Raw genomic sequence first — 57,671 nt, forward strand, 5'->3', positions numbered from 1 at the left:
CAGCTGATCGGCGACGAGATCCTGGCCAAGGTGGGCGCGTACATGGTCGGCGCGTTGAGCATCGCGGTGCTGGCCGGGGCGACCACGTTCGTGTTCGCGCTCATCGTCGGGCTGCCGTACCCGTTCGCGTTGGCGGTGGTGGTCGCCGTGACCGACCTGATCCCGCAGATCGGCGCGACCCTGGGCGCGGTGATCGTGAGCCTGGTCGGCTTCGCCGCCGACCTGCCCACCGGCATCGCCTGCGCGGTGTTCTTCCTCGTCTACCAGCAGGTGGAGAACTACCTGATCTACCCGAAGGTGATGCGACGCTCGGTCGAGGTCAACGAGGTGGCGGCCCTGCTCGCCGCGCTGCTCGGAGTGGCGCTGCTGGGTGTGGTGGGCGCGCTGATCGCCATCCCCACGGTGGCCGCGCTGCAACTGATCCTGCGCGAGGTGGTGCTGCCCCGCCAGGAGAGAGGGTGACCGGTCAGTCGCCCGGCTGTGGGACGGGCGTGTCCGCGAACGAGGCCACCGTCCGATCGGCGTACGCGCTGACGTCGCCGGCCTCCATCGGGCCGTCCCAGGTCGTCGGCAGCGGCACCTCGACGGCTGGGTTGACCCGCCGGACGATCTCGTCGAGCACCGTCTCCGCGTCACCCACCCAGAGGTGCTTGGCACCCGGCACGCCGACCACCTCGGCCTGCGGCACCGCCGCGAACCGCTCCCGCGCCTCGGCCGGGCGCAGGTAGTCGTCGAACTCCGGCACCAGCGCCGTCAACGGTCGACCGGAGGCGGCCCAGGTGGCCAGATCCTCCGGGGCCGAGAAGCGCAGCGGCGGGGAGAGCAGGATCGCGCCGGCGATCGCCGGGTCACAGCCGTACTTCAACGCCAGGTCGGTGCCGAACGACCAGCCGACGAGCCAGATGTCGGGCAGCTCGGCGAACTCCGCGTACTCGATGGCGGCGGCCACGTCGTACCGCTCGCCCACCGCACCGTCGAAGGCGCCCCCGCTGGTCCCCCGCAGGCTGCTGGTGCCCCGGGTGTTGAACCGCAGCACCGCCAGGTCGGCCATCGCGGGCAGCCGCCAGGCCGCCTTGCGGAAGACGTGGCTGTCCATCATCCCGCCGTGGGTGGGCAGCGGGTGCAGGCAGACCAGGGTGGCCACCGGCGGCCGGTCGGCCGGCAGGGCCAACTCGCCGACCAGTCGCAGACCGTCGGCGGTGTGCAGCTCGATGTCCTCCCGGCGGCCGGGCAGGATCGACGACGCGCGGATCGCTGTGCTCACCGCCCAAGTCTGTCGCGAAAGCGCTCCCGCCGCCCACCCAGGCACGAACAGGGTGACCCAGGTCGCTCAGCGGGGCGCGCTCAGTAGCGTGGGGCGCCCCGGCCCCGCTGCACCGCCGGGCCGCGCCGGTCCCGCGCGCGCCAGCAACCGCTGTGCCAGTGCCGCCGGTCGGTCAGGTCACCCAGGCCGTCCGCCGGCCAGGCCACCAGGTGCGCCACCCCGGGTCGGATCTCCTGGTCACAACCGGGGCAACGGTACGTCTTGACCGAGGCGCCCGCTCCGATGCCGCGTACCTGCCAGGCGCCGTCGGTCCACTGCTGCACCGAGGCGACGCCCTGCCGGACCCGGTCGGCGTCCAGGTTGGCGTTCTCGTCCCGGCGAGGGCGGTTGCGACGGGGGCTCACAGTCACCAAGCGTACGGTCCGTTCCGCAGAACGGACCGCGGCGGTCAGCGGTGCGAGTGGTCGCGGAAGCCCCGGCGGGTCTTGCGGCCCAGGTAGCCGGCGGTGACCAGGTGTTCCAGCAGTGGCGCGGGCGCGAAGCCGGGCTCGCGCAGCTCCAGGTACAGCTCGCGCTGGATGGCCAGCGAGACGTCCAACCCGACCACGTCGAGCAGCTCGAACGGGCCCATCGGGTAGCCGCAGCCCAGCTTCATCGCGTGGTCGATGTCGTCGGCCGTCGAGTAGCTGGCCTCCAACATCTTCACCGCGTCGTTCAGGTACGGGAAGAGCAGCGCGTTGACGATGAACCCGGACCGGTCGCCGCAGACCACACCGGTCTTGCCGAGCGCGGCGCAGACCGCGCGGGCGGTGGCGGTGGCCTCCGGGGACGTGCGGATGGTGCGGACCACCTCGACCAGCGGCATGACCGGCGCCGGGTTGAAGAAGTGCAGCCCCACCACGTCGGCCGGCCGTTGGGTGGCCATCGCCACGTCGATCACCGGCAGCGAGGAGGTGGTGGTGGCCAGCACCACGCCCGGCTTGCAGATCTCGTCGAGGCTCGCGAAGAGGGCCTTCTTGACGCTCAGTTCCTCGACCACCGCCTCGACCACCAGGTCGACGTCGGCGAGGTGGTCGAGCGTGCCGGACCAGCTGATCCGGCCGAGGGCGGCGTCCCGGTCCGCCTCGGCGAGCTTGCCCCGCACCACACCCTTGTTGAGCGAGGTCTTCACCGCCTCGCAGACCGTCGCGGACTTCTCCGCGCCACGAGTCACCGAGACGATCTCGTAACCGGCCTTCGCGAAGACCTCGATGATGCCGGTGGCCATCGTCCCGGAACCCACCACGCCGACCTTCGCGATAGCGCGGGCACCGTCGGCGAGCGCGGCCTCCGCGGCCACCGGCGTCGCCTCGTCGGGTACGACCTTCGGCGAACCGGGCCGCTCGTAGGTGTAGAAACCCCGACCCGACTTACGGCCGAGCAGCCCCGCCGTCACCATCTGCTTGAGCAGTGGCACCGGGGCGTGCCGGCGGTCCCGCCCACCGCGCCGGTACATGGTGTCCAGGATCTCGTACGCGGTGTCCAGGCCGATCAGGTCCATCAACGCCAGCGGGCCCATCGGCAGGCCGCAGCCGAGCTTCATGGCGGCGTCGATGTCCTCCCGCGTCGCGTAGTGCGACTCGAACATGCCGACGGCGTGGTTGAGGTAGCCGAAGAGCAGCGCGTTGGCGATGAAGCCGGCCCGGTCGTTGATGGTGACGTCGACCTTGCCGAGCCGGGCGCAGAGCGCCTCGACGTCGGCGACCACCTCGGGGGAGGTGACGACCGTGCGGACCACCTCGACCAGCTTCATCACCGGCGCCGGGTTGAAGAAGTGGATGCCGATCACCTGGTTGGGCCGGCTGGTGGCGACCGAGATCTCGGTGACGCTCAGCGACGAGGTGTTGGTGGCGAGGATCGTCTCCGGCCGGCAGACCCGGTCCAGCTCCGCGAAGATCCGCTGCTTGAGGTCCAGGTGCTCGGGTACCGCCTCGATGACCAGGTCGACGGAGTGCAACGCGTCCAGCCCGACCGCGAAGTGCACCCGCTCGTGCAGGGCGTCGCGGTCCGCCGCGGCGAGCTTGCCCTTGGCGACCGCCCGGTCGGTGGAGCCGGTGAGGGTGGCCCGGCCGCGCTCCAGCGCCGGCTCGGAGATCTCGACGGCCACCACGTCGATGCCGTTGCGGGCGAAGACCTCGACGATGCCGGCACCCATGGTGCCCAGCCCCACCACGCCCACGGTGCTGAAATCGCGCCCCACGACCGGCCTCCCCAGAGACTCCGCACGACCGCTGAGCGGCCGCTAAGGTTATGCGCGCGAGTCTGCCACGTGACGCTGGGTTGTCGAGACGCCGTGGCATATTTCACCCACGACGCCACCTGCGGCCAGGGCCCGTGTCGACGCCCCGGCCCTAGGCGGCGGGCACCGTGGTCAGGGCCAGCAACTCCGCGACGAACTCCGCCGGACGCTCCAGGTGCGGGCTGTGCCCGCAGCCGGGCAACACCACCTCGTGGTACGCGCCGCCGGCCGCCGCGTACCGCTCCAGCACCGCGCGGGTCTGGCCGATCATCGGCTGCGGTGGGCACGCCTCCTCGCCCGGCCAGCCGGGGACCACACCCAGCGCACCCAGGTACGCCAGGTCGAACAGCGAGGTGTCCGAGACGATGACGTCGGCGTCCCCGCGTACCCAGGTGACCGGGGGCTTCTCGGCGACGGCCACCAGTTCGTCGGCGAGCCGGAACCAGGTCGGCGCGAGCGCGTTGAGCACGCCGCGCTCCCCCGGCGCGGTGCCGGGCCAGTTCTCCGAGGGCACCGCCGTGCCCGGGTAGTTGTCGTCCCCGGTGGCGGTGGAGAGAACGGTGTCCAGCAGGAGGTCCTCGTCCGTGCCGAGCGAGGCGGGATCGGCCACGTAGGTGGTTCGCAGCACGGCACGAGGGCTGGCCGGGGCGTCCTCGCTCCGATCGCCGGCCGCGAGCCGGGCGACGAAGTCCGGGTTCGCCGTGCCGGCACCGGTGCCGGCGAAGTCCGGGGTGGTCGGCGTGCCGGTCAGGTCACGAGTACCGCCGAATCCGTACGGGGAGACCGGGGCCGCGAGGAGCAACGCGCTCACCAGGTGCGGATGGTCGACCAGCAGGCGCATCGCCACTCCGCCACCGAGGGAGTGCCCGACCACCACCGGGCGGGGGTCGGCGCCGAAGAGCGTCGGGTCGTCCAGCAGGGCGGCCACGTCGTCGGCGAAGTCCCGCAGGCCTCGGGTGGCGTCCACCGGGGCTGTCTCGGTGTGGCCGTACCCGCGCAGGTCGGGCGCGACCACCCGCAGCGTCGGTGGCAGACGCCGGACCAGCGGCTCCCAGAACAGCGCGGACGAGCAGTTGCCGTGGATCAGCAGCACCGGCGTGCCGTCGGCCGGGCCGGCCACGCGTACCGCCTGGGTGATGCCGTTCGCCGTCACGGTCCGCTGCTCGGTCTCCATCCGCGGCATGCTGCCACGCCCGACCCCGACGGTCCAGGTGTCCGGTCGCCATCCGGGGCGCGGCCCGAGTGTGGGCCGCGGTTACCGTCGCGTGCCCGGCGGCGTGGCCAACGGCAGCGGCAGGGTCGGCCGGACGTCCCGCCGGGACGGGCCGAAGCTGAGGCCCACCGGATCGGTGAGCGCCACCCCGGGATCGAACAGGCGCAGCTCGGTACGGCCGAGCCGGATCACGTCGCCGTCGGAGAGCAACTCCACCTCGGTGATCCGGCGGTCGTTGAGCCAGGTGCCGTTGGTGGAGCCCAGATCCCGCAGGGACAGGCCCTCCGGGGCCAGCCACACCTCGGCGTGGCGACGACTCAGGTGCGGGTCGGCGATGACCACGTGACCGGTCGGGGCCCGGCCGATCACCTGCGGTTCGGCACGCACACGGAAGCTCGCCCCGCGCATCGGCCCACCCGCCACCGTCAACAGCGGCATCAGTTCCGGATGTTCCTCCATGGACAGTCAGCCCTCCACCCACACCGTCACTCCGCGCGTCAGCCTGCCATCAGACGGTAATCGTCAATACCGACCGGCCGGTCAGCCTCTCTTCACCTCCCGGCCACCTCCCGTTCGACGATTCGGGCGAAGGGTTTCTGCCACCACTGGCCTGACCTGCACTGATCAACGATCGGTCGGGGTGGCGCGACCCCGGTTACGGCACCTCGGATCGGCGAGCTACCGGCGAGTAATTTTCGGGTCTAGACTTCCGCCATGACGGCTGTGCATGTCCCGGGCATCCCGATCATCGAGGCGGGCCAGTTGGTGTCGACCAACCCGGCCACCGGTGTCGAGGCCGGTCGCCTCCCCGTTGCCAGCGACGCCGACGTGCGACAGGCCGTCGAAAGCGCCCGCGTCGCCGGCGGGTGGTGGGCCGGGCTCGGCTTCACCGGCCGCCGCGACCGGCTGCTGCGGTGGCGCGCGCTGCTCGCCAAACGGATCGAGCAGTTGGCCGACCTGATGCACGCCGAGGGCGGCAAGCCCGTCCCCGACGCGATCGTCGAGATCGTCACCGCGATCGAGCACATCGACTGGGCCGCCCGCAACGCCGGCCGCGTGCTTGGCCCACGCCGGGTGCGGTCCCGGCTCATCCTCGCCGAGTTCTCCGGACACCTCGAATACCAGCCGCACGGCGTGGTCGGGGTGATCGGGCCCTGGAACTATCCGGTCTTAACCCCGATCGGCTCCGCCGCGTACGCCCTCGCGGCCGGCAACGCCGTCGTGCTCAAGCCGAGCGAGTACACGCCCGCCGCCGGCCAGTGGCTGGTGGACAGCTTCGCCGAGGTGGTACCCGAACAACAGGTGTTCACCGCCGTACACGGCCTCGGCGACGTCGGTGCCGCCCTGTGCCGCTCCGGAGTCGACAAGGTGGCCTTCACCGGCTCCACCGCCACCGCCCGGAAGGTCATGGCCGCCTGCGCCGAGACGCTGACCCCGGTGCTGATCGAGGGCGGCGGCAAGGACGCCATGATCGTCGACAGCGATGCCGACCTGGACGCCGCCGCCGAGGCGTGCGTCTGGGGCGGCATGACCAACGCGGGGCAGACCTGCATCGGCATCGAGCGGGTGTACGCGGTCGACTCCGTCTTCGACAGCTTCGTGGACAAGGTGGTGGCCCGTGCCGGTCGACTGACCGTCGGGGCGGAAGGCACCGACATCGGCCCGATCACCATGCCCAAGCAGATCGAGGTGATCCGCCAGCACATCGACGCCGCGATAGCCTCCGGCGGGCGCGCCGTGATCGGTGGCCCGACCGCCGTGCAGCCGCCGTACGTCCACCCGACCGTGCTCGTGGACGTCCCGGAGGATTCGGCCGCCGTCCGGGAGGAGACCTTCGGCCCCACGCTGACCATCAACCGGGTCCGCGACGCCGACGAGGCCATCACCCGCGCCAACGCCCTGCCGTACGGCCTGGGTGGTTCGGTCTTCGGCCGACGGCGCGCGGTGGCCATCGCGCGGCGGCTGCGCTCCGGGATGGCCTCGATCAACTCCACCCTGACCTTCGCCGGCATGTCCACCCTGCCGTTCGGAGGGGTGGGTGACTCCGGCTTCGGGCGGATCCACGGCGAGGACGGGCTGCGCGAGTTCGGCCGCGCCAAGGCGATCACCCGGCGTCGCGCCCGGTCGCTGCTGCCGTCGATGACCTTCGAGCGGACGCCGACCGACACGGCCCGGCTCGTCAAGGCGATCAAGATGATGTACGGCAGGTGAGTGTCAGATAGCCGATCTTCACCAAAGATCGGCGTATCCACATGTTTATGAGCTGTGGCTACGGCGGTACATTGCGTTAAATGGGCCCTAATCGATTGCGCTACCGCCTCGTCGACAGTGACCAGTCGTGGAGCGCCCGTCGGCGTCGGCACCGCTCGGACTGGCTGGCCCGCACCTTCCCCGACCTCGGGGACATGCACGTGGTCGATCTCGGCGGACGACTCGGCACCTGGCACCGCGCCACCGTCCGGCCGGCCCGGGTGACAGTCGTCAACCTGGAAAAACCCCCGGCCGCCGTCCCGGAATGGGCCCACGTCGAACAGGCCGACGCCTGCGACCTGCCGGAGCGCCTCGCCAGGGGCAGCTACGACATGGTCTTCTCGAACTCGGTGCTGGAGCACGTGGGCGGGCACGAGCGCCGGTTGCGCTTCGCCGCCTCCGTCCGCTCGCTGGCCGACCGGCACTGGGTGCAGACGCCGTACCGCTACTTCCCCATCGAGCCACACTGGATCGCGCCGGGAATGCAGTTCCTACCGGTGCGGCTGCGCACCGCGCTCGCCCGACGCTGGCCGTTGGGGCACAAGCCGACCCGCAGCCACGACGCGGCGATCCACCAGGTGCTCTGGACCGAGTTGCTGGACCGCTCGCAGATGCGCCACTACTTCCCCGACTCGACGATGCTCGTCGAACGGGTCTTCGGCCTGCCCAAGTCACTGATCGCGGTGCGCACCGGAAGCTGAGCGGCCGATCAGAACAGCGTCAGCTCGTCCTTCTCGATGCCGCGCAGCTTGTCGTAGTCCACGACCACGCACCGGATGCCCCGGTCGGTGGCGAGCACCCGGGCCTGCGGCTTGATCTCCTGCGCGGCGAAGACCCCGGCAACCGGGCTGAGCAGCGGGTCACGGTTCATCAACTCGAGATAGCGGGTCAGCTGCTCCACCCCGTCGATGTCGCCACGCCGCTTGACCTCTACCGCGACCGCACCGGCGTTGGCGTCCCGGCACAGCAGGTCGACCGGGCCGATGGCCGTCATGTACTCGCGGCGAACCAGCGTGAACCCCTCGCCCAGGGCTCCCGGGTTGGCGGCCAACAACTCCTGCAGGTGCGCCTCCACCCCGTCCTTGCGCAGGCCCGGGTCCACACCCAGCTCGTACGAGGTGTCCTGGAAGATCTCCTCCAGGGTGATCCGCAACTCCTCGCCGGCCTTGTTGACGACCCGCCACACACCGGGGGCCTCCTCCAACCGGCACGGCGGGCTCATCCAGTTCAACGGCTTGTACGCCCGGTCGTCGGCGTGGATCGACACCGACCCGTCCGCCTTCACCATCAGCAACCGGGTGGCCGGCGGCAGATGAGCCGAGAGCCGTCCGACGTAGTCCACCGAGCACTTCGCAATGACCAACCGCACCCGACGAGGGTAGCCGAGCACCCGCCGGTCGCCAGCGAGCGGCACTGGCGCGTCGATGCGATGCTGAGACCGTGTTCGAAGTTCTCACCGGCACCGGTCTCGCCGCCTCGGCAGGGCTGAACGCCTACATACCCCTGCTCATCCTCGGTCTACTCGGCCGCTACACCGACCTGATCGACCTGCCCAGCGGCTGGACCTGGCTCGGCAACGGCTGGGTCATCGTCATCATGGCCGCGCTGCTCGCCGTCGAGATGGTGGCGGACAAGGTGCCCGTCGTCGACCACATCAACGACGTGGTGCAGACGGTGGTCCGACCCACAGCAGGTGGCCTGGCCTTCGGTGCCGGCTCCTCGTCCGAGACGGTGACGGTCAGCGACCCGGGAAGCTTCTTCTCGACCCACCAGTGGGTGCCGGTCGTCACCGGCGTGCTGCTGGCACTGGGCGTGCACCTGCTCAAGTCCGCGGCACGCCCCGTCATCAACGCGACCACCGCCGGCTTCGGCGCCCCGGTCGCGAGCACCGCCGAAGACGCCACAAGCGTGGTGGTCTCGCTGGTGGCGGTCATCCTGCCGGTGCTGGTGCTCGTCTTCCTGGTCGGTCTGGTCATCTTCGTCTTCTGGTTCTTCCGGCGACGCTCCGTTCGTCGCCGGGAACGCGACGCGGCCCGCGCCGCCGGCTTCCGGGTCTGACGCCGGGTCACGTCTCGTCAGGCCAGGTCGTTGGCGCGGCGGATGACCGTCACCAGGTCGTCGATGATGTCGGTGAGGGCGAAGTCCTTCGGGGTGAACACGCGGGCCACCCCGGCAGCCCGGAGGGTGTCCGCGTCGCCGGCCGGGATGATGCCGCCCACGACCACCGGCAGATCCGCCCGGCCGGCGCCGCGCAGTCCGTCGAGCACTGCGGGCACGGCGGCCAGGTGCGACCCGGAGAGCACGGACAGCCCGACCAGGTCGACGTCCTCCTCGACGGCGGCGGCGACGATCTGCGCGGCGGTCAGCCGGATGCCCTGGTAGACGACCTCGAAGCCGGCGTCACGGGCGCGTACCGCGATCTGCTCGGCGCCGTTCGAGTGCCCGTCCAGGCCGGGTTTGCCGACCAGCAGCCGCAGCCGGCCGCTACCCAACTCGCGTGCGGTGGCGGTGACCCGCTCGCGGACCGCCGCGAGCCCTGGATCTCCGCCGGTCCCGGTGGCGCCGGCCAGACCGGTGGGCGCGCGGTACTCGCCGAAGACCTGGCGCAACGCGCCAGCCCACTCGCCGGTGGTCACCCCGGCCCGCACGCAGTCCAGGGTGGCTGGCATCAGGTTCGTGGTGGTCGCGGCGTCCGCACGGAGCCGGGCCAGGGCCGCGTCCACAGCGCCCGTGTCCCGGTCGGCCCGCCATCGGCGTACGGCGTCCGCGGCGGCGGCCTCGACCGCCGGGTCGACCTGCTCGACCGCCTCCGCACCGGCGGCGGTCAACGGGGACGCCTCGGTCTCGGCGAACCGGTTGACCCCGACCACCACGTCGGCGCCGGACTCCATCCGGCGGCGGCGCTCGGCCAGCGAGGCGACCAGCGCGCTCTTGAGGTAGCCGGTCTCCACGGCGGCGACCACGCCGCCCAGTTCGAGCACCTTGTCCAGCTCGACACGGGCCCCGGTGACGATCTCGTCGACCAGTGCGGTCATCACGTGCGAGCCGGCGAAGAGGTCGGGATATTCGAGCAGGTCCGACTCGTACGCCAGGACCTGCTGCATCCGCAGCGACCACTGCTGGTCCCAGGGCCGGGGCAGCCCGAGCGCCTCGTTCCAGGCGGGCAGCTGCACCGCGCGGGCCCGCGCGTCGCGGGACATCGTCACGCCGAGCATCTCCAGCACGATGCGCTGGATGTTGTTCTCCGGCTGCGCCTCGGTCAGGCCGAGCGAGTTGACCTGCACCCCGTAGCGGAACCGACGTTGCCTGGCCTCGGTGACGCCGTACCGGTCCCGGGTGATCTCGTCCCAGAGCACGCCGAACGCGCGCATCTTGGCGATCTCCTCGACGAAACGCACTCCGGCGTTGACGAAGAACGAGACCCGCTGCACGACGTCGCCCATCCGCTCGGCGGGGACCTGACCGGAGTCGCGGACCGCGTCGAGCACGGCGACCGCGGTGGCCAGCGCGAAGCCGACCTCCTGCACGGGGGTGGCACCGGCCTCCTGGAGGTGGTACGAGCAGATGTTGACCGGGTTCCACCGCGGCATCTCCCGCAGCGTGTAGGCCACCACGTCGGCGGTCAGCCGCAGCGACGCCGCCGGCGGGAAGATGTACGTCCCCCGGGACAAATACTCCTTGATGATGTCGTTCTGCGTGGTGCCCGCGCAACGGGCCAACTCGGCACCCTGCTCCACCCCCACGCCGGCGTAGAGGGCGAGCAGCCACATCGCCGGGGCGTTGATGGTCATCGAGGTGTTCATCTCGGCGAGCGGGAGGCCGTCGAAGAGCGCCCGCATGTCGCCGAGGTGGGCCACCGGCACGCCGACCCGGCCGACCTCACCGGCGGCCAGCTCGTGGTCCGGGTCGTACCCGGTCTGGGTGGGCAGGTCGAAGGCGACCGAGAGGCCGGTCTGCCCCTTCGCCAGGTTGCGGCGGAAGAGGGCGTTGGTCGCGGTCGCCGACGAGTGGCCGGCGTAGGTGCGCATCACCCACGGGCGGTCCCGCTCCGGCAGCCGCCCCGGAAATGCCGTCTCGTCCATGGCCGGAGTTTAAGTTACCGTTCAGTAAAACGGGCTGTGGAAAACCACACAGGTCCATGTCGGGGACGTCCGGGTGGGAAGCACCCGCAGTGGCGGGCATCGCCACACCCCGGGCACGACGCGTGCCGGCTCAGGACGCACACTGGACGGCATGGATGACGAGCTGGCCATCTCCGTCCGCGGGCTGCGCAAGGCGTACGGCGACAACGTGGCGGTGGCAGGCGTGGACCTCGACGTCCACCGGGGCGAGGTGTTCGCGTTGCTCGGCCCGAACGGCGCCGGCAAGACCACCACGGTGGAGATCCTGGAGGGCTACCGGCGTCGCGACGCGGGCGAGGTGGCCGTGTTGGGCGTGGATCCCGCGAATCCCGACGGTGACTGGCGCTCCCGCGTCGGCATCGTTCTCCAGGGCACCGGCGAGTTCGACGAGCTGACCGTGGCCGAGGTGGTCCGGCACTTCTCCGGCTTCTACCCGGACGCGGACGACCCGGACAAGGTGATCGAGCGGGTCGGGCTGGCCGAGAAGGCCAAGGCCCGTACGCACACCCTCTCCGGCGGGCAGAGGCGCCGCCTGGACGTGGCGCTCGGCATCATCGGCCGCCCCGAGCTGCTCTTCCTCGACGAGCCGACCACCGGCTTCGACCCGGAGGCCCGGCGCGAGTTCTGGGAGCTGATCCGCGACCTCGCGGCGGCCGGCACCACAATCGTGCTGACCACCCACTACCTGGACGAGGCGGAGGCACTCGCCGACCGGGTCGGTGTGATCGCCGGCGGTCGGCTGGTCGAGGTGTCCGCCCCGAACCAGCTCGGCAACCGGCAGGAGGCCCTGGCGACGGTCTCCTGGCGTACCCCGGAAGGGGCGTTGGAAAGCGCGCAGAGCGCGACGCCGACGGCCCTGGTCGCCGACCTGGCCGCGCGCTACGGAGGCGAGGTCCCCGGGCTCACCGTGACCCGGCCGACCCTGGAGGACGTCTACCTCACCATGATCGGACACGGACGATGACGACCACGACGAAGCCGGCGACGCCGGTCGCCGCGACTCCCAGCCGACGGCCGGGGGCCGGCGCGCTCGCCCTGCGCCAGGGCCGGCTGGAGATCACCCAGTTCCTGCGCAGCCGGGAGTCCGTGGTCTTCACGATGGGCTTCCCCATCATCATGATCCTGATCTTCGCGTCGATCTTCGACGGGACGATCGGCGGCGGGGTCAAGTTCACCCAGTACTTCATCACCGGCATGATCGCGACCGGCCTGATGACGGTGAGCTTCCAGAACCTCGGCATCTGGATCCCGATCGAGCGGGACCGGGGCGTGCTCAAGCGCTACCGGGGCACGCCGATGCCGAAGTGGGTGTGGTTCGCCGGCAAGGTGATCATGGTGGTGGCGATCGGCATCGCCGAGACCGTGCTGCTGCTGGCCGTCGCGGTGGCGCTGTTCGACCTCGACCTGCCGGGGACCGCCGGCAAGTGGTTCACCTTCGGCTGGGTCGCCGTGCTCGGTGTGACCGCGTGCACGCTGTGCGGGATCGCGATCTCGTCGCTGGCCCGCACCGCCCGCAGCGGCTCCGCGGTGGTCACCCCGGTCGCCCTGGTGCTCCAGTTCATCTCCGGGGTGTTCTTCGTCTTCACCGACCTGCCCACCTGGATGCAGCAGGTGGCGGCGCTGTTCCCGTTGAAGTGGATGTGCCAGGGGCTGCGGTCGGTGTTCCTGCCGGAGAGCTTCGGGGCGCAGGAGCCGGGCGGCTCGTTCGAGCTGGGACGGGTCGCGCTGGTGCTGGTCCTCTGGTGCGTGATCGGCGTGGTGCTCTGCCTCACCACCTTCCGCTGGACCACCAAGCGCGACGGCTGACACGCGACGAGGGGGCGGGCGCTGTGCGCCCGCCCCCTCGTCGTGTCCCGCTCAGTACGTGTAGAAGCCCTTGCCGGTCTTGCGACCCAGGTCGCCGGCGGTGACCATCCGCTGGAGCAGCTCCGGCGGGAAGAACTTCTCGTCCGCCGTGTCGGTGTAGATGTTCTTCGAGGCGTGCAGCAGCACGTCCACGCCGGTCAGGTCGGTGGTGGCGAGCGGACCCATGGCGTGCCCGAAGCCCAGGCGGCAGGCCGTGTCCAGGTCCTCGGCGGACACCACACCGGACTCCACCAGCTTGACCGCCTCCACCACCAGGGCAGAGATCAACCGGGTGGTGACGAACCCGGCGATGTCCCGGTTGACCACCACCACGGTCTTGCCGATCTCCTCGGCGAAGGCCCGCGCGGTGTCCAGCGTGGCATCGCTGGTCTTGTAACCGCGGACCAGTTCGCAGAGCTGCATCATCGGCACCGGGGAGAAGAAGTGGGTGCCGACGACCGCCTCGGGCCGCTCGGTCACCGCGGCGATCTGGGTGACCGGAATGGCCGAGGTGTTGGTGGCGAGCACCGCGTCCGACTTGCAGATCTTGTCCAGGGCGCGGAACACCTCGTGCTTGATCTCCAACCGCTCGAAGACCGCCTCGACCACGATGTCCGCGTCGGCCGCCGCCTCCAGGTCGGTCGTCGCGGTGATCCGCGCGAGGGTCGCCTCGACCTCGGACGCCTCGATCTTGCCCTTCTCGGCGAACTTCTCCAGGGACTTCCGGATGCCGCCGATCCCCCGGTTGGTGGCCGCGTCGTCCAGGTCGCGCAGCGTCACCTGCCAGCCCGCCTGCGCCGCCACCTGGGCGATGCCGGAACCCATCAGCCCGGCCCCGACGACCGCGAGTCGACCCGCCATCTACTTCTCCCTCGCTGCGATTGAGTGCCTGCCTGCACCCTAGTCCGCGAGCCTGAACGATGGCTAAGCGGCGGCCTCTCGGCCACCCTCGGCGTCAGATCTCCAGCGACGGCTCCTCCGGTGTGGTGCCCCGCTCGACCGTTACCCCGAGCGCGCGCAGATCGGCCACGAAGTCCGGATAACCCCGGTCGACGTGGTGCACGTGGGAGACCTCGGTGACCCCGTCCGCGCAGAGCCCGGCGATGATCAGCCCGGCACCGGCGCGGATGTCGGTGGCCCGTACCGGGGCACCGGAGAGCCGGTCCCGCCCCCGCACCACCGCGTGGTGCCCGTCGGTCTTGATGTCCGCACCCAGGCGCATCATCTCGTTGGCGAACATGAACCGACCGTCGAAGATGTTCTCGGTGATCAGGGAGGCGCCGTCGCTGACCGCGGCCAGCCCGATCGCCATCGGCAGCAGGTCGGTGGCGAAGCCGGGGTACGGCAGCGTCACCACGTCCACCGCGCGGGGCCGCTCGTCCATCCGTACCCGGAAGCCGCCCTCCCGGGTCTCCACCAGCCCGCCGGCCGCGACCACCTTGTCCAGCGCGACCTCCAGGTACGCCGGGTCGAGCCCGGTCACCGTCACGTCCCCCCGGGTCATCGCCGCGCCGAACGCCCAGGTGCCGGCGACGATCCGGTCCCCCACCGTCGCGTGTCGCACCGGACGCAGACCGGGGACCCCGGTGATCCGCAACGTGGACGTGCCGGCGCCCACGATTCGCGCTCCCATCTGGCTGAGCATCGTGCAGATGTCGACGATCTCCGGCTCCCGGGCCGCGTTGTCGATCGTCGTGGTGCCCTGGGCCAGCACGGACGCCATCACCAGGTTCTCGGTCGCGCCGACGCTGGGGAAGTCCAACACGATGTCCGCGCCGCGCAGCCCGTGCGGAGCGGAGGCGATGACGAACCCGTGCTCACCGGAGATCTCCGCGCCCATCCGGGTCAACCCGGAGATGTGCATGTCCAGCCCCCGTGAACCGATGGCGTCCCCGCCGGGGTGCGCCACCCGCACGTATCCTCGGCGGGCCAGCAACGGGCCCAGCACACAGATCGACGCGCGCAACCGTCGGACCAGGTCGTAGTCGGCGTCGGCACCGGGCTGCTCGGGCACGTCGATGGTCACCGAACGGGATCGCGGCACGCCACCCCGGGCGACCATCGGGTCGACCGGGTCGTCGGCGTCGAACTGGACGTCACAGCCCAGCCGACGCAGCACCTCCCCCATGATCGCGATGTCGGTGATCCGTGGGACGTTCGTGATGACGCTACGGCCGGGCGCGAGCAGCGCGGCGGCCATCAGCTTCAGCGCCGAGTTCTTGGCACCGACCACGTGCACGGTGCCCGCCAGCCGGGCGTCACCGTGCACCCGGATGACGTCGACGTCGTTGACCGCCGGGTCGCCCGCGTCGCCGGGGCCTACCAACACCGGCCAACTGGGAGTGCTGTCCGGCCGCGCCGGGATCGTCAGGTCGGGAATCCGTAGGCTGTGCGTCATGGCCGTCCACCTCACGCGCATCTACACCAAGGCCGGCGACGCCGGCATGACCAGGCTGAGCAACAACGAGCAGGTACCGAAGACCGATCCGCGCATCGCCGCGTACGCGGATGTCGACGAGTGCAACGCGGCGATCGGCGTCGCGATCGCCACGGGTGGGCTCGACGAGGTGCTGCGTGGTGTGCTGGCGTCGGTGCAGAACGACCTGTTCGACGTCGGCGCCGACCTGTCCACCCCGGCCGAGCCGGAGCCGAAGTATCCACCGCTGCGGGTGACCGAGGAGTACGTCGAGCGCCTGGAGGGCTGGTGCGACGAGTACAACGCACGCCTGAGCAAGCTCGACTCCTTCATCCTTCCGGGCGGCACCGCTGGCGCGGCACTGCTGCACGTGGCACGGACCATCGCCCGGCGAGCCGAACGGGCGGCCTGGGCGCTGGTCAGCCACGATCCGGAACGAACCAGCACGCTCCCGGCAAAGTATCTCAACCGGCTCTCCGATCTGCTCTTTATCCTGTCAAGAACGGCAAATCCGGCGGGAGACGTGCTATGGGTGCCGGGCGGCAAGCGCTGACCGTAGGCGCTGGGCACCACGTCGAGGTGTGGGTTCCCACTCTGGCCGCCCCCACGCGTCGCCGGAGCTGACTCCTGGACATGCCATGCCAGCCAGCGCACACCGGCCGACGCCTTGATCGACTCCGGTTCCTTGATGTCGGGGTGTTCTACTGTGCCGGGGACACCCCGACATCAAGAAGGCCGAGTCGGCAGGTGACAAAAGGACCGCGCCGGACCGACGCACGGCGCGGCGGGCGGGTTTCCGGGGCAGCCCGCCCGGCGCAGGGATCAAGCCTGACCGCCCGGAGCCGGGCGGGCTGCCCCGGAAACCCCAAGCGCAGCAGCTTCAGGCGGCCGGCCAGTCCTGGGAGGCCATACGCGGCGAGACCGCCCCCGGAGGGGCGGCCTCGAGCCAGGAGAGAAACCCGGTAACCGTCGATCGCGCCATGGCGATCTCCACCGGTGCGTGGTGACTGGTACAGCGCAGGATCACCCAGTCGGCCGGCATGGAGAGCCGTTCCTGACCTTCGGGCAATCGTCGACGCTCCACCGCCAGCCCCTTGCGCGACAGCACCCTCTTGGGGCGGATCGCGAAGCTGAACATCCGGTACCACCGCAGCTCGTCACCGACGAAGCGGCCGAAACCGGGCGACCAGCCGCGGCCGTCCAGTACGGTGGTGACCCGGACGCTGAGCCGGATGATGCCACCGCTACGGGTGACCAGGGCTCGCCGGACGAAGAGGATCAGAAGCGCGACGAGGATGACGACAACGCCGATCCCGAAACCTTCGACGATCTCCATCCCCGGGGTGACTCAGCGGCTCGGCGCGGAAACCGGGGTGGCGCTCTCGGCCAGCACGGTGACGCCGTCGGCGCTCACCGAGAGGAAGCCACCGGCCACCTCGTAGGAGACCTGCTCACCGCCGGCGAGCTTGATGCGCACCTGGCCGGGCTCGGCGAGCTGGCCGAGCAGCGGAGCGTGACCCGGCAGGACACCGAGCTCGCCCTCGGTCGTACGGGCGACCACCATCTCGGCCTCACCCGACCAGACCTTCTCCTCGACGGCGACGAGCTCGACGTGAAGCTGCTGTGCCACGCTGTCTCCTTGCTGCGGCTACGGATTGCCGAAAGTCTAGCCTGACGCCGGGGCGCGTCTTACGCGGGTGGGGGACATCCGCGTCACGGCTACTTCGTCTTGTTCACGAATTCGGGGTGCTCCAGCAGGAACGGGTCGAGTTGCTCGTTGTGCAGGGCGGTGAAGAAGTCCGGCACCCCCTCCTGGAACTGCTCACCCAGGTACCTCTTGCCGTCGTACACCCCACCACCGGGCAGCTTGATCATCTCGATGGTGTTGGGGCGGATGTCCTTCAGGGCGAGCCCGAAGTCGACCACGCTGTTGCCCCGACCGTTGAAGATCAGCGACTGACCGGCGGCGCGGAGCACCTTGTCCAGCTTGACCGGGTTGGACACCACGTCGGCGCTGAACGCCTGGCCGACCATCGCCTTGACGAACTGCTGCTGGTGGCGCTGCCGGCCGTAGTCCGAATCCGGGACGCCGTTCTTCGGGTAACGCTGCCGCACGTAGTCCAGCGCCTGCCACCCACTCAGGTGCTGGTTGCCCTTCTTGTAGAGCGCCTGCGGGCCGACGTAGCCCTCACCGCGGGTGTTGCCCGGACGCGCCTTGCCGTCCGGCTGCTTGTGCTCGGACCGCACGTCCCGCTCGATGTACATGTTGACGCCACCCATGGCGTCGACGATCTTCTGGAAACCGCTGAAGTTGATGATCGCGCCAGCGTCGAAGCGCTTGATGCCTGTCACGTTCTGCACAGTTGTCGCCAGCAGCTCGAAGCCCCGGGCCGCGTCGGGGTTCGCCCCCGGGACCTTGCTGCCGTGAGACATGGCAGCGTTGATCTTCGTGGTCTCCCCGGGGAACTCGGCCTTCTTGAACGGCGGGATGCGCACGTAGAGGTCCCGTGGCAGCGAGAACAGGTAGGCGCGGTCCATCGAGGCCGGCACGTGCAGCACCATGATCGAGTCGGCCAGCGGCGCCGCCGTCGCCGTCCGCGGGTCGATGCCGACCAGCAGGATGTTGAGCGGACCCTTGATCTCGCTCTTCTTCGCCTGGGCACCCGCCGCCTGGTCACCGAACAGGTCCGCCTTGCCGACAGCACCCTCGTAGCGGGCCATGAGCACCTCGGAGCCGACCAGCACGGCCCCGCTGAGCACGGTCAGCACGGTGCCGAACACCGTGCAGATCCTGGCCCAACGCGGCACACCCCGCCAGACGGACGACTTGCGGCCACTCTTGCCGGCCTTACCCACGAGCATCTCCGTTCGTTACGCCCACGGGTTAAAGACGGGCGCACGTCGCCGAAAGGTTGCAAGGATCAACGCTCGTTCGGGTGAGCGCGGAACGACCGTATCTCGGGTGCCGTGGAACCGACGACCACCGCTAACGGACCGCGACGATGATAGGACGCGAACATGAACAAAAGACTGCCCCGGCGTTGCCGGGGCAGTCTTTTTGTTGCGGATCCGATGGGGCTGGTCAGCCCTTCATCAGCTCCTCAGCCTTCTTCTCCAGGTCGTCGAGACCGCCACACATGAAGAACGCCTGCTCGGGGAAGTGATCGTACTCACCCTCGCTGATCTTCCGGAACGCCTCGATGGTCTCCTTGATCGGGACCGTCGAGCCCGGCACGCCGGTGAACTGCTCCGCGGCGTACGTGTTCTGCGACAGGAAGCGCTCAATCCGCCGGGCCCGGGCCACGGTGATCTTGTCTTCCTCGGAGAGCTCCTCGATACCGAGGATGGCGATGATGTCCTGCAGGTCCTTGTAGCGCTGCAGGATCCGCTTCACCTCGGTGGCGACCTGGAAGTGCTCCGGGCCGACGAACTCCGGGGCGAGGATCCGGGACGAGGACGCCAGCGGGTCCACGGCCGGGTAGATGCCCTTGTCGGAGATCGACCGCTCCAGGTTGGTGGTCGCGTCCAGGTGAGCGAACGTGGTGGCCGGGGCGGGGTCGGTGTAGTCGTCCGCCGGCACGTAGATCGCCTGCATCGAGGTGATGGCCTGGCCCCGGACGGAGGTGATTCGCTCCTGGAGCTCGCCCATCTCGTCGGCCAGGGTCGGCTGGTAACCCACGGCGCTCGGCATCCGGCCGAGCAGGGTGGAGACCTCCGAACCGGCCTGGGTGAAGCGGAAGATGTTGTCGATGAAGAGCAGCACCTCCTGCTTCTTCACGTCCCGGAAGTACTCCGCCATGGTCAGCGCGGAGAGCGCCACCCGCAGACGGGTGCCCGGCGGCTCGTCCATCTGGCCGTAGACCAGCGCGGTCTTGTCGATGACGCCGGACTCGGTCATCTCGGCGATGAGGTCGTTGCCCTCACGGGTGCGCTCACCCACGCCGGCGAAGACCGAGGTACCACCGAAGTTACGGGCAACCCGGGTGATCATCTCCTGGATGAGCACCGTCTTGCCCACGCCCGCGCCGCCGAACAGGCCGATCTTGCCGCCCTTGACGTATGGGGCGAGCAGGTCGATGACCTTGATGCCGGTCTCCAGCATCTCGGTCTTCGGCTCCAGGTCCGCGAAGGCCGGGGCCTTGCGGTGGATACCCCAGTGGTCGTCCGGGGTGAGGGTCTCGCCCTCCTTGAGGTTGAGCACCTCGCCGATCGCGTTGAACACGTGGCCCTTGACCGCGTCGCCCACCGGCACGGTGATCGGCTCGCCGCGGTCACGCACCTCCGCGCCGCGGACCAGGCCGTCCGTCGGCTGCATCGAGATGGCACGGACCAGGTTGTCACCCAGGTGCTGGGCGACCTCCAGGGTCAGCGTCTTCTCGCCGCCGGACAGGCTCACGTCAACGTTGAGGGCGTTGAACAGGGCCGGCATGGCGTCGCGCGGGAACTCGGCGTCGACGACCGGGCCGATGACCCGGACCACGCGACCCGTGGCCGTCTTGGTCTCTACTGGTGCAGTCATCACACTTCACTTCCCGACGCGGCCAGCGCGTTCGCGCCGCCGACGATCTCGCTGATCTCCTGGGTGATCCCGGCCTGGCGGGCCGAATTCATCTCACGCGTGTACTTGTCGATCATGTCTTCGGCGTTGTCGGTGGCGCTCTTCATCGCCCGCCGCCGTGCCGCCGACTCGCTCGCCGCCGACTCGAGCAACGCCGCGTAGATCCGCGTGTTGATGTACCTCGGCAGGAGCGCGTCGAGCAGCGCCTCCGCCTCCGGCTCGAACTCGTACGCCGGCAGCAGCCCCTCGGAGCGCGGCCGGTCCTCGACCTGCATCGGCCCGAGGATCTTGGCAACTGGGGTCTGCGTCATCAGCGAGTGGAACTCGGTGTAGACGATGTGCAACTCGTCGACGCCGAGCACCCCGTCCGCGCCAGCACCGCCGTCGACGTCGTCCGCACCGGCCGTGAACGCCTTGATCAGCGTCTCACCAACCGCGCGGGCGTCCTCGAACGACGGCTGCTCGCTGAACCCGGTCCAGTTCGCCTCGATCGGCCGGTCGCGGAACCGGTAGAACCCGACGCCCTTACGCCCGATGACGTAGAGCACCGGCTCCTTGCCGTCCGCCTTGAGCCGCGCGATGAGCGACTCCGCCGTCTTGATCGCGTTGGAGCTGTAACCGCCGGCCAGGCCACGGTCGCTGGTGACCAACAGGACACCCGCCCGCCGCACTCGCTCACGCGGGGTGAGCAGCGGGTGGTCGATCCGCGCGTTGGACGCCAGCGCCGTGAGCACGCCGGTGATGGCCTGGGCGTACGGCAGGGACGCCTGCACCCGGGCCTGAGCCTTGGCGATCCGGCTCGTCGCCACGAGCTCCATCGCCTTGGTGATCTTCTTCATCGACTTCGCCGAGCGGATTCGTTGACGAAGAACGCGTACCTGGGCCGCCATGGGATCAGCTCTCGGCCGGGCGGTCGGCCGCGCCGTCGCGGAAGCGGGTCACCGTCTCGCGGTTCTCGTCGCCCTCGAGCGGGGCGGCCGGCGCGTCGTTGACAGTGCGCTCGTCCTCCTTGCCGAGGAAGACCTGCTTGAACTCGGCGATCGCCGAGTCGAGCGAGCCGGTGATGTCGTCGTTCCACTGGTTGTCGGCGATGCCGGCCAGCACACCCTCGTGCTTGTGCCGCAGGTACTGGAGGAACTCGGCCTCGAAGCGCCGGATGTCACCCACCGGGACGTCGTCCAGCTTGCCCTCGGTGCCGGCCCAGACGGAGACGACCTCCTCCTGCACCGGGAACGGCGAGTAGTTGGCCTGCTTGAGCAGCTCGACCAGCCGGACACCACGGTTGAGCTGGTTCTGCGAGGCCCGGTCCAGGTCGGAGGCGAAGGCGGCGAACGCCTCCAGCTCGCGGTACTGGGCCAGGTTGAGCCGCAGCGACCCGGAGACCTTCTTCATCGGCTTCACCTGGGCGGCGCCGCCGACCCGGGAGACCGAGGTGCCGACGTTGATCGCCGGACGGACGCCCTGGTTGAACAGGTCCGTCTCCAGGAAGATCTGGCCGTCGGTGATGGAGATGACGTTGGTCGGGATGAAGGCCGAGATGTCGTTGGCCTTCGTCTCGATGATCGGCAGACCGGTCATCGAGCCGCCACCCAGCTCGTCGGAGAGCTTCGCGCAACGCTCCAGCAGGCGGGAGTGCAGGTAGAAGACGTCACCCGGGTACGCCTCGCGGCCCGGCGGGCGGCGCAGCAACAGCGACACGGCCCGGTACGCCTCGGCCTGCTTGCTCAGGTCGTCGAAGACGATCAGGACGTGCTTGCCGCCGTACATCCAGTGCTGCCCGATGGACGAGCCGGTGTACGGGGCGATGTACTTGAAGCCGGCCGGGTCGGACGCCGGCGAGGCGACGATGGTGGTGTACTCCATCGCGCCCGCCTCCTCCAGCTGCCCCTTGATCGAGGCGATGGTGGAGGCCTTCTGGCCGATGGCGACGTAGATGCAGCGAACCTGCTTCTTCGGGTCGCCGGTGCGCCAGTTGTCCCGCTGGTTGAGGATGGCGTCCAGGGCGACAGTGGTCTTGCCGGTCTTCCGGTCACCGATGATCAGCTGCCGCTGGCCCCGACCGATCGGGGTCATCGCGTCGATGGCCTTGATGCCGGTCTGCAGCGGCTCGAACACCGACTGCCGGGCCATCACGTTCGGAGCCTGCAGCTCCAGCTCGCGGTAGCCCTCCTCGGCGATGTCGCCGAGACCGTCGATCGGCTGGCCGAGCGCGTTGACCACGCGGCCGAGGAAGGCGTCACCGACCGGAACCGAGAGCACCCGGTCGGTGCGCTTGACCCGCTGCCCCTCCTCCAGCTTGGCGGAGTCACCGAGGACGACGACGCCGATCTCCCGCACGTCGAGGTTCAACGCCACGCCGAGCGTGCCGTCCTCGAACTCCAGGAGTTCGTTGGTCTTGGTCGAGGGCAGGCCCTCGACGTGGGCGATGCCGTCACCGGTGTCGGCGACGGTGCCGACCTCCTCGCGGGAGACGTCGGACGTGTAGGAGGAGACGTAGCGCTCCAGGGCGCCGCGGATCTCCTCCGTCGAGATGGTCAGCTCGGCCATCCTCTGCTTCCTTAAAATTCAGGGGCCCGGGATACCTAGTACCAACCGGTCCGAATGGCGTCTGTCAATCCGGGCGCTGCGGCGGCGAAGCCGCCCCGACATCGAGGCGGCGGAGCCACCGCATTGCTGGGCGGCGAGGCCGCTCAGTTGCTGGGCGGCGGAGCCGCTCAGCGCTTCGCGAGCGCGTTGCGGGTCTCGTTGAGGCGGCGCAGGATGGTGCCGTCGTACAGGTCGGAGCCGACCCGGACGCTCACGCCACCGAGGACGGCGGGGTCGACCGTCTGCTTGACGGACACCTCTCGACCGTATATCGCGGTGAGGCTCGCACCCAGCCGACGCTCGTCCTCGTCACTCAACGGGGCCGCGACGGTCACGTACGCCACCTGCCGGTCACGCCGGTCGGCGGCCAGCTCGACCAGCCGGGTGAGCGCCCCGCTGAAGGAGCGTCCCCCGAACCCGCCGAGTGCTGCCTCGACGAGGCGGACGGTGACCGGGCGGGCCTTGTCGGCGAGCAGTTCGCGGGCCAGGGTGGCCCGCTGCTCGACCGGGGCGACCGGGTCGGCGAGCGCGTTGCTCAGCGCCGGCTGACCGGCCACGACCTGACCGAAGCGGAACAACTCGTCCTCGACCTCGCCCAGCTCGCCGGCTTTGTCGGCGCTGGCGAGCAGCGCCTCCACGCCGAGGCGCTCGGCGCCGTCGAGCAACTCCGACGGTGCCGACCAACGGCCGGAGACCAACGAGACGAGCAGGTCGAGCGCGTCCGCGCCGATCCGCCCACCCAGCATGTCGCCGAGCAGCGCGCCCCGGTCCGTACCGGAGCGGGCCGGCTCGGACAGCGCCCGGCGCAGCCGCGGCTCGCGCCGCAGCAGGGTCGCCACGGAGAGGATGGCGTCGGCGGTGGAGGCCACCGCCGACGGCTCCGCGCCGCGGACGTACGCGTCGAGGCGCTCGGCCGCGAGCTTGTACGACTCCCGGCTGGCGGCCTGCATCAGCGGGCCCCCGTGCTCTCGAGACCGCTCAGGAACCGGTCGACGGTGCCCTTGCGCCGCGCCTCGTCGGCCAGCGACTCGCCGACGATCTTGCTGGCCAGGTCCACCGCGATCGTGCCGACCTCCGCGCGCAGCTCGCGCACGATGGTGGCCCGCTCGGCGGCGAGCGCGTCCTTGCCGGCCTGGATGACCCGGTCGGACTCCTCCCGCGCCTTGGCGAGGATGTCCTGCCGGATGCCCTCGGCGTCGGCCCGAGCGTCGTCACGGATCTTGGCGGCGTCGGTCCGGGCCTCGGCGAGCTGGGCACGGTACTGCTCGAGCAGCTGGTTCGCCTCGGCCTGGGCGGCCTCGGCGCGCTTGATGCCGCCCTCGATCGCGTCGACCCGAGCCTGGAACGTCTGCTCCATGCGCGGGAAGACGAACTTCATCAGCACGAAGCAGAGCACGATGAAGGCGACTCCACCGACCACGATCTCCTGCCAGAGCGGGATGATCGGGTTGTGGGTGGACTCACCACCCTCAGCGGCGAGGAAGTACATGGTTACCTCCCGGTCTAAGGGCGGATTCAGTTACCGGCCCAGATGAAGCCGAAGGCGATGCCCAGCAGCGCCAGCGCCTCGATGACGGCGAAGCCGATCCAGACGTACGGCAGGGTCATCCGGGACGACTCCGGCTGACGGGCGGTCGACTGGATGTAGGCAGCGAAGACCAGGCCAACGCCGATGCCCGGGCCGATGGCGGCGAGACCGTAGCCGATGGCAGCGGTGCTACCGGTGACCTCGGCGAGAACGCTAGCGTCCATTGGTGTGGTTCCTCCTGGTTATCACGCGTGACTCTCACGCGGGACGACAACGGGTGGTACGGGTGGATCAGTGCTCGTCGGCGAGCGCGCCCTGTACGTAGCTGGCGGTGAGGACGGTGAAGACGTATGCCTGCAGGCAGATGACCAGGAACTCCAGGAAGGTGAGCGCGATGGTCATCACCCAGGAGAGCACCGAGATCGGGGCCAGCCAGGCGTTGCTGCTCAGAATCGCGAAGCCACCGAGCGTGAAGACCAGCAGGAGCATGTGACCGGCGAACATGTTCGCGAAGAGACGAACCGCGAGCGAGAACGGCCGGACGATGAAGGTCGAGAAGAGCTCGATCGGGATCAGCAGCGGCAGGATGTACCACGGTGCCGGCGGAACCAGCGAGTTCTTGAAGTACTTGACGAAGCCGTGCTTCTTGATGCCGACGTAGTTGAACAGCACGTAGCTGATGATCGCCAGGAACGCCGGGAAGGCGATGTGCGAGTTCGGTGAGATCTGGAAGAACGGCACGATCGCGAAGAAGTTCGTCAGCAGCACGAAGCAGAACAGCGTCGTGAAGTAGGGGGCGAAGCGCACACCCGCGTGGCCGATCATGTCGACGGCGATGTTGTTGCGCACGAAGCCGTAGATCGACTCGGCGTACCACTGCCTCTTCGTCGGCACCAGCTGCGGGTTCCGGTAGCTCGCCAGGAAGAAGATGATCAGAACGCCGACCGCGATCCAGACCATCGCCGTGATCTTGGTGAACCAGTAGGAGTTCTCCGCACCCCAGGGCACGATGGCGGGCAGGTAGAAATCGTCCACCGTGGGGGGGAATCCCGCCTGGCCCGCTGCCAGAACGTTCGCCTGTCCGAACACCGCGTCCCTTCCTAAGTAGGCGTGCCGAGTCGGCGGACGACCAGGATGATTCCCCCGGCCATACCGAGCACGACGCCGATCCCGGTGGCGACGCCGCCGGTGTCGAGCCACTGGTCAACCAGCCAGCCGATGAAACCCCACACGAGCATGCCTCCGAGGAGGTAGCTGAGCGCGGTCCAACCCTGACCGGCACCGGACGGATAATCGTCCGGATCACCGGCGGGACGGGGGGTTTGGTCACCAGCCATGACGGGGCGAACGATATCAGCCGGGAAGACGAGGCTGTGCCTCACCCCCCGCACAACCGTCGTTGTGTGGGCTTCTCGTGGGCGCCGTCGTCTGTGGGCACGCTACTCCCCTTCCGCCCGTCGGAAAATGACCGGAGGCCGACACATTGCCGCGCGTCCGAAAGGTGGGACGACCCGCCGGGTCAGCGGTGCGCCCGGCGAGCGTGCACCGTGGTCAGCCACCAGATGTGCACCGCCGTCCACACTGCCACCCCGGCGACGATGCCGAGGCAGAGCGGGATCAACCCCGCCCAGCCGGTGGACGCCACCACCACCAGCACCGCACCCAGAAGGCTGAACTTCAGCACGTACAGCCCCACGCCGAGCGGCAGCAGCAGCTGCGGGTTGACCTGGTCGGCCCGGGCCAGCACCACGGTGGTCAGCGTGTAGCTGAGCACCGTGACGCCCACCCCGGCCGCCGCGCCGATCGCCGCCGTCGCACCGCCGGTCACCGCGCCGGCGAGCGCCGCGACCACGGCGAGCGCCGCCGACACGGTCAGCAACACCGGCAGGTGCCGCAGCCGCCACCGCCGGTCGCTGTCCGGCTCGACCACCCCGGGCTCAGCCACGGGGGTACGCCGGAAACGCCGCGACCAGCTCGGCCACCTCGGCACCCAGCCGGGTCAACTGGTCGGAGCCGCCCGGCGCCCCGGGATCGGTGCGCACCGCTCGGGCGATCATCGTGGCCACCTGCCGCAGCTCCCCCTCGCGCATCCCCTGGGTGGTGACGCTCGGCGTGCCCACCCGGATGCCGGAGGCCACCATCGGTGGCTGCGGGTCGTACGGGATGGCGTTCTTGTTCAGGGTTATCGACGCGGCATCGCAGCGCCGCTCGGCCTCGGTGCCGGTCACCCCCAGCTCCCGCAGGTCGATCAGCGCGAGATGGGTGTCGGTGCCACCGGACACCGGGCGCATCCCCTCGTCGGCGAGCCCGGCGGCGAGCGCCTGGGCGTTGCGGACGACCTGGCTGGCGTACGTCTGGAACTCCGGCTGGGCGGCCTCGCGGAGCGCGACCGCCTTCGCCGCGACCGCGTGCATCAACGGGCCGCCCTGGGTGAACGGGAAGACCGCCTTGTCGATCCGCTGGGCCAGCGACTCACGGCACAGGATCATGCCGCCACGTGGGCCACGCAGCACCTTGTGGGTGGTGGCGCAGACGACGTCGGCATACGGCACCGGGGACGGGATCGCCCGGCCGGCGACCAGACCGATGAAGTGTGCGGCATCCACCATCAGGTACGCGCCGACCTCGTCGGCGATCTCCCGGAACCGGGCGAAGTCGATCAGCCGGGGGTACGCGGTGGCACCACAGATGATCAACTTGGGTCGGTGTGCCCGCGCCAGGTCCCGGACCTCGTCGTAGTCGATCAGCTCGGTGTCCGGCCGGACCGGGTAGCCGACCGGGTGGAACCACTTGCCGGAGAAGTTCACCCGACTGCCGTGGGTGAGGTGCCCGCCGTGCGGCAGGTCCATCGCCAGCACCGTGTCCCCCGGCTGCACCAGCGCGGCGTACGCGGCCAGGTTGGCGCTCGCCCCGGAGTGCGGCTGGAGGTTGGCGTGCTCGGCCCCGAAGAGCTCCTTGGCCCGGGCGATGCCGATCTCCTCGGCCCGGTCCACCTCGGCGCAGCCGCCGTAGTAGCGCCGGCCCGGGTAGCCCTCGGCGTACTTGTTGGTCAGGGTCGAGCCGAGCGCCGCCAGCACCGCCGGCGAGGTCAGGTTCTCGCTGGCGATGAGCTGCAGGCCGCCCCGCAACCGGTCCAGCTCGCCGAGGACCACCCCGGCGATCTCCGGGTCGGTGGCCCTGAGCTGCGCGAAATCCGGCCCCCAGAAGGTGCTCGTCTCGGTCTCCACAGCGAACGAGTCTAGGGGGCCGCACACTGGGACCCGTGAGATGCCTCGTCACCGGAGCGACCGGCTACATCGGCGGGCGGCTGACGCCGCTGTTGCTCGCCGACGGGCACACCGTGCGCTGCCTCGCCCGCAAGGCGGTGCGGCTGCGCGACGTGCCCTGGGCCTCGGCGGCCGAGATCGTCGAGGGAGACCTGAGCCGACCGGACACGCTCGCCGCCGCGTTCGCCGACGTGGATGTCGCGTACTTCCTGGTGCACTCGCTGGGCCGGTCCGACTTCGAGGCCGCGGACCGGACGGCCGCGACCAACTTCGCGGCGGCGGCCCGGGCGGCCGGCGTACGGCGAATCGTCTACCTGGGCGGCCCGGAGCCGGCGTCCGACGCCGAGGTCCCCTCACCGCACCTGCGGTCCCGGGCCGAGGTAGGCCGGATCCTGCTGGACAGCGGGGTCCCCACGGCGGTGCTCCGCGCCGCGGTGATCATCGGGTCCGGCTCGGCGTCGTTCGAGATGCTGCGCTACCTGACCGAGCGGCTGCCCGCCATGATCACCCCGCGCTGGGTGCGCAACCGGATCCAACCGATCGCGGTGCGCGACGTGCTGCGCTACCTGGCCGGCTGCGCGGCGCTGCCGCCAGAGGTCAACCGCGGCTTCGACATCGGCGGCCCGGACGTGCTCACCTTCCTCGACATGATGCAGCGCTACGCCCGGGTGGCCGGGCTACGGCGACGGATCATCGTGCCGGTCCGACCGCTCACCCCGTCGCTCTCCTCGCACTGGGTCGGCCTGATCACCCCGGTGCCGAACAAGATCGCCCGCCCGCTGGTGGAGAGCCTCATCCACGAGGCGGTCGCCCACGAACACGACATCGCCCGGTACGTGCCGGACCCGCCCGGCGGGTTGACCGGATTCGACGACGCGGTGGCCCTGGCGCTGGCCAAGGTACGCGACGCCCAGGTGGAGACCCGCTGGTCTACAGCGAGCGGCCCGGACGCACCCGCCGAGCCTCTGCCCAGCGACCCGGACTGGTCCGGCGGCACCGCCTACACGGACATGCGGGAGCGGGCGGTGGACGCCTCACCGGCGGCGCTCTGGCGGGTCGTCGAGGGCGTCGGCGGCGAACACGGCTGGTACTCGTTCCCCCTCGCCTGGTCCCTCCGCGGTTGGCTGGACCGGCTGGTCGGCGGGGTCGGGCTGCGTCGCGGCCGACGGGACCCGCACCGCCTCCAGGTCGGCGAGGCGTTGGACTTCTGGCGGGTCGAGGAGATCGTCCCGGGCGAGTTGCTGCGACTGCGCGCCGAGATGCGGCTGCCCGGCCGGGCCTGGCTGGAGATGCGGGTGCTGCCGACCGACGACGGCCGCAGCCGCTACCAGCAGCGCGCCGTCTTCCTGCCGCGCGGCCTCGCCGGACACGCCTACTGGGGGTCGGTGGCCCCGTTCCACGCGGTGGTCTTCGGCGGGATGGCCCGCAACATCGCCCGCAACGCCGAACAAACCCGCTGACCCGGCCGGCTCAGTTGCCGGTCCGTGCCCCGGTGACCTGGAAGGCGGTTCGCTCGCTGGGCGGGACGAAGTCGCGTACCGGCTGGTCGCGCAGACCGACGACGAGCACCTCGCCGACCGCGTCCACCATCCGGGCCTGCACCGCCTGACCGACCGCGTCCCGGGGGTCGTCCGGGTTCGCCGCCATGGAGGCGACCGCCAACTGCGGCGTGAACGCCACCACCGTCTCCGTCTCGTACCGTTCCGAACTTCCGGTCTTACCCGCCACCGGACGACCGACCTTCGCGCGCAGGGTGGGGGCGGTGGCGCCGTCGCAGCGCCCGTACATCGACTGGTCGCCGACCGGGCAGCGCGAGGCGTCGGTGGCCGCCCGCGCCACGTCGGCGTCGAGCACCTGTCGGCAGTCCGGCTTGGCGGCGTCGACCGGACGGCCGGCCGAGTCGGTGATCGAGACCACCGGCAGCGGGGCGCACCAGGTGCCCTCGGCCGCCACCGTGGCGTACGCGGTCGCCAGATCCAGCGGGGTGGTGGCGGCCACGCCCAGGGTGAACGGACCCCAGTCCTTCGCGCCGTACCGGGCCAGGTTGGCGTCGGAGTCGGCCCGCAGCACGATGCCGAGCCGCTCGGCCATCTCCACCACCCGGTCGGCGCCGACCTTCTCGGTGAGCCAGGCGAAGTACGTGTTCACCGAGCGGCCGAACGCGCTCCACATGGTGCGGGGGCCGTCCATCGACGACGGGCTCGCGTTCGCCGGGCACCAGCGACCGTCGCAACTCGCCTGCCCGGTGACCGGGAAGCGGGTGAGCAGTTGGGTGGGCGCCACGAACTCGGTCGACAGCGGCAGGCCGGACTCCAACGCGGCCAGCATGGTGAAGAGCTTGAACGTCGAGCCACCCTGGTACCCGTCGATCGCCCCACCGCCGGCGACCAACTGGTTGACGGTGTTCGGGCGGTTCTTCTGCCCGACCGGGTTGTCCTGCACGCTGTAGGCGCGGTTCACCGACATCGCCAGCACCCGCCCGGTGCCCGGCTGCACCACCGCGGTCGGCACCGCCTCCGCATCCGTCGGTCGATAGATCTTCAGCACCTGCTCGGTGGTGGCCCGCTGCACCCCCGGGTCCAGCGACGACACGATGGAGAACCCGCCCCGGCGCAGGGTGCGCTGCCGCTCGTCGGCGCTCGCCCCGAACGCCGACTGGCTGCTCCACCAGCGGGTGAACCAGTCGCAGAAGAAGCCCCAGTCGTTGTGCGCCTCGGGCACCCCGGTGCAGTCGTTCGGGGTCTCGCTGGGCTGTAGCTGCAACGGTTCGGCCCGAGCCGCCGCCGCCGCGTCCGCCGGCACCTGTCCCGTCTCCACCAGCCGTTCCAACACGTACGCCCGCCGCTCCAAGGCGCTGTCGGCGTCGCCGTTGATCGGGTCGTCGCTGTCCGGCGAGCGGACCAGGCCGGCCAGCAGCGCCGCCTGGGCCAGGGTCAGGTCGGCCGGAGACCGGGAGAAGTAGCGCTTGCTGGCCGCCGCGATGCCGTACGCGCCGGCGCCGAAGTACGCGATGTTGAGGTAGCGGGTGAGGATCTCCTCCTTGTCGAGTTCCCGTTCCAGCGCGAGCGCGTACCGCATCTCCTGGAGTTTGCGCACTGTGGTGACCTCGGTGGCGGCCACCCGCTGCGCCTCGGTCAGCCGCGGGTCACTGCTGAGCACGTTGCGGACGTACTGCATGGTGAGCGTGCTCGCGCCCTGCCGGGTCTGACCGTCGCGCTTGTTGACGGTGAACGCGCGCACCACGCCCCGCAGGTCGACGCCACTGTGCTGGTAGAACCGGACGTCCTCGGCGGCCACGATCGCCTGGCGCATCACCGGGGCCACCTCGTGCAGCGGCACGTCCACCCGGTCCTCCTGGTAGAAGGAGGTGATCAGCGTGGTGCCGTCGTTGGCGTAGAGGTTGGAGCGCTGGGCGGTCGGCGGCGTGCGGAGCGTGTTCGGCAGCTCCGAGTACGGCGTGGACAGGTTACTGAAGCCGATCCCGAAGACCAGCGCCGCCGGCAGGGCGGCTGCGGCCAGCACCACCCCGGCCAGCACTCCGGCGATCACCACGGTCAGCAGTTTGTCGAGATGGGCCCGGATCATCAGCTCTCCCCGCAGGAGCCGGTCACGCTAGGACCCGTTCAGAATGACCCGGAATGCCCGTTTAGCCCCTGGTTTTCCCCAAACCCGGAGGAAACTCGCACCGCACTCAGGGCAGCAGCGCGCCGGCCAGCGGGTGGACCGTCTCCTCGATCTCGTCGGCGACCCGGCTGAAGCACTGGTCGCCGCGACCCCACGGGTCGTCGAGATCATCGGTGGGCAACGCCGACGCCCCCAACCGGGCGTCGTGAGCCGCCGTTACCAACGCCACACCCCGGGCGTACACCGCCTCCGGGGTCGCCTCGCCCGACGGCAACGCGGTGGCGTCCACCGCGGCCAGCAGCCGGCCGAACTCACCCAGCACGAACGTGCGGGCCGCCGCGTCCGGCCGCAGCGCCACCACGTACTCCTGCTGGTCGGCCGTCGCGGTCAGCACCAGGTCGGCGGCGTCGATGTGGTCCGAGCGCAACTTGCGGGCCGCGAACCCTTCGACGTCACCACCACGGCCGGTCACCTGCCGCGCCGCCGGCGGGTTCATCTCCTCGCCCGCGTGCCAACCGCCCGTTCCCGCGCTGTGGCTGTGCACCAACTCCTCGGCCCGGGCCGGATCCTCCGCACGCCGCGTCAAACGCTCCCGCACCGCCAGAGCGAGCAACCGCTCCGCCATCGGCGAACGGCAGATATTGCCCATGCAGACGTGCAGAACCGTGAACGGGGGCACTCAGACCGCCCGACCGTCGACGAGATCCGGCACGACGTCCCGCAGCTTCTCCAACGGGATCGCCCCCGCCCGCAGCAACTGCGGCACCTCACCGGTCAGATCCACGATCGTGCTGGGGACCGGGTCCGGGCAGGGCCCGGCTTCCAGGTAGGCCCGCACCGAGTAGCTGAGCTGGTCACGCGCCTCCTCGGCGGTCACCGCGGCGGGCTGCCCGGTCTTGTTGGCCGATGACACCGCCATCGGACCGGTCTCCCGCAGCACCTCCAGCGCCACCGGGTGCAACGGCATCCGCACCGCCACCGTGCCCGTCTTGTCGCCCAGGTCCCACTGCAGGCTCGGCGAGTGCTCGATCACGATCGTCAGAGCACCCGGCCAGAACGCCTCCACGAGGTCACGAGCGGCCGTGGGCAGCGAGAAGACCAACCCGTCCAGGGTGTGCCGCGAGCCGATCAGCACCGGAGGCGGCATCTGCCGACCCCGGCCCTTGGCATCCAGCAGCGCCTTCACCGCGTACGGAGTGAACGCGTCCGCGCCGATCCCGTAGACGGTGTCCGTCGGGAGGACGACCAGCTCGCCGTTCTTGACCGCCTCGATCGCCGCAGCGATGCCGCGGTCCCGGTCGGCGGGCGACCGACAGTCGTAGAGCATCACGAGGAGTCAGTCTGCCACGCCGGCCCGACCGGGGCGCCCTGGCCGTCCGCCCGTCGGGACGCGGTGGCGAAGCGAGGGCGCCCGGCGAGGTCCCGGTGCTCAGCGACAGCGCTGAACCAACCGTCCTCGGCGAGCAGCCCGGGCACCGCCGAACCGTGCGTGTCGTCGTGCTCGACCCCGAACGCGCCACCGGGGCGCAGCAGCGCCGCCGCTCGCGTGACGACCGGCCGGATCACCGCCAGACCGTCGGTGCCCCCGAAGACCGCCTCCGCCGGATCGTGCCCGGCCACTTCCGGCGGGACCACCACGTCGTCCGGTACGTACGGCGGGTTGCAGAGCAGCACGTCCACCCGGCCCACCAGCTCCGCGAGCAGATCCGGCGCGGTCACGTCGGCCTCGACCACCTCGATCGGCCGGTCCCCCGCCCGGGCCCGCTCCGCCGCGTTGCGCCGCAACCAGGCCAACGCCGCCGGGGACCGTTCCACAGCGATCACCCGCGCCGCCGGCAACTCCTGAGCCACCGCCAGCGCGATGGCGCCCGAGCCACTGCACAGGTCGACCACCACCGGCTCGGGCCGCCCCCGAGCCTGCTCGACACCCCACCCGGCCAGCAGCTCGGTCTCCGGCCGGGGCACGAAGACACCCGGGCCGACCAACAGCTCAAGGTGCCGGAAACCGGCCCGACCGATCAGATGCTGCAACGGCTCCCGCCCGGCGCGACGACGCGTCAACTCGTCGAGCCGCGCCACCTGGTCGTCGCCGAGATCATCGGCGAGCGCCAGCCGACCCCGGGGCAGCCCGAGCACGTACGCGGCCAGCAACTCGGCCTCCACCCGGGCCGAGCCGACCCCGGCGGCGGCGAGCACCCGGGCCGCTCGGGCCACCGCGGCGGACGGCCGGACGGGACCTGTCCCTTCGGGGGGGTGTTGCGGCAAAGTACTCACGACATAATCATGAAGCGTCGCGGGCGACGTGACGAACGGGTGCGCCGAGGGCGCACGGCAGGAGGTTGGCGGGTGGGCTGGCTCGACCGGGTCGATGACCAGGTTGATGCGCTCACGCGCGCCCGGGCATTGCAGGAGGCCAGCCGTTCTGCCGAGGCGTACGTCCTGCTGGAGCGTGTGATCCGCACCACCAACGACCCGGCAGCGCGGGCGGACGCGATGGTGCAGCGCCTCTCCGCGCTGATCAATCTCGGTCGGACCGCGGAGTTCACCCGGGCCATCGAGGAGGCCTCCGCGGCGGTCCGCGACCTTGCCGAGCCATACCTGCACGGGCACCTCAACGCGCTGGCCGCTCTCGCCGCCCACCACCAGGGCGCACTGGACCGCTGCGTCATGCACCTCGTCAGAGCCGCCCGCGCCCTCGGCGCGGTGGAGGACCCGGACCGGGACACCGCGTGGGGCTGGCACGACCTGGCGATGGCCTACAGCTACCTCAGCTTCCACGGATACGCCCTGGGCGCCATCGAGCGGGCCCGACAGCTCGGGATGACCGCGGGGATCCCGGAGGAGACGTTCGCCGCGCCGGGCATCCGGTTACGCAACGCGGTGGCACTGGACCACAACGGCGACAGCGACGGTTGCCTGCGGGTGCTCCGGGACGTGGCCTCCGACCTGGCCCGCTTCCTCCGCACCGGGCGCGCCGGCCACCTCCGCCCGAGCAGCCTCGCCGCGTACGGCTACGCGGCGGCTCGACAGGCAGCCCTCGGCGACCATGTGGAGACCAGCGGGGACGCCGAGCCGGCCCGGTTGATCAGCCACGGTGGGGACAGCGCCCGCGCCCGCGACATGCGTCAGCTCGGCCAGGTGTGCCTCGCCGTGGCCGACGGGCGGCCGATCGAGGCCGTCACCCGGCTGGACACCGTCCAGGTGTCCAACGAGACGCTCGGGGCGGCCGAGCCGGCCCGGCTGCGCAGCATCGCGCTGACCCGCGCCGGTGACCACCCGGCGGCACACCGGGCCGACCGTCTGGCGTTCCGGCTCGCCGCCCAGCGCAACGACCGGCTGCGTGACGTCTACATCGACGGCATCGCGGCCCGTATCGACCACGAGGAGATGCGCCGCGAGGCGGCCCGTTTCGAGGGCGAGGCGTTGACCGACCCGCTGACCGGGCTGCCCAACCGGCGTCGGCTGGAGCGGTACATCACCGCCGTGGTCACCCGGGGCGAGCGGGTGGTCATCGGCGTCTGCGACCTGGACGGCTTCAAGGCGGTCAACACCCGGCACGGGCACCACTCGGGTGACCTGGTGCTCCAACGCATCGCCGGCGTCATCAACCGGGTGATGCGCCGCGGCGACTTCGTGGCCCGCTACGGCGGTGACGAGTTCGTGGTGGTGCTGCCGGACACCAACATGGCCGAGGCCGCCGAGGTGGCCCGCCGGATCGAGGCTGCGGTCCGACTGGAGGACTGGGAGTCGCTGGTGCCGGGGACGCCGGTCGGGGTGAGCATCGGCTTCGCGGAGGTCTCCGGCGGCAGCGGGTTGCGCGACGCGCTGAGCCTCGCCTTCGAGCTGGCCGACCGGGAGATGCTCCGGGCCAAGTCCCGCCCCCGCGCGAGCTGATCACCCGTCTCACCGCGTCGATCAAGGAGTTGTGGTGCCTCACGAAAGCCCTGCAGCGTGACAATTCGCCCACCACGGCTCCATGATCGACTTGGGCACGCCGCCTCAGCTCACCGGCGGGTCAGCTCGGTGTCGCCGGCGAGCCGGGCGGCGCGGTCGGCCTCGGTGAGGGCGTCCAGCACCCCGTCCAGTTCGCCGGCGAGCGCCAGATCGAGGTTGTACGCCGTGTAGCCGATCCGGTGGTCGGTGATCCGGTTCTGCGGGAAGTTGTAGGTGCGGATCCGCTCCGAGCGGTCCACCGTACGCACCTGCGCCTTCCGGGCGTCCGAGGCGGCGGCGTCGGCCTGCTCCTGCGCGTTGGCGAGAAGTCGGGCCCGCAGGATCCGCATCGCCTGCTCCCGGTTCTGCAACTGGGACTTCTCGTTCTGGCAGGAGACGACGATGCCGGTCGGCAGGTGGGTGATCCGCACCGCCGAGTCGGTGGTGTTCACCGACTGGCCGCCCGGGCCGGACGAGCGGAACACGTCGATGCGCAGGTCGTTCTGGTCGATCGTGACGTCGACGTCCTCGGCCTCGGGCAGCACCAGCACCCCGGCGGCACTGGTGTGGATCCGCCCCTGCGACTCGGTCACCGGGACGCGTTGCACCCGGTGCACGCCGCCTTCCCACTTGAGTCGCGACCAGACGCCGTTGCCGCCGTCCGGCACACCCTTGGTCTTGATCGCCAGCGAGACGTCCTTGACCCCGCCGAGGTCGGAATCCTGTGCGTCGATCACCTCGGTGACCCAGCCGTGCCGCTCGGCGTAGCGGGTGTACATCCGGAGCAGGTCACCGGCGAACAGCGCCGACTCCTCACCGCCCTCGCCGGCCTTGATCTCGACGATCACGTCCTTGGCGTCGTGCGGGTCACGCGGAATGAGCAGCTCGGCGAGGCGTTCCTCCAGCACCGGCAGGGACGCGGCGATGGACTCCGCCTCACCCGCGAAGGAGGCGTCCTCAGCGGCCAGCTCGCGAGCCGCGACGAGGTCGGCGCGGGCCTGTTCCAACTCGCCTGCCGCCTTGTGCAGCGGCACCAGCTCGGCGTACCGGCGGCCGACCCTGCGGGCCGTGGCCTGGTCGGCGTGGATGGCCGGATCGGCCAGCCGCTTCTCCAGCTCCGCGTACTCGTCGAGGAGGCCGGCCAGACGCTCGCTGCTCATGCTGCGGTGCTCCTTCGACGGTGCGCGGCGGGCCGGACTGGCCGGCGGCCGGGCGGAAACTGGGTGAAACACGGACGGCGCCCGTGTCCGGCGGAAAGCCGGACACGGGCGCCGAACGAGGAGCTACTTGGCCTTCTTGGCCTGAACCTTGGCGTACTTCTGCTGGAACTTCGCGACCCGGCCGGCGGTGTCGAGAACGCGCTGCTTACCGGTGTAGAACGGGTGGCAGGCGCTGCAGGTCTCGACGTGGATCGCCCCGCCCTTGGCGGTGCTGCGGGTCGTGAACGTGTTGCCACAGGAGCAGCTGACCTCGGTGGTCGCGTACTCCGGGTGGGTGTTTGCCTTCATCTCGCCTCGGTCCTCTCGTTGGTGGTCGCCGGGTCGCCGTCATCGCTCGTCGCGCCGTACGCGACGGGCTCGGGCGTGAACCGGAACCGGTGGCCGATTGACCAGTGTGCCATGGGCCTGAGCCGACCCGGTAGTCGGGCCGCACACCTCGTCCGGCATCGTCAACACGTGCCTCCCCATCCGCATTCCCGCCGCCCGACGGGGCATTCGCCCACCCGGCGGACCACCACCGGGTACCCCGAACGGGGTACGCCCGCTGAGCGGAAGGCGTGCCGATGACCCGCCTGATCGCCACCCGGGGACTGCCCGCCTCGGGTAAGACGACGTTCGCCCGCACGCTCCAGCCGTCCGTGCTCCGGGTCAACCGTGACGACCTGCGGCGGATGCTGCACGGGGAGCGGCTCTTCACCCAGTGGGCCGAGGCCCAGGTGACCGTCGTACAGCGGGCCCAGGTCGAGGCGCTGCTGCGGGCCCGGGCGGACGTCTGCGTGGACGACACCAACCTGCGCGCGCGGACACTGCGGGGCTGGGCCGATCTGGCCGCCCGCTGCGGCGCGGATTTCGAGGTGCACGACTTCACCGACGTGCCGCTGGCCGAGTGCCTACGCCGGGACGCCGCCCGGCCGGCAGTCGACCAGGTCGGCGCGGAGGCGATCCGCCGGCTGCACGAGCGCTACCTGGAGGGGCGGGCGCTGCCGTTGCCGGTGCCGCAGGCCCGCACCGGACGCCCCGCCGTCGCACACCCGCCGTCGACCGAACCACCGGAGATCGTCCTGGTGGACATCGACGGCACCGTCGCGCTGGCCGTGTCCCGCAGCCCGTACGACATGACCCGGGTCGGCGAGGACCAGCCGAACACGGCGGTGATCGCGGCGGTCCGGGCGATGCACGCCGCCGGGTACGGGGTGGTCTTCTGCTCGGGGAGGGACGACTCCGCCCGCTCGGCCACCGAGGCGTGGCTGGCCAGACACGTCCGGGTCCCGTACCTCGGCCTGCACATGCGGGCCGTTGGCGACACTCGCAAGGACTCGATCGTCAAGCGGGAGATCTACGACCGGGAGATCCGCGACCGTTACCGGGTGGCCGGCGTCTTCGACGACCGCGTCCAGGTGGTCCAGATGTGGCGGGCCCTCGGCCTCACCGTCTTCCAGGTTGCCGACGGCGACTTCTGAGACGGCCTCAGCACGGGCTCGTGCCGGACAACCAGGTCGCCCTCGCACCCGCCGCTGCTCCACCGCGGCCCCGCCGCCCCCGACCGAACCACCCTCCCACCCGAGCCGCGAGGCTTGGTGGGGCCAGGCCCGGGCCTGATCGACGAGTCCCATGACGAAGGGGCACGGCCGTGACGGCCGTGCCCCTTCGTCGTCGGTCAACCGGAGAGGTCTACTCCCCCGGCGTCGACTTCGCGATCTGCATCAGGAACTCGATATTGGTGCGGGACTGCTTGAGCCGGTCCAGCAGCAGGTCCATGGCCGCCTGCGAGTCCAGCGAGTGCAGCACCTTCCGGAGCTTGTGGATGATGGCCAGCTCTTCGGGCGCGAGCAGGACCTCTTCCTTACGCGTACCGGACGGGTTGATGTCGATGGCCGGGAAGGTGCGCTTGTCGGCGATCTTCCGGTCCAGCTTCAGCTCCGCGTTACCGGTGCCCTTGAACTCCTCGAAGATGACCGTGTCCGCCATGGAACCGGTCTCCACCAGCGCCGTGGCGATGATGGTCAACGACCCGCCGTTCTCGATGTTGCGGGCCGCGCCGAGGAAGCGCTTCGGCGGGTAGAGCGCGGTGGAGTCGATACCACCCGACATGATCCGGCCACTGGCCGGAGCAGCCAGGTTGTACGACCGACCGAGCCGGGTCACCGAGTCGAGCAGCACGACCACGTCGTGTCCAAGCTCGACCAGGCGCTTGGCCCGCTCGATGGCCAGCTCGGCCACCGTGGTGTGGTCCTGCGGCGGACGGTCGAACGTGGCCGCGATGACCTCGCCCTTGATCGACCGCTGCATGTCGGTGACCTCTTCGGGCCGCTCGTCCACCAGCACCACCATCAGGTGGCACTCCGGGTTGTTGCGGGTGATCGCGTTGGCGATCGCCTGCAGCACCATCGTCTTACCCGCCTTGGGCGGCGACTGGATGAGTGCCCGCTGGCCCTTGCCGATCGGCATGACCAGGTCGATGACCCGGGTGGTCAGGATGTGCGGCTCGGTCTCCAGGCGCAGGCGCTCCTGCGGGTAGAGCGGAGTGAGCTTGTAGAACTCCGGTCGACGCCGGGCCTCCTCCGGCTCCATCCCGTTGATCGTGTCCAGGCGCATCAGCGGGTTGTACTTGTCCCGCCGCTGGTCGCCGCTGTTTCCACCCTCGCGGGCCGCCCGCACCGCACCGGTGATCGCGTCACCGCGGCGCAGACCGTACTTCTTGATCTGGGACATCGAGACGTACACGTCGTTCGGGCCGGCCAGGTAGCCGGTCGTCCGCACGAAGGCGTAGTTGTCGAGCACGTCGATGATGCCGGCCACCGGGACGAGCACGTCGTCCTCGCTGACCTGCGGCTCGCGCCCACCGGTGTCGCCACCGGTCTCGGTGCGCTCGCCGCGCCCACGGCGACGGTCCCGGAAACGGCTGCGCCGGCCGCGCCGACCACCGCCCTCGCCGTCGTCGTCGTCGCTGTCCCGCTCGGCACGCTGACCCCGGTCGTTGCGGTCGTTGCGGTCGTTGCGGTCGTTGCGGTCGGGTCGGTCGTTGCGCTCGGCCCGCTCACCCCGGTCGGTGCGCTCGGACCGGTCGTTGCGCTCGGACCGGTCGTTGCGCTCGCCCCGATCGCCACGCTCGGACCGGTCGTTGCGCTCGCCCCGATCGCCACGCTCGGACCGCTCACCGCGGTCGGCACGCTCGCCCCGCTCGGCACGCTCGCCCCGCTCGGCACGCTCCGGACGCTCGGCCCGCTCGCGGCGGTTCTCGCCACGGTCGGCCCGCTCGCCGGCTTCCGCCTCATCGGTGCGCGTCTCGGCCGCACGCGTCTCACTCGCACGCGCCTCGGCGGGGCGCGCCTCGGTGGCACGGGCCTCCGCCGTTGCGGTCCGGCTCCGCCGGGTGCGACCACGGCCCTCGGTCTCGGTGGCCGGCTCGGCCGACGCCTGCTCGGCACCGCGCCCTTCGGCTGCCGGCCGGTCGGCGGTCTCCCGCACGTCGGCGCGCACACCCTCACGGGTGGGAGCGGCCGCGGCCGCGACCTCGGCCCGTGGTCGAGGGGTCCCGGCGGCGTTGCCGCCCTGCCGCTCGGAGATCGCGGCGATCAGCTCGCCCTTGCGCATGCGAGCCGTGCCGGAGATGCCGAGCGACGCAGCCAGGCTCTGCAGCTCTGGCAGCAGCATCGCCGACAGACCGGTGCCGCTACGCCGACGACGGGCGGGAGCGGCGGCGGTGGCATCGCCAGCGACGTTGGAAACATCCGACGTCACGTCGGTGGTGTCGCTCAATGGATTCCTTCCCTCGATAAGGCCGGGACTGCCCGGAGTCGGAACTCAGGTGGCCGGGCGGCCTCGGTGCACCCGCCTCGCAAGGACGCGTCGCGGGAGTCTGTGACACAGCAGCCGGTGGTTTCCCGACTCACCAACGTCGGTGAGCAGGTCTCGCCGTCTGCGGCGACCTGTGGAAACTGCGGCGCGGCGTGGGCCTTGGCAGGGGTTGACGGGCTGACCGCCGAGAGCTTCGGGGGTGCGCCGCCCCGCAGGAGATCGCGTGCTTCGCGGCTGTGCTAGGTCTAGAGCGTAATCAACTCTTCCGACCTGCGGCAACAGGGTCCCGCTCGGCGTGTCCCAGTCTACCCCGGGCAACCCGCGCGCCGCTGACGTCTATCGGTAACTGCCAGATCTGCCAGTCTGTTCCCACCGGAAAGCTCGCTGGAGGCTCGCTGAGCGCCAGCACAGTCGGACCGGCCCCACTGACCACAGCTGCCACACCGGCCGCTCGCAACGCGCTGACCAGGGAAGACGTAGCCGGCATCCCGGCCGCGCGGTAATCCTGGTGGAGCCGGTCGACGGTGGCCGGCACCAGCAGCGTCGGGTCGGCGGTGAGAGCGTGCACCAGCAACGCGGCCCGTCCGGCGGTCAACGCGGCGTCGCCGTGCGGAACGGAAACCGGCAGGGCGGCCCGTGCGCTGGCGGTAAATCCGCGCTCCGCCGGCACGAAGACGACCGGCCGAACCCCGTCGGCGACCGGCAGGGACACCGCCCGGGCACCTGTCGACTCGGACCAAGCCACGGTGAAGCCCCCGAGGAGGCAGGGCGCGACGTTGTCGGGATGGCCCTCGATCTCGGCGGCCAGCCGGAGCACACCGGCCTCGTCCAGCCGGCTCTCCCCGCCGGTGACCAGGGCGCGGGCCAGTAACACCCCGGCGACGATCGCGGCGGACGAGGAGCCGAGCCCTCGTGCCTGGGGGATCCGGTTGACACACTCCACGCTCAACCCCTCGGGCTGGGCGCCGAGGACGTCGAAGGCGGCACGCATGGCCCGCACCACCAGGTGCCGGTCGTCGTCGGGCAGCTCGCCGGCACCCTGCCCGGTCACCGTCACCCGGACCCCACCCGGCGCGACCTCGGCGGCGAGGTCGTCGTGGAGCCCGAGGGCGAGACCCAACGCGTCGAAGCCGGGGCCCAGGTTGGCGCTGGTCGCGGGGACCCGGACCCGAACCGGCCCGGCGGTGAAGTTCGTCGGCACGCGCTCATGCTAGGGCCCGGCACCGACGATCCGGTCCCGCGTCCGCAGCCTGGGACCGCCCGGTTCAGCCGGCGGCGCCCGCGACCGGGTCGGCGGCCGGGTCGGTGAGCGAGAGTCGACGGGTGGCGATCCGCCAGCCGACGGCGTAGACGAGGGTGATCAGCCCGCAGCCGGCGAGCACGACCCGTTCGTCGACCACGTCGACCACCAGGGCCACCACCAGTTGGCTCACCGAGATCGCCAGCGTCGCGAGCATCATGTCGGTGGCGAAGACGCGCCCACGCAGGTGGTCCGGGACCTCACCCTGGAGGGCGAAGTTGGATATCACCCAGTTGCTGCCGCCCGCGAAGTGCGCCACAAAGACCAGCAGCAGCACCAGCGGGAACCACCGGACGACCGATGTGCCCAGGTAGGACAGCCCGTAGAACGCCATGGACAGCGCGAGCCCGGGCAGGAGCCAGGCTCGGTTGGTCAGCACCCGACGCATCAGGATCGGGCCCACCAACGCCCCGGCTCCGCGTACGGCGAAGAGCAGACCGGCGCCGAGCGGGCCGACGCCGTACACGCCGGCCAGCAACGGAAACACGGTCAGCACGCCGTTGCCCAGGCCGACCGCCGACTTCACCGTGACCAGCGCGAGCACCCGAGGCCGGTGCCCGATGTAGCCGAGCGCCTCGCGGACTGCCGCCCAGGTCCGCTGGACCGGACGGTTCGCGTCCCGGGGTGCCTGGAGAGGCCGGCGGATCCGGGTGGCTAGGCCCGCGGCCAGCACCAGGCCCACCGCCGCCACCCAGAAGCAGGCGTACGGGCCGGCGACGGTGCTGAGCACGCCGCCGAGCGAGGCACCGACCACGGTCATGGTGCCCCAGGCGGAGCCGGCCACGGCGTTGCCGGCGGCCAACTCGTGCGGCTCCAGCACGTTGGGCAGCGCGGCCTGGGCGGCCGGCGAGTAGAACGCCTTGGCTACCGCGACAACGCCGATCGCGACCAGCGCCAACCAGGCGGTTCCCGCGCCCCGGACTCCGAGCAGCAGCAGTACGCCGGCGAGCGCGGCCACGTTCGCGGCGATCATGATCTTGCGTCGGTCGAAGCGGTCGGCGATCGTGCCGGTGTACGGCAGCAACAGCGCCACGATGCCGGTGTCCACCGCCAACACCAGTGCGCCCCAGACTCCGCTGCCGGTCAGGTGCGGCAGCAGAACCAGCAGCGGCACCATGACGAACCAGTCGGCACCGAAGACCACCAACTCGGCGAGGAAGAGATTGCGGAAGCTCCGATTGCCGGTCAGAACAGAGAGGGTGGACGCCACGGAGCGGCACCCTACCCGGCCGGGGTCGGGGCTACACCTGCTCCCAGCAGCGCGGAGACGGTGACGAAGGTGTAGCCGCGGGCCCGCAGTCCGTTGATCATGTCGGTCGGGCCGTGCAGCGCGACCAGACGCCGGAGCGCGCCGACATCGTGACCGAGCACAATCGTTCCCGGTCGGACATCGGCCACGATGCGTCGGGCGTGGCCGGTGGGATCGTGAGGGAACTCACGTTCCACCTTCTGCAGCGTCGAGAGCACCAGTCGATAGTCCAGCCGGGCAGCCACGTGCAGCACCGCCCCGGCCAGATGGCCGTACGGCGGGCGGAACAGGCGGGGTGGCACACCGGTCACCTCGGCGATGGCGTCGTGACTGCGGCGCAGATCGTCGTACGCCTCAGCGGCGTCCAGTTCGGCCAGGTCCCGGTGTTGCCAGCTGTGATTGCCCACCTCGTGCCCGGCGAGCCGATCACGGATGAGGTCGGCGTGTCGCCGGATCCGCTCGCCGACCAGGAAGAAGGTGGCCGGCACCTGGTGCTGGGCCAGGGTGTCGAGCACCGTCGGCGTCCACTGTGGCGCAGGGCCGTCGGATCGGAGTGTCGTGGCCGGAGGAACCCGAAACGCCCCCGACAGACCCTGTCGGGGGCGTTTCGAGATGCGGCCGGACCTACTCCGTGGGCTCCGACGGAGGCAGCGGCGAGGTACGACTACGAGGCAGCCGCAGCACCTCGAACTGGTCCGTGCCCTCCACCAACGCGGCCGACGGGGCGGGACGCGGAGCCGGCTTCGTACCCTCGGTCGTGGCCGGGGTCGACGCGCCACTCGGCACCGCGACCTGGTTCGGGGCAGCAGCCTCGTCGGTCTCCGCCGAGTCCACCGCCGACTTGCCGGGCCGCCGCCGGTCACGCCGGCTCCGCAGCGACTCCTTGGTGTGCTCCACCATGGTGTACAGCGTCGGTACCAGGATCAGCGTGAGCAACGTCGAGCTGAGCAGACCACCGATCACCACGACCGCCAGCGGCTGCGAGATGAAGCCGCCCTCACCGGTCAACCCGAGCGCCATCGGCAACAGCGCGAAGATGGTCGCCACGGCGGTCATCAGGATGGGACGCAGTCGGCGTCGGCCGCCCTCGACCACCGCCTCCCGGACACCCATGCCCTGCGCACGGTACTGGTTGATCAGGTCGAGCAGCACGATCGCGTTGGTCACCACGATGCCGACCAGCATCAGCACACCGATCAACGCCGGTACGCCGAGTGGCGTCCCGGTGATCAGCAGCAGGCCGATCGCGCCGGTCGACGCGAACGGAATGGAGATCAGCAGGATCAGCGACTGGGTGAGGCTGCGGAACGTCGCCACCATGATCAGGAAGACGATGGCGATGGCGGCCAGCACCGCCAGGCCCAGGTCACCGAACGCGTCGGCCTGGTCCGCGCTGACGCCACCGATGGTGAAGCTGGCACCCGGCACGTCGATGCCGTCCAGGCGCTTCTGCAACTCCTTGCTGGTCGCGCCCAGGTTCGATCCGGTGGCCGCGCCGGTGACCGACACGCTGCGCTCACCGTCGATCCGGGTGACCTGCTGCGGCCCCTCGCCCTGCGTCACGTCCGCGATGTCGTCCAGCTTGACCGGACCCACCGGCAGTGCCCGCAGTTCCTCCACCGTCATCGGCGGCTTCGTTCCCAGCCGCAGCACCACGTTCTGCTGCTGGCCGTCGAGCGCGACCTGCCCCAACGGCGCGCCCCGGAACGCCTGCGACACCAACTGCCCGACAGCGGCCTCGGTGAGCCCGGCCCGTCCGGCGGCGACCCGGTCGACAGTCACGTCGACCCTCGGCACCCGCTCGGCCAGGCTGGTCGAGACGTCCTCGACGTCCGGGACACCGGCCATCGCCGCCCGGGCCTCCTCGGCGGCCCGGGTGAGCACGTCCGGGTCGCTGGCCTGGACGATGACCTCGAGCTGGCTGGTCGACGCCTCCTGCCCACCGCCGAAGCTGATCTCACCCACGCCGGTGCCGAGCTTGTCGAACTCCTTGCGCAGCACCTCGCGCATCTGCTTGGCGTCGGTCTCACCGTCGAGCGCCAGCGACCAGTTCGCGACGTTGTTGCCGCCGCCACCCGCCCACGGGTTGTCCCCGGCGCCGGCGGTGACCTGGTACGTCTCGACGCCCTTGGTGCGGGACAGCACCGACTCGACCTGCTTGGCCGCCGCGTCGGTGGCCGCCAGCCCACTGCCGGCCGGCAGCTCCTGGCTCATGTTCAGGGTGTCCTGGCCGGAGTCGTCCAGGAAGTTGGTCTCCAGCTTCTGCGCCAGGCCGAAGGTGCCGAAGAGCACCAGCAGACCGACCCCGACGGTGATCCAGCGGGTCGACCGCTTGCGGGTGGCGAAGCCGATCACCGGTAGGTACGCCCGCTGCAACGGGCTGCGCAGCTCCTTCTCCTCCGCGACACGTCGCACCGCCTCGTCGTCCGCGGTGCCGCCGCGCGGCTTGAGGAACCAGTACGCGAGCACCGGGATCACGGTCAGCGACACCAGCAGTGACGCGAGCAGGGCCACCGTCACGGTGATCGCGAACGGCGCGAAGAGCTGACCCACGAACCCGCCGACCAGCGCGATCGGCGCGAACACCGCCACCGTGGTGAGGGTGGACGCGGTCACCGCTCCGGCTACCTCTCGGACGCCGGTGATGATGGCGTGCCGCTTCTCCTCGCCGTACTCGAGATGTCGTTTGATGTTCTCCAACACCACGATGGAGTCGTCCACCACCCGGCCCACCGCGATGGTCAGCGCGCCGAGGGTGAGCAGGTTGAGCGAGTAGTCACCGATCCAGAGGGCGATCAGTGCCACGAGTACGGAGAGCGGGATGGAGACCGCGGTGACCACCGTCGAGCGCACCGACAGCAGGAAGACCAGGATCACGATGACCGCCATCACCAGGCCGAGCAGGCCCTCGGTGGTCAACGACTCGATCGACTTCTCGACGAACGGCGCTTGGTCGAAGACGACCGTCAAGTCCGCGCCGGAGGCGTCCTTCAGGTCGGCGAGCCGGTCGCGGATCTCGTGTGAGATCTGCACGGCGTTGCCGTCCGGCGCGGCGGTGACGGCGACGCCGAGGCTGTCCTTGCCGTTGGTACGGGTGATCGCGGTGGCCGGGGCGAGCTGCTGCTCGACCGTCGCCACGTCGCCGAGGCGGACGGGTGCCGCGCCCGGGGCGACCACGATGCCCCGCAGGTCCTCGATGGTGCCGATCGGCGAGCCGACCTGGACCGGGAGGGCCAACGCCCCGCTGGTCACCGCGCCGGCGGGAACCGCCACACCGTTCGTCTTCAGCGCCGCGCCGATCGCCGTCGGCTGGAGCTGCGCCGCCGCCAGCTTCGCCGGGTCCGGGGTGACCACCACGACGTCGTCACGGGTGCCGGTCACCTCGACGGTGCGTACCCCCTCGATGCCCTCCAGTTCGGGCACCACCGTCGCGCGTAGCTTCTCGGCGAGCGCCCGCTCGTCGGCCGTGCCGGCCGCGGCCAGCACCACCGCCGGAAGGTCGTCAGTGCTACCCGCGATGACCTGCGGGTCGACGCTCTCCGGCAGCTGGGCGTCGATCCGGCTCAGCGCGGTCTGCATCTTGTTGACCACGTCGTCCAGGTCGGTGCCGAACTCGTACGTCACCTGGACGGTGGCCGACCCCTCACGGGACGTGGAGGTGACCTTGTCGAGCCCGGGGATGCCCTGGAGGGCGTTCTCGATCGGCTCGGTCACCTGGGACTCGACGATCTCGGGACCGGCACCGGGGTAGGCGGCCACGATGAACGCGGCCGGGAACTCGAGCGACGGCAGCAGTTGCTGCTTCAGCGACGGCACGGCGAACGCTCCGAACACCGTGGTCACCACCGCGATGAGGGCGATCAGCCCTCGGTTGGCGAGGCTGAATCTGGCGAGCAGCGACATCGGCCTGGTTCACTCCTGAACGAGAATGCGGGCGGGGATACGTGAAAGTGTGCCGGACACGATCACCAGAACCCCCGCCGCCCCCAGCCCGTCCCGAGGACCGGCCGGCCGCGCCGGTCACCGACCCGGCAGCGGCGCGCTCAGGCCAGATCGAGAGCGCGGGCCGCCGCCATCGGGTCGTTCGCGATGGTCAACGGGGCCGGCGCGGTGGAGATCGCCCACTCCGGGTCCTTCAACCCGTGGCCGGTCACCGTGCAGACCACCGTCGAACCGGGCGGCACCGCGCCCGCCGCGGCCTGTTGGAGCAGGCCGGCCACGCTGGCCGCGCTGCCCAACTCGACGAAGACCCCGACCTCCCGGGCGAGCAGCCGGTACGCGGAGAGGATCTCCCGGTCGGTCACCGCGGCGATCAGCCCACCGGAGGCGTCCCGGGCGTCCAACGCCTTGGTCCAGCTCGCCGGGTTGCCGATCCGGATCGCCGTGGCGATGGTCGACGGCTCCGGCACCACCTGGCCGGTCACGATGGGGGCCGCCCCGGCGGCCTGGAAGCCGTACATCTTCGGCGTCCGGGTGGTGGTGCCAGCCTCCCGATCTTCGGCGTAGCCCATCCAGTAGGCGGAGATGTTGCCGGCGTTGCCGACCGGCAGGCAGTGGATGTCAGGGGCGTCACCGAGCGCCTCGACGATCTCGAACGCGGCGGTCTTCTGGCCGTGCAGCCGGTCGATGTTGACCGAGTTGACCAGTGCGACCGGGTGGTCCTGGGCCAGCTTCGCGGCGAGCGACAGGCAGTCGTCGAAGTTGCCACTCACCTGGAGGAGTTTCGCGCCGTGCACCAGCGCCTGGGCCAGCTTGCCCAACGCGATCTTGCCCTGCGGCACGAGCACCGCGCAGGTCAACCCGGCTCGCGCCGCGTATGCCGCGGCGGATGCGCTGGTGTTGCCGGTGGAGGCGCAGATGATCGCCTTGTTGCCGGCCTCGACCGCCTTGGACACCGCGAGGGTCATGCCCCGGTCCTTGAACGAGCCGGTCGGGTTGGCACCCTCCACCTTGAGGTGCACGTCGCACCCGAGCCGGGCGGACAGCACCGGCGCGGGCAACAGCGGGGTGTTCCCCTCGTGCAGCGTGACGACCGGCGTGGCCGCGGTGACCGGCAGCCGATCCCGGTACGCCTCGATCAGACCCCGCCACATGTCGTCTCTCCTCGCCTCTACCACCGCGCCGACCCGGCATCAGGGCCACCTTGGACCAGCCTTCCGCAGCGGTCGATGGCACACCCCGGCTTACCCAACTGGCGGGACGCGCGAGCCGTCCCGTCGATGGTCCAACGACTCAGGCGCCGCCCTCGACCCGCAGCACACTGGTCACCGACCGGACAATGTCCAGACCGCGCAGCTCGCCCACGGTCGCGGCGAGCGCGGCGTCCGGTGCCACATGGGTGACGATGACCAGCTCCGCGTCGCCGTCGCGGCCGGGAGCCCCACCCGCGGAGCCCTGCCGGACGGTCGCGATCGAGACGTCGTGCCGGGCGAACACGCCCGCCACCGAGGCCAGCACACCCGGGCGGTCGGCCACGTCGAGGCTGACGTGGTAGCGGGTCAACGCCTCGCCCATCGGTCGTACCGACAGGTCCGCGTACGCGCTCTCGCTGGCCGCGCGCACCCCGGCGAGCCGGTTGCGGGACACCGCGACCACGTCACCGAGCACCGCGCTCGCGGTCGGCGCGCCCCCGGCGCCCCGGCCGTAGAACATCAGCTGCCCGGCGGCGTCCGCCTCCACGAAGACCGCGTTGAACGCGTCACCCACGCTGGCCAGCGGGTGGCTGCGCGGGATCATCGCCGGGTGCACCCGGACGCTGACGGTCTCCCGGCCGGCGGGGTCGACGCCCCGGGCCGCGATGCAGAGCAGCTTGATCGTGCAGCCCATCGCCTGGGCGCTGGCCATGTCCGCGGCGGTCACCTCGGTGATGCCCTCCCGGTGCACGTCGGCCGCGCCGACCCGGGTGTGAAACGCCAGCGAGGCGAGGATCGCCGCCTTCGCCGCCGCGTCGAAGCCCTCGACGTCGGCGGTCGGGTCGGCCTCCGCGTACCCCAGTGCGGTTGCCTCTTCCAGGGCCTCGGCGAAGCCGGCGCCGGTCGCGTCCATCGCGGAGAGGATGAAGTTGGTGGTGCCGTTGACGATGCCGGTGACCCGGTTGATCCGATCCCCGTGCAGCGACTCGCGCAGCGGGCGCAGCAGCGGGATGGCCCCGGCCACGGACGCCTCGTAGTAGAGGTCGCCGCCGCCCTCGGCCGCCGCCTCGTGCAGGGCCACGCCGTCCTCGGCGAGCAGCGCCTTGTTGGCGGTGACCACGCTCTTGCCGGCGCGCAGCGCCTCGACCAGCCAGCCGCGGGCCGGCTCGATGCCGCCGACCACCTCGACCACCACGTCCACGTCGTCGCGCTTGATCAGGCCGAGCGCGTCGGTGGTCAACAGGTCCTCGTCGACCGGCAGGTCACCGCGGTCGCGGCCGAGCCGACGCACGGCGATGCCGGCGATCTCCAGCGGAGCGCCGATCCGCGCGGCCAGGTCGGCCGACTGCTCGTGCAGCAGGCGGACCACCTCCTGGCCGACAGTGCCGCAGCCGAGCAGCGCCAAGCGCACAGGTGACGTCATCCAACATCCAATGCGAGCAGGTCCTCTTCGGTTTCCCGCCGGACGATCAGGCGTGCCTGGCCGTCGCGTACCGCGACCACCGGTGGACGCGGTACGTGGTTGTAGTTGCTGGCCATGCTCCGGCAGTACGCACCGGTGCCGGGCACCGCGACAAGATCTCCGGGCTGCACGTCGGCGGGCAGGAATTCATCCTTCACCACGATGTCCCCGGACTCACAGTGCTTTCCCACCACGCGGGCAAGCATCGGCTGCGCGCCGGAGGCACGCGAGGCCAGCGTCGCCGAGTAGGACGCGTCGTACAGGGCGGTGCGGATGTTGTCGCTCATGCCGCCGTCGACGCTGACGTACGTCCGGATGCCGTCGAGGTCCTTGACAGTGCCGACCTCGTAGAGGGTGAACACGGCCGGCCCGACGATGGCCCGGCCCGGCTCGATCGACAGGTGCGGCACGGCCAGGTTCTCCGCCGCGCACTCCGAGTCGACGATCTTGCGAAGCCGCTTGGCCAGATCCTGCGGTGTGGCCGGGTCGTCCTGGGAGGTGTACGCGATGCCGAAGCCGCCGCCGAGGTCCAGCTCGGGCAGCTCCACCCCGCGCGCGTCGCGGATCTGCGCCTGCAGGGCGAGCACCCGGCGGGCCGAGACCTCGAAGCCGCTGGCGTCGAAGATCTGCGAACCGATGTGCGAGTGCAGGCCGCGCAGCTCCAGCACGCCTTCGTCGAGGATCTTGAAGGCGGCGTTCGCGGCGGCACCGCCCGCGAGGGAGAAGCCGAACTTCTGGTCCTCGTGGGCGGTGGCGATGAACTCGTGGGTGTGCGCCTCGACGCCCACCGTCACCCGGACCAGCACCCGGGGCCGCACCCCCCGCTCGCGGGCCAGCGCGGTGAGCCGGTCGATCTCGGTGAACGAGTCGACGATGATCCGGCCCACCCCGGCGTCCAGCGCCCGACCCAACTCGGCGACCGACTTGTTGTTGCCGTGGAAGCCGATCCGCTCCGGCGGCATCCCGGCCGACAGCGCGGTGGCCAGCTCACCACCGGTGCAGATGTCCAGGTGCAGCCCCTCCTCGGCGATCATCCGGACCACCGCGCGGCAGAGGAACGCCTTGCCCGCGTAGAAGACGTCCTCGGTCGGGAAGGCCGCCCGGAAGTCGCGGCAGCGCGAACGCAGGTCGTCCTCGTCGAGGACGTACACCGGGGTGCCGAACTCGGCCGCGATGTCGCGGACGCTCAGGCCCGCGACGGCGACCGCGCCGTCGGCGCCGCGCGTCACGCTGCGTGGCCACAGCGCCGGCATCAGGGCGTTCACGTCCTCCGGGGTACGCAGCCACGCCGGCCCCTGGTTGCTGATGTCCGCGTGCAGCGCACCAGCCTCGTGAGCCCGCATGTCACATCCTCTCGGGAGCGGAGACGCCGAGCAGGTGCAGGCCGTTGGCGATCACCGTGCGGGTGGCGTTGTTGAGCCACAGCCGGGCGCGGTGCAGGTCGGTGACGTCCTCGTCACCCAGCGGCAGCACCCGACAGTTGTCGTAGAAGCGGTGGTAGGAGGCGGCCACGCTCTCCTCCAGGTAGCGGGCCACCCGGTGCGGCTCCCGCAGCTCGGCGGCCGTGGCCACCACCGCGGGGAACTCGGCGAGCGCCTTGAGCAGCTCGTTCTCCTTCTCGTGGTCGAGCAGCTCGGGACGGAACGCGTCGGCGTCACCCGGGACCAGCCCCACCTCGGCGGCGTTGCGGGCCACGCCCGCCGTCCGGGCGGCGACGTACTGCACGTAGTAGACCGGGTTGTCGCGGGTCGCTCGGGTCCACAGCTCGATGTCGATGTCGATCGGGGAGTCGCTGGAGTAGCGGGCCAGCGCGTACCGGGAGGCGTCCACGCCGATCGCCTCGACCAGGTCCTCCAGCGTGATCACCGTGCCGGCCCGCTTGCTCATCCGCATCGGGGCGCCGTCGCGCAGCAGGTTGACCAGCTGCCCGATGAGGATCTCCAGGTTGCGTTCCGGGTCGTCGCCGAAGCAGGCGGCCATCGCCTTCATCCGGCCGATGTAGCCGTGGTGGTCGGCACCCAGCATGATCACGACCCGCTCGAAGCCGCGCTCCCGCTTGTCCAGGTAGTAGGCGCAGTCCGCGGCGAAGTACGTCCACTCGCCGTTGGACTTACGCAGCACCCGGTCCTTGTCGTCACCGAAGTCGGTGGTGCGCAGCCAGGTCGCGCCGTCGGACTCGTAGAGGTGCCCCTGTGCGCGCAGCCGGTTCAACGCCAGGTCGAGTTCACCCCGGTCGTGCAGGTCCTTCTCGTTGAAGTAGGTGTCGAACTCCACCCCGAAGTCCCGCAGCGAGGAACGGATCTCGTCGAACATCAGCGCGACGCCCTCGACCCGGAACACCTCCTGCGCGGCGTCGTCGTCGAGCGAGCGCACCTCCGGCCGGCGGGCCTGCACCTCGGTGGCGATCTCGGCGATGTACGCGCCGCCGTAGCCGTCCTCCGGCGCCGGCTCGCCCTTGGCGGCGGCCAGCAGCGACCGGGCGAAGCGGTCGATCTGCGACCCGGCGTCGTTGAAGTAGTACTCCGTGCCGACGTCGGCGCCGGTGGCCCGCAGCAGCCGGCTCAGCGCGTCACCGACGGCCGCCCAGCGAACCCCGCCGATGTGCACCGGGCCGGTCGGGTTGGCCGAGACGAACTCCAGATTGATCTTCTCGCCGGCGAGTCGGTCGCTGCGGCCGTACTCCGCGCCGGCCTCGACGATCACCCGGGCGAGCTGACCGGCGGCGGCCGCGTCGAGCCGGATGTTCAGGAAGCCCGGCCCGGCGATTTCCACCGATTTGACACCCTCCGCCCGGCCCAGTTCGTCGGCCAGCGCGGTCGCCAACTCCCGCGGCGGAACACCGACCTTCTTGCTCAACTGCAGCGCGAGCGTCGAGGCGTAGTCGCCGTGCTCGGGGTTGCGCGGTCGCTCCACCACCGTGCTCGCCGGCAACGCGGCGCGGTCCAGCCCACGCTGCTCGAAGACGGCGTGGGCGGCGGTAAGGACGACCGAGGCTAGTTCTGCAGGAGTCACCCAACCATGTTATCGGGGGTAGACTCGGGCACTCGGCGGCTCCCCTGCGCGTCATCCGGCCCGCCACTCCCCTGACCGACCGACTTGACGAGGCACGATGAGCATCAGCACCCCGGGTGGCCCTGAGCGCCGCCCGACCGTGGTCAGCACCGGCAAGAAGCCGGCCGCGGGCCGGCCGGCGTCCGGCGCCAAGGCCGGTTCCGGCAAGCCGGCGGGTAAGCCGTCAGGCACGCCCCGGGCAGGGGGCAAGGGCCCGCGCAAGCCGATCACCCCGGTCAAGGTGAGCCAGGGTCGGGCCTGGGGTCCGATCGCGCTCTTCGTCGCGGTGGGTGTGCTCGCGGCCGGCATCATCGGGTACGGCGCCTGGGCGTCGTTCCAGGGCTCCAAGCCGTGGGACAAGCGGGCCAACGCCATCGACGGCATCGTCAACATCCGCAAGTCCGACCCGGACAGCCTGAAGTACGAGTCGCACAAGTCCGGGCCGCTGACCTGGAACTACTCGCCGCCGGTGGGCGGGGTGCACAACGCCGCCTGGCAGAACTGCATGGGCGACGTCTACGACGCTCCGATCGCCAGCGAGCACGCGGTGCACAGCCTGGAGCACGGCGCGGTGTGGATCACCTACCGCCCGGACCTGCCGCAGGACCAGGTCGAGAAGCTCGCGAGCAAGGTGCGCGGCGTCGAGAAGACGCTGATGAGCCCGTACGAGGGCCTGGACAAGCCGATCTCGCTCCAGGCCTGGGGCTACCAGCTCAAGCTCGACAACGCCGACGACAAGCGGATCGACGAGTTCATCAAGGACCTGCGGGTGAACGCCTCCGTCGAGGGCCCCACGGCGCTCTGCAACACCGGCATCACCGCCACCGGCACCACGCCGCGTGAGCTCCAGCAGCAGCCCACCCAGTAAGGACCGCGATGACCGCCCCCACCACCACCACCGACAGCGAGTACGACGACAACCCGACCGCCCCGGACGAGGGCGGTCGGGCCCCGGCGGCGCGCTACGGCGTGCCGGCGCTCGCCATCATGGTGGTGGTGGGGCTGCTCCTCGGGTACGCGGGCGGCCTGCTCACTCCCCGACTCACCCGGCCCGGTGACTCGTCGGTCGAGGCGGGCTTCGCCCGGGACATGACGACCCACCACGCGCAGGCGGTGGAGATGAGCCTGGTCGCGTACCGGTCGGCCACCCTCCCCGAGGTGCGCCAGATCGCTGTCGACATCGCCACCGGGCAACAGGGCGAGATCGGTGCCATGCAGACCTGGCTACGCGAGTGGGACCTGAGCCCGACCGGCTCGCAGCCGCCGATGTCGTGGATGTCCGACGGCGCCACCGTCAAGGACGGCCTGATGCCGGGGATGGCCACCCCGGAGCAGATGGCCGCCCTGCGCGACGCCCGGGGCATCGAGGTCGACCGGCAGTTCCTGAGCCTGATGTACGCCCACCACCTGGGCGGCATCCACATGATCGACGCGGTGCTCGGCGAGACCGACAACGCCGAGGTGCTGCGGGTGGCCAAGACCATGAAGGCCACCCAGCAGACCGAGCTGAACAACCTCCGGCAGCTCCAGGCGCAGGCGGCCAAGGGCTGACTGCGACCGCCCGGTGGCCCCGGGTCGCGTCCTACCGGGGCCGATAGCGTCGACTTCGCGAGAGCCACACCAGCGTGGATCGAGGCGCGGGCCGGCAAGCAGACTGCCCCAAGCATCCCAACATGTCCCTTATGGGGCTTCTGGGCGGCACAGGCGATTACGTCACTTAGAGAGTTTTCTCCATACATATCGTGACCAGTTGCGATTCGGGCTCGTTGCCCAAGACGTGGGGGTTGCACTCAGAGACGCACGGCGTTCGGTCACCAGTTGGTGCCGACGCCACACCATCGGTGGTGACGGGGCGGTGGCAGCCGTCCGTCGCGGACAGCGGCAGGGCGAGCCGGGAATGCTCAGCCGCGAACAGGAACTCGAACTGATCGACACACTGCGGGGCGTCCACCCGGACGAGTTCGGCCTGGACGAGGAGCTGTGGACGAGGCAGAGCCTCACCGCGCTCATCCAGCGGCGCTTCGACCTCCCGCTGGACGCTGGCGCCGTCGGGGCGTACCTGCGGGCCTGGGGGTTGGGTCCGCGCGAGCCGCGCGAGCGCGCCTGCGGGCTCTGCGTCAGCGCGGTGGAGCGGTGGGTTCGCAGCGAGTACCCGGCGATCACCCGAGCCGCCCAGGAGCACCTCGCCGAGGTCTACTGGATCGGCCGGGTCCGCCTGCGCGGCACCATGCCGGCAGCAGACGTGATCTCGGCGGTCTCGTCCCGCGGTCGGGTGCGCTTCATGATCACCACGCCGACCGTGGACCCGCCGCTCCCCCGCGACTTCGTGCTGCGGCTCAGCGGCGAGGAGGAGCGCACCGTGCACCTGATCGTGGACGGCTCCTGGCCCCGCAACGAGTGGCCGCGCCGGCTCCCGCGTCGGATCGTCCTGCACCCGCTGCCCAGCTGCGGGCGGGCGATAGCGGCCGCCTGAGCACCGGGTGAGCCGGTTGTCGACACGATCGGCTCACCCGATACCGACTCGGCGTACACGGAGGAGGTTTGCTTGTCTTCTCCAGTCACTGAGCTCCCGCAGCTCAGGGGACAGAGCACCGCCCTCCGGAGGCGGGGGCGCAGGTTCGGATCCTGCCAGGGGCACCTAAAGACCGTCCCGGGCGTAGGAACACGTTGGCTCCCATGCCGGTTTGCGTTTATGCCGGCCGGCTCCCAGAGGTCCCGCGCCTCCGCGACGAGAGCGATCGGTTCAGGCGGCGTCGTCGAAGTCGACGGACCGACCCAGCTCCGCCCAGCGGGCGTCCTCCTCGGCGAGCCGCGAGGTGGACTGCGCGATCATGTCGACTGCGCCGCGTCCGAGGACGAGGTGCAACGGCGGCTGCTCCATCTCCACGACGTCGAGGAACACCCGAGCGATCCGCGCCGGATCGATCGGTTCCCGCCCCTGCATGTCCGAGAGGTACTTCACGAGCGGACCCATCGTCGGCTCGTACTTCGCCGAGTACGGATGCACCACCATGGACGCCCCGGACCAGTCCGTCCGCATGAGGCCCGGCTCGGCGATGGTGACCTTGATCCCGAGGGGGGATACCTCCTTCTCCAGCACCCCGGAAAAGCCCTCCACCGCGAATTTCGCACTCTGGTACGCCGACACTCCGGGTGAGGTGTCGCGTCCCCCGATCGAGGTGACCTGGATGAAGTGTCCGGCGCCCTGGCGCAGCAGCACGGGCAACGCCGCCTTTGTCACGTGCACGGTCCCGTAGAACACCGCCTCGACCTGCGCCCGGAAGTCGTCCAGCTCCACCTCCTCGATCGTCGCCATGTTCGCGTACCCGGCGTTGTTGACGACCACGTCGAGCCGCCCGAAGCGCGCGACGGCGGCGTCGACAGCGGCCTGCGCCTGCTGCGGGTCCGTGACGTCCAGGGGCTGCACGAGGAGGTGGTCCGGATACTCCGCGCGCAGGTCGTCGAGGGCCCGCACGTCGCGCGCGGTGGCCACGACGTCGTGCCCGGCAGCCAGCACCTCCCGGGCCACGGCCCGACCGAGGCCGCGGGAGCTGCCCGTCACCAGCCATACCTTCGTCATTGCCGAACTCCTCTGCCATCGGGAGGACACACCGAGTGCCCTCTCCGACGAAGTTAACACAACACCGTTGCGCTAACAAGGCAACGGCGTTGCGTAAACACCCTCAGAGAACGCTGTTGCGCTAACCTGCAGGGGTGGCGACACCGGAGGGGGACTTTCAGCGCGCGCGCCGCCCCGAGCACAAGGAGCAGCGGCGGGAGGCGATCCTCGCCGCCGCCCGCCTGCTGGGTGCCCGCGATGGCGTACGGTCGGTCAGCTTGACCGATATCGCCACTGAAGTCGGCATCCACAAGTCCGCGATCCTCCGCTACTTCGAGACGCGTGAAGAGATCTACCTGCACCTCACCGCCGCGGGCTGGAGCAGCTGGTCAGATGCGGTACGCGCGGAACTCGACGGCGCGCACGAGGTAGCCCCCGAACGACTCGCCGCGATCCTGGCGACGACCCTCGCCGAGCGCCCACTCTTCTGCGAGCTACTCTCCCACGTGTCGCTCAACCTCGAACGGCACGTCTCCGCGGAGGCGGTGCACGCCTTCAAGCTCACCGGGCTCGCCGCCGTCGACGACATCAGCGCGCAGGCTGCCGGCGCGCTGCCCCCACTCGGCCAGCACGGTGCCCGCGACCTGGTGACGACGGTCACGGCACTCGCCGCCGCACTGTGGCAAGCCGCTCACCCGCCCGAGACCCTCGCCGCGCTATACCTGCGGGACCCCCGGCTCGGGCACGCGGTCGTCGACTTCGCCCCCCGGCTGGAGCGGCTGACCTACGCCGCCATCCTGGGGCTGATCGCCGCCGCCGATCGGCGGTGAGCAGGGGTCAGGCGCCGCCAGGTGCATGGTCGCCTGCACCGCGCCGGCTTGGGCCGAGGGCAACACCTGACCGGCCGGCTCGCAGCCTTCCCCGAAGTTGAGCGGATTTTGGCACGGTGGCTCTGCGCCAGAGCGGCGGCGGGTACCCGACGACACGATCGGGGCACCGATACCGATTCGGCGTTCCTAGAGGAGGTTTGCTAGTCTTCTCCAGTCGCTGAGCCCCCGTAGCTCAGGGGATAGAGCACCGCCCTCCGGAGGCGGGGGCGCAGGTTCGAATCCTGCCGGGGGCACCTCACAGAACTGCACACGCGCAGCGCGAACGGCCGATCGCAGAGGCCAGGTTTCGCCCCTCGAGTAGACGTTCAAGGATGCCCCTGGCCGAGCGGCTGGGGGCATCCTCGCGTTGGCTCGACGTACGGGCGCGGGACGCGCCGGGATCGCCGCTACCCGGTGTCTGGCGGTATGACCGCAGCCCGGCCAGGCTCGGTCGAGGTGACCATCCTCCCTGACGAACGGCCCGGTGTCGGCGGCTTCACCGATCAGAATTCTTCCGCCACGTCGTCGGTTCTGGTGGCCCTCTCGAACCGGTGGAAGGATTGGTGGCCATGACCGACGCTAGACCGCTGGGCACTGACGATGCCTCGTTCATCGCGGTGGTTCGCTCAGGCGATACGGCCCGGTTTGCGCTCATCACGGAGCGCCACCGGCGTGAGCTGCAGGTGCACTGCTACCGGATGCTTGCGAACTACGAGGACGCCCAGGACATGACGCAGGAGACGTTCCTGCGGGCGTGGAACAAGCGGGAGTCGTTCAAAGGCCACGCTGCGCTGCGGACCTGGCTGTACCGGATCGCGACGAACGTCTGCCTTGACTTCCTGAAGAAGCGCACGGACCGCACACCCGTACCGTCCGGGCTGTCGGACCCCGGCTCCGAGGTGCTCTACCTGCAGCCGTACCCCGACCGGATGCTCCCCGAGGACCCGCAGGAATCGGTGGTGGCGCGGGAGACGATCGAGCTGGCGTTCATCGTCGCCGTCCAGCACCTGCCGCCGCGGCAGCGTGCGGTGTTCATCCTGCGCGACGTCGTCGGCTGGCCGGCGTCGAAGGCCGCCGACGCCCTCGATCTGACCATCGCATCGGTGACCAGCGCGCTACAGCGGGCGCGCGTGACGATGCGCGAGCAGC

The 57,671-nt window shown here is 70.7% G+C and carries 53 protein-coding genes and 2 tRNA genes (2 of these 55 only partly in view); 17 read left to right on the forward strand and 38 right to left on the reverse strand.

From position 1 onward, the window contains the following. A protein-coding gene (locus O7614_RS27935) for an AI-2E family transporter (protein WP_278142405.1) crosses the window boundary here: on the forward strand, positions 1-462 show its end. Its footprint begins 618 nt before the window's first position; only the last 462 of its 1,080 coding nucleotides appear in the window; the start codon falls outside the window, past its left edge; its stop codon occupies positions 460-462. Positions 463-466: 4 nt separating this feature from the next. Here the strand turns inward: O7614_RS27935 and O7614_RS27940 are convergent, their stop codons facing one another. The 5 genes from O7614_RS27940 to O7614_RS27960 form a co-directional block, all read right to left on the reverse strand. Next, entirely contained in the window at positions 467-1,264 is a 798-nt protein-coding gene (locus O7614_RS27940; RefSeq protein WP_278141387.1) for an alpha/beta hydrolase, read from the reverse strand. 80 nt (positions 1,265-1,344) lie between these two features. Continuing rightward, positions 1,345-1,674, reverse strand: a complete 330-nt coding sequence (locus O7614_RS27945; RefSeq protein ID WP_278141388.1) for a hypothetical protein — start codon at positions 1,672-1,674, stop codon at positions 1,345-1,347. Positions 1,675-1,712: 38 nt separating this feature from the next. Beyond that, positions 1,713-3,503 carry a 3-hydroxybutyryl-CoA dehydrogenase gene (locus tag O7614_RS27950; protein WP_278141389.1) on the reverse strand — a complete coding sequence of 597 codons (1,791 nt, stop codon included), beginning with the start codon at positions 3,501-3,503 and terminating at the stop codon, positions 1,713-1,715. 151 nt (positions 3,504-3,654) lie between these two features. Next, on the reverse strand, positions 3,655-4,716 hold the full coding sequence (locus O7614_RS27955; protein ID WP_278141390.1) for an alpha/beta hydrolase: 1,062 nt from the start codon (positions 4,714-4,716) through the stop codon (positions 3,655-3,657). 81 nt (positions 4,717-4,797) lie between these two features. Then, complete coding sequence (locus O7614_RS27960) at positions 4,798-5,214, reverse strand: FHA domain-containing protein (protein WP_278141391.1); 417 nt, start codon at positions 5,212-5,214, stop codon at positions 4,798-4,800. 255 nt (positions 5,215-5,469) lie between these two features. Between O7614_RS27960 and O7614_RS27965 the strand changes: the two genes are divergently transcribed. Both O7614_RS27965 and O7614_RS27970 read left to right on the forward strand, forming a co-directional pair. After that, the gene (locus tag O7614_RS27965) at positions 5,470-6,966 is read left to right on the forward strand and encodes an aldehyde dehydrogenase family protein (RefSeq protein ID WP_278141392.1); all 1,497 of its coding nucleotides are present in this window, start codon (positions 5,470-5,472) and stop codon (positions 6,964-6,966) included. 80 nt (positions 6,967-7,046) lie between these two features. Continuing rightward, the gene (locus O7614_RS27970; RefSeq protein ID WP_278141393.1) at positions 7,047-7,706 is read left to right on the forward strand and encodes a class I SAM-dependent methyltransferase; all 660 of its coding nucleotides are present in this window, start codon (positions 7,047-7,049) and stop codon (positions 7,704-7,706) included. An 8-nt stretch (positions 7,707-7,714) separates the two neighbouring features. Here the strand turns inward: O7614_RS27970 and nucS are convergent, their stop codons facing one another. Further along, complete coding sequence (gene nucS / locus O7614_RS27975; RefSeq protein ID WP_278141394.1) at positions 7,715-8,374, reverse strand: endonuclease NucS; 660 nt, start codon at positions 8,372-8,374, stop codon at positions 7,715-7,717. Between the two features lie 71 nt (positions 8,375-8,445). Between nucS and O7614_RS27980 the strand changes: the two genes are divergently transcribed. Then, entirely contained in the window at positions 8,446-9,063 is a 618-nt protein-coding gene (locus O7614_RS27980; RefSeq protein ID WP_278141395.1) for a DUF4126 domain-containing protein, read from the forward strand. 17 nt (positions 9,064-9,080) lie between these two features. Here the strand turns inward: O7614_RS27980 and O7614_RS27985 are convergent, their stop codons facing one another. Further along, positions 9,081-11,087: a protein meaA gene (locus O7614_RS27985; RefSeq protein ID WP_278141396.1), complete on the reverse strand. Its 2,007-nt coding sequence runs from the start codon at positions 11,085-11,087 to the stop codon at positions 9,081-9,083. A gap of 151 nt (positions 11,088-11,238) precedes the next feature. Between O7614_RS27985 and O7614_RS27990 the strand changes: the two genes are divergently transcribed. Both O7614_RS27990 and O7614_RS27995 read left to right on the forward strand, forming a co-directional pair. Further along, positions 11,239-12,090, forward strand: coding sequence for an ABC transporter ATP-binding protein (locus O7614_RS27990; RefSeq protein ID WP_278141397.1), 852 nt, complete (start codon positions 11,239-11,241; stop codon positions 12,088-12,090). Next, positions 12,087-12,932 carry an ABC transporter permease gene (locus O7614_RS27995; RefSeq protein WP_278141398.1) on the forward strand — a complete coding sequence of 282 codons (846 nt, stop codon included), beginning with the start codon at positions 12,087-12,089 and terminating at the stop codon, positions 12,930-12,932. Before O7614_RS27990 ends, O7614_RS27995 begins: the two co-directional genes overlap by 4 nt. Before the next feature lie 51 nt (positions 12,933-12,983). Here O7614_RS27995 and O7614_RS28000 read toward each other — a convergent pair whose 3' ends face one another. Together O7614_RS28000 and murA are read right to left on the reverse strand one after the other, a co-directional pair. Further along, positions 12,984-13,832, reverse strand: coding sequence for a 3-hydroxyacyl-CoA dehydrogenase family protein (locus O7614_RS28000; protein ID WP_278141399.1), 849 nt, complete (start codon positions 13,830-13,832; stop codon positions 12,984-12,986). A 94-nt stretch (positions 13,833-13,926) separates the two neighbouring features. Next, complete coding sequence (gene murA / locus O7614_RS28005) at positions 13,927-15,369, reverse strand: UDP-N-acetylglucosamine 1-carboxyvinyltransferase (RefSeq protein WP_278141400.1); 1,443 nt, start codon at positions 15,367-15,369, stop codon at positions 13,927-13,929. Here murA and O7614_RS28010 point away from each other — a divergent pair. Continuing rightward, on the forward strand, positions 15,368-15,940 hold the full coding sequence (locus tag O7614_RS28010) for a cob(I)yrinic acid a,c-diamide adenosyltransferase (protein WP_278141401.1): 573 nt from the start codon (positions 15,368-15,370) through the stop codon (positions 15,938-15,940). The genes murA and O7614_RS28010 overlap by 2 nt on opposite strands. A 327-nt stretch (positions 15,941-16,267) precedes the next feature. Here O7614_RS28010 and O7614_RS28015 read toward each other — a convergent pair whose 3' ends face one another. From O7614_RS28015 to glyA, 13 genes are all read right to left on the reverse strand, one after another. Next, a complete protein-coding gene (locus O7614_RS28015) occupies positions 16,268-16,723 on the reverse strand; it encodes a DUF2550 domain-containing protein (RefSeq protein WP_088987888.1) in 456 nt (151 codons plus the stop codon). A 12-nt stretch (positions 16,724-16,735) separates the two neighbouring features. After that, positions 16,736-17,017 carry a F0F1 ATP synthase subunit epsilon gene (locus O7614_RS28020; protein WP_278141402.1) on the reverse strand — a complete coding sequence of 94 codons (282 nt, stop codon included), beginning with the start codon at positions 17,015-17,017 and terminating at the stop codon, positions 16,736-16,738. A gap of 89 nt (positions 17,018-17,106) precedes the next feature. Next, entirely contained in the window at positions 17,107-18,249 is a 1,143-nt protein-coding gene (locus tag O7614_RS28025) for an LCP family protein (protein WP_278141403.1), read from the reverse strand. Between the two features lie 220 nt (positions 18,250-18,469). Then, positions 18,470-19,906 (reverse strand): F0F1 ATP synthase subunit beta, encoded by a 1,437-nt coding sequence (atpD, locus tag O7614_RS28030; RefSeq protein WP_278141404.1) that lies wholly within the window; start codon positions 19,904-19,906, stop codon positions 18,470-18,472. Further along, positions 19,906-20,835, reverse strand: a complete 930-nt coding sequence (locus O7614_RS28035; protein WP_278141405.1) for a F0F1 ATP synthase subunit gamma — start codon at positions 20,833-20,835, stop codon at positions 19,906-19,908. Before O7614_RS28035 ends, atpD begins: the two co-directional genes overlap by 1 nt. Positions 20,836-20,839: 4 nt before the next feature. Next, on the reverse strand, positions 20,840-22,492 hold the full coding sequence (gene atpA, locus O7614_RS28040; protein ID WP_278141406.1) for a F0F1 ATP synthase subunit alpha: 1,653 nt from the start codon (positions 22,490-22,492) through the stop codon (positions 20,840-20,842). Between the two features lie 167 nt (positions 22,493-22,659). Continuing rightward, the gene (locus O7614_RS28045; RefSeq protein ID WP_278141407.1) at positions 22,660-23,481 is read right to left on the reverse strand and encodes a F0F1 ATP synthase subunit delta; all 822 of its coding nucleotides are present in this window, start codon (positions 23,479-23,481) and stop codon (positions 22,660-22,662) included. Then, positions 23,481-24,020, reverse strand: a complete 540-nt coding sequence (locus tag O7614_RS28050) for a F0F1 ATP synthase subunit B (RefSeq protein WP_278141408.1) — start codon at positions 24,018-24,020, stop codon at positions 23,481-23,483. The genes O7614_RS28045 and O7614_RS28050 overlap by 1 nt, the downstream gene beginning before the upstream one ends. Positions 24,021-24,046: 26 nt before the next feature. Then, a complete protein-coding gene (locus O7614_RS28055; protein WP_278141409.1) occupies positions 24,047-24,283 on the reverse strand; it encodes a F0F1 ATP synthase subunit C in 237 nt (78 codons plus the stop codon). A 67-nt stretch (positions 24,284-24,350) separates the two neighbouring features. Next, positions 24,351-25,148, reverse strand: a complete 798-nt coding sequence (atpB, locus tag O7614_RS28060) for a F0F1 ATP synthase subunit A (RefSeq protein WP_278141410.1) — start codon at positions 25,146-25,148, stop codon at positions 24,351-24,353. 11 nt (positions 25,149-25,159) lie between these two features. Then, entirely contained in the window at positions 25,160-25,396 is a 237-nt protein-coding gene (locus O7614_RS28065) for an AtpZ/AtpI family protein (RefSeq protein ID WP_278141411.1), read from the reverse strand. 182 nt (positions 25,397-25,578) lie between these two features. Continuing rightward, a complete protein-coding gene (locus tag O7614_RS28070) occupies positions 25,579-26,004 on the reverse strand; it encodes an ATP synthase subunit I (protein ID WP_278141412.1) in 426 nt (141 codons plus the stop codon). After that, positions 25,997-27,286: a serine hydroxymethyltransferase gene (gene glyA, locus O7614_RS28075; RefSeq protein WP_278141413.1), complete on the reverse strand. Its 1,290-nt coding sequence runs from the start codon at positions 27,284-27,286 to the stop codon at positions 25,997-25,999. Before glyA ends, O7614_RS28070 begins: the two co-directional genes overlap by 8 nt. A gap of 35 nt (positions 27,287-27,321) precedes the next feature. Between glyA and O7614_RS28080 the strand changes: the two genes are divergently transcribed. Further along, a complete protein-coding gene (locus O7614_RS28080; RefSeq protein ID WP_278141414.1) occupies positions 27,322-28,785 on the forward strand; it encodes an SDR family oxidoreductase in 1,464 nt (487 codons plus the stop codon). 10 nt (positions 28,786-28,795) lie between these two features. Here O7614_RS28080 and O7614_RS28085 read toward each other — a convergent pair whose 3' ends face one another. The 4 genes from O7614_RS28085 to prmC all read right to left on the reverse strand — a co-directional run bounded on the left by O7614_RS28085 (position 28,796) and on the right by prmC (position 33,223). Further along, entirely contained in the window at positions 28,796-30,910 is a 2,115-nt protein-coding gene (locus O7614_RS28085; protein WP_278141415.1) for a transglycosylase domain-containing protein, read from the reverse strand. A gap of 106 nt (positions 30,911-31,016) precedes the next feature. Further along, positions 31,017-31,628 (reverse strand): phosphotyrosine protein phosphatase, encoded by a 612-nt coding sequence (locus O7614_RS28090; protein ID WP_278141416.1) that lies wholly within the window; start codon positions 31,626-31,628, stop codon positions 31,017-31,019. Further along, entirely contained in the window at positions 31,629-32,276 is a 648-nt protein-coding gene (locus O7614_RS28095; RefSeq protein ID WP_278142406.1) for an L-threonylcarbamoyladenylate synthase, read from the reverse strand. Next, the gene (gene prmC, locus O7614_RS28100) at positions 32,276-33,223 is read right to left on the reverse strand and encodes a peptide chain release factor N(5)-glutamine methyltransferase (protein WP_278141417.1); all 948 of its coding nucleotides are present in this window, start codon (positions 33,221-33,223) and stop codon (positions 32,276-32,278) included. Before prmC ends, O7614_RS28095 begins: the two co-directional genes overlap by 1 nt. Positions 33,224-33,295: 72 nt before the next feature. Between prmC and O7614_RS28105 the strand changes: the two genes are divergently transcribed. Then, positions 33,296-34,843 (forward strand): GGDEF domain-containing protein, encoded by a 1,548-nt coding sequence (locus O7614_RS28105; protein WP_278141418.1) that lies wholly within the window; start codon positions 33,296-33,298, stop codon positions 34,841-34,843. Between the two features lie 110 nt (positions 34,844-34,953). On the opposite strand, the gene prfA is transcribed toward O7614_RS28105, so the two are convergent. Both prfA and rpmE read right to left on the reverse strand, forming a co-directional pair. Then, entirely contained in the window at positions 34,954-36,042 is a 1,089-nt protein-coding gene (prfA, locus tag O7614_RS28110; RefSeq protein WP_278141419.1) for a peptide chain release factor 1, read from the reverse strand. A gap of 123 nt (positions 36,043-36,165) precedes the next feature. Next, positions 36,166-36,390: a 50S ribosomal protein L31 gene (rpmE, locus tag O7614_RS28115; RefSeq protein WP_278141420.1), complete on the reverse strand. Its 225-nt coding sequence runs from the start codon at positions 36,388-36,390 to the stop codon at positions 36,166-36,168. 275 nt (positions 36,391-36,665) lie between these two features. Between rpmE and O7614_RS28120 the strand changes: the two genes are divergently transcribed. Further along, positions 36,666-37,562, forward strand: a complete 897-nt coding sequence (locus tag O7614_RS28120) for an AAA family ATPase (RefSeq protein WP_278141421.1) — start codon at positions 36,666-36,668, stop codon at positions 37,560-37,562. Between the two features lie 211 nt (positions 37,563-37,773). On the opposite strand, the gene rho is transcribed toward O7614_RS28120, so the two are convergent. The 9 genes from rho to argS all read right to left on the reverse strand — a co-directional run bounded on the left by rho (position 37,774) and on the right by argS (position 52,055). Then, positions 37,774-39,861, reverse strand: a complete 2,088-nt coding sequence (rho, locus tag O7614_RS28125; protein ID WP_278141422.1) for a transcription termination factor Rho — start codon at positions 39,859-39,861, stop codon at positions 37,774-37,776. A 295-nt stretch (positions 39,862-40,156) separates the two neighbouring features. Then, positions 40,157-41,101: a homoserine kinase gene (thrB, locus tag O7614_RS28130; protein WP_278141423.1), complete on the reverse strand. Its 945-nt coding sequence runs from the start codon at positions 41,099-41,101 to the stop codon at positions 40,157-40,159. A 64-nt stretch (positions 41,102-41,165) separates the two neighbouring features. Further along, positions 41,166-42,410 (reverse strand): MFS transporter, encoded by a 1,245-nt coding sequence (locus O7614_RS28135; RefSeq protein WP_278141424.1) that lies wholly within the window; start codon positions 42,408-42,410, stop codon positions 41,166-41,168. Between the two features lie 11 nt (positions 42,411-42,421). Then, positions 42,422-43,063, reverse strand: a complete 642-nt coding sequence (locus tag O7614_RS28140; protein WP_278142407.1) for a polysaccharide deacetylase family protein — start codon at positions 43,061-43,063, stop codon at positions 42,422-42,424. 10 nt (positions 43,064-43,073) lie between these two features. Next, the gene (locus O7614_RS28145) at positions 43,074-46,352 is read right to left on the reverse strand and encodes an efflux RND transporter permease subunit (RefSeq protein WP_278141425.1); all 3,279 of its coding nucleotides are present in this window, start codon (positions 46,350-46,352) and stop codon (positions 43,074-43,076) included. Positions 46,353-46,492: 140 nt separating this feature from the next. Then, the gene (gene thrC / locus O7614_RS28150) at positions 46,493-47,542 is read right to left on the reverse strand and encodes a threonine synthase (RefSeq protein WP_278141426.1); all 1,050 of its coding nucleotides are present in this window, start codon (positions 47,540-47,542) and stop codon (positions 46,493-46,495) included. 139 nt (positions 47,543-47,681) lie between these two features. Next, the gene (locus tag O7614_RS28155) at positions 47,682-48,992 is read right to left on the reverse strand and encodes a homoserine dehydrogenase (RefSeq protein ID WP_278142408.1); all 1,311 of its coding nucleotides are present in this window, start codon (positions 48,990-48,992) and stop codon (positions 47,682-47,684) included. Positions 48,993-49,000: 8 nt separating this feature from the next. After that, entirely contained in the window at positions 49,001-50,386 is a 1,386-nt protein-coding gene (gene lysA / locus O7614_RS28160) for a diaminopimelate decarboxylase (protein ID WP_278141427.1), read from the reverse strand. A 1-nt stretch (position 50,387) separates the two neighbouring features. Further along, on the reverse strand, positions 50,388-52,055 hold the full coding sequence (gene argS, locus O7614_RS28165; protein ID WP_278141428.1) for an arginine--tRNA ligase: 1,668 nt from the start codon (positions 52,053-52,055) through the stop codon (positions 50,388-50,390). A 97-nt stretch (positions 52,056-52,152) separates the two neighbouring features. Here argS and O7614_RS28170 point away from each other — a divergent pair, with 97 nt between their 5' ends. The 4 genes from O7614_RS28170 to O7614_RS28185 all read left to right on the forward strand — a co-directional run bounded on the left by O7614_RS28170 (position 52,153) and on the right by O7614_RS28185 (position 54,731). Beyond that, positions 52,153-52,962 carry a DUF3105 domain-containing protein gene (locus O7614_RS28170; RefSeq protein ID WP_278141429.1) on the forward strand — a complete coding sequence of 270 codons (810 nt, stop codon included), beginning with the start codon at positions 52,153-52,155 and terminating at the stop codon, positions 52,960-52,962. An 8-nt stretch (positions 52,963-52,970) separates the two neighbouring features. Further along, on the forward strand, positions 52,971-53,645 hold the full coding sequence (locus O7614_RS28175) for a DUF305 domain-containing protein (protein WP_278141430.1): 675 nt from the start codon (positions 52,971-52,973) through the stop codon (positions 53,643-53,645). Positions 53,646-53,871: 226 nt separating this feature from the next. Next, positions 53,872-54,567, forward strand: coding sequence for a winged helix-turn-helix domain-containing protein (locus tag O7614_RS28180; RefSeq protein ID WP_278142409.1), 696 nt, complete (start codon positions 53,872-53,874; stop codon positions 54,565-54,567). Between the two features lie 92 nt (positions 54,568-54,659). Continuing rightward, positions 54,660-54,731: transfer RNA gene (locus O7614_RS28185), tRNA-Arg, on the forward strand. 106 nt (positions 54,732-54,837) lie between these two features. On the opposite strand, the gene O7614_RS28190 is transcribed toward O7614_RS28185, so the two are convergent. Continuing rightward, positions 54,838-55,674 (reverse strand): SDR family NAD(P)-dependent oxidoreductase, encoded by an 837-nt coding sequence (locus tag O7614_RS28190; protein ID WP_278141431.1) that lies wholly within the window; start codon positions 55,672-55,674, stop codon positions 54,838-54,840. Positions 55,675-55,808: 134 nt separating this feature from the next. Here O7614_RS28190 and O7614_RS28195 point away from each other — a divergent pair, with 134 nt between their 5' ends. The 3 genes from O7614_RS28195 to O7614_RS28205 form a co-directional block, all read left to right on the forward strand. Then, a complete protein-coding gene (locus tag O7614_RS28195; protein WP_278141432.1) occupies positions 55,809-56,483 on the forward strand; it encodes a TetR family transcriptional regulator in 675 nt (224 codons plus the stop codon). A gap of 221 nt (positions 56,484-56,704) precedes the next feature. After that, a tRNA-Arg gene (locus O7614_RS28200) sits at positions 56,705-56,776 on the forward strand. A gap of 315 nt (positions 56,777-57,091) precedes the next feature. Beyond that, positions 57,092-57,671, forward strand: partial view of an RNA polymerase subunit sigma-70 gene (locus O7614_RS28205; protein WP_278141433.1) — the 5' portion only. Its footprint extends 497 nt past the window's final position; only the first 580 of its 1,077 coding nucleotides appear in the window; its start codon is at positions 57,092-57,094; the stop codon falls past the right edge of the window.

The sequence above is a fragment of the Micromonospora sp. WMMD961 genome (assembly GCF_029626145.1).
Lineage (GTDB): Bacteria > Actinomycetota > Actinomycetes > Mycobacteriales > Micromonosporaceae > Micromonospora.

Bases quoted from the DNA above. Each gene is read 5' to 3' on its own strand.
- O7614_RS28055 (WP_278141409.1), bottom strand. From the start codon at position 24,283: ATGGACGCTAGCGTTCTCGCCGAGGTCACCGGTAGCACCGCTGCCATC.
- O7614_RS28010 (WP_278141401.1), top strand. From the start codon at position 15,368: ATGGCCGTCCACCTCACGCGCATCTACACCAAGGCCGGCGACGCCGGC.
- O7614_RS28025 (WP_278141403.1), bottom strand. From the start codon at position 18,249: ATGCTCGTGGGTAAGGCCGGCAAGAGTGGCCGCAAGTCGTCCGTCTGG.
- O7614_RS28065 (WP_278141411.1), bottom strand. From the start codon at position 25,396: ATGGCTGGTGACCAAACCCCCCGTCCCGCCGGTGATCCGGACGATTAT.
- O7614_RS27955 (WP_278141390.1), bottom strand. From the start codon at position 4,716: ATGGAGACCGAGCAGCGGACCGTGACGGCGAACGGCATCACCCAGGCG.
- O7614_RS27970 (WP_278141393.1), top strand. From the start codon at position 7,047: ATGGGCCCTAATCGATTGCGCTACCGCCTCGTCGACAGTGACCAGTCG.
- rpmE (WP_278141420.1), bottom strand. From the start codon at position 36,390: ATGAAGGCAAACACCCACCCGGAGTACGCGACCACCGAGGTCAGCTGC.
- O7614_RS27990 (WP_278141397.1), top strand. From the start codon at position 11,239: ATGGATGACGAGCTGGCCATCTCCGTCCGCGGGCTGCGCAAGGCGTAC.
- murA (WP_278141400.1), bottom strand. From the start codon at position 15,369: ATGACGCACAGCCTACGGATTCCCGACCTGACGATCCCGGCGCGGCCG.
- O7614_RS28050 (WP_278141408.1), bottom strand. From the start codon at position 24,020: ATGTACTTCCTCGCCGCTGAGGGTGGTGAGTCCACCCACAACCCGATC.
- atpD (WP_278141404.1), bottom strand. From the start codon at position 19,906: ATGACTGCACCAGTAGAGACCAAGACGGCCACGGGTCGCGTGGTCCGG.
- O7614_RS28045 (WP_278141407.1), bottom strand. From the start codon at position 23,481: ATGCAGGCCGCCAGCCGGGAGTCGTACAAGCTCGCGGCCGAGCGCCTC.
- O7614_RS27985 (WP_278141396.1), bottom strand. From the start codon at position 11,087: ATGGACGAGACGGCATTTCCGGGGCGGCTGCCGGAGCGGGACCGCCCG.
- O7614_RS28095 (WP_278142406.1), bottom strand. From the start codon at position 32,276: ATGCTCTACGACTGTCGGTCGCCCGCCGACCGGGACCGCGGCATCGCT.
- O7614_RS27965 (WP_278141392.1), top strand. From the start codon at position 5,470: ATGACGGCTGTGCATGTCCCGGGCATCCCGATCATCGAGGCGGGCCAG.
- O7614_RS28190 (WP_278141431.1), bottom strand. From the start codon at position 55,674: ATGACGAAGGTATGGCTGGTGACGGGCAGCTCCCGCGGCCTCGGTCGG.
- O7614_RS28015 (WP_088987888.1), bottom strand. From the start codon at position 16,723: ATGGAGATCGTCGAAGGTTTCGGGATCGGCGTTGTCGTCATCCTCGTC.
- O7614_RS28145 (WP_278141425.1), bottom strand. From the start codon at position 46,352: ATGTCGCTGCTCGCCAGATTCAGCCTCGCCAACCGAGGGCTGATCGCC.
- O7614_RS28035 (WP_278141405.1), bottom strand. From the start codon at position 20,835: ATGGCGGCCCAGGTACGCGTTCTTCGTCAACGAATCCGCTCGGCGAAG.
- O7614_RS27960 (WP_278141391.1), bottom strand. From the start codon at position 5,214: ATGGAGGAACATCCGGAACTGATGCCGCTGTTGACGGTGGCGGGTGGG.
- O7614_RS27995 (WP_278141398.1), top strand. From the start codon at position 12,087: ATGACGACCACGACGAAGCCGGCGACGCCGGTCGCCGCGACTCCCAGC.
- lysA (WP_278141427.1), bottom strand. From the start codon at position 50,386: ATGCGGGCTCACGAGGCTGGTGCGCTGCACGCGGACATCAGCAACCAG.
- O7614_RS28175 (WP_278141430.1), top strand. From the start codon at position 52,971: ATGACCGCCCCCACCACCACCACCGACAGCGAGTACGACGACAACCCG.
- O7614_RS28085 (WP_278141415.1), bottom strand. From the start codon at position 30,910: ATGATCCGGGCCCATCTCGACAAACTGCTGACCGTGGTGATCGCCGGA.
- thrC (WP_278141426.1), bottom strand. From the start codon at position 47,542: ATGTGGCGGGGTCTGATCGAGGCGTACCGGGATCGGCTGCCGGTCACC.
- prfA (WP_278141419.1), bottom strand. From the start codon at position 36,042: ATGAGCAGCGAGCGTCTGGCCGGCCTCCTCGACGAGTACGCGGAGCTG.
- O7614_RS28170 (WP_278141429.1), top strand. From the start codon at position 52,153: ATGAGCATCAGCACCCCGGGTGGCCCTGAGCGCCGCCCGACCGTGGTC.
- O7614_RS28000 (WP_278141399.1), bottom strand. From the start codon at position 13,832: ATGGCGGGTCGACTCGCGGTCGTCGGGGCCGGGCTGATGGGTTCCGGC.
- atpA (WP_278141406.1), bottom strand. From the start codon at position 22,492: ATGGCCGAGCTGACCATCTCGACGGAGGAGATCCGCGGCGCCCTGGAG.
- O7614_RS28120 (WP_278141421.1), top strand. From the start codon at position 36,666: ATGACCCGCCTGATCGCCACCCGGGGACTGCCCGCCTCGGGTAAGACG.